Here is a 56645-nt window from a genome sequence, read left to right as displayed (position 1 = left end):
TTCTGGAAAATAAAGAGCGCATTTTGTTGCTTTAAGTCCAATTTTTGTTGTAAAGTGGCATTGGGGAATTTTGATTGCAGTTCATTTAGCGCCATTATATCATTTTTGGTGAAAGCCATGTGGCATACGCCTTTTGGGGTAGAAGCGACGATGAGGTTTCCGAAAGGGCTTTCTGCAAAGCTGTAGTTGATGGTAAGGCTTTTTCCGCCATTCTTATACTCGGCCGGAGTCATGCCTTCAATGGTGATGAATAAATCGTGAAGACGTCCCGTACCCGATAGTCCCGTTTCAAAAGCGGTTTCAAATAAGGTACTTTGTTGTTCCTTCAATAACTTCTTGGCGTGTTCCAGGCTGATGTACTGCAGAAATTTCTTGGGAGTTGTTCCCGCCCAGTCGTGAAATAACCGTTGGAAATGAAACGGACTTAAATGTACCTGTTCGGCCACTTCCTCCAGGTTGGGCTGTTGCTTAAAATTGCTTTTCAGATACTCGATCGCTTCGGCAATCCGGGTATAATTGAGTTGGTCCTGCTCATTCATGGTAATCAAATTTAGTAACGTAAATGTCAGAACAATAGGGTAACGATACAACCCGAAACTTGCTGTTTTGAGATAGTAGTAGGTTACAGGAGTGACATTTTTTTTAATATAGCTACATACAAATATAGAAAATACCAACACGGAACCGACGATGTAACTCTGGCTGACCAAATTCGCGCTATAGGGGGTAAAATTTTTTAAAGTACGGATTATAAATACACCATGGTTTTATAAAAAACCGCGTGAAAGGATTCACGCGGCTGGGTAGAATTTTCGTAAGTATTATATGAAACCAGTCAACTGACTATACAAGTTGTTATGAGCAGTTATTGAATTAAATTGAAGTATTTCCAATTAGTTGCAGAAGTACAAAGTTGACCGGAATTACGATACTTATATACAAATCGGTACTCAAATTCTTTATAATTTACTATTTGATAAGGATCGATAGTTGTTGGCCATTGATAAGTAAGATGCGATATTAAAACCTGTCCATTAGCAGGAAGAGGTTCCATTTGTATATTTCCAGTAGATAAGTCTTTTAATTCCAAATAAAACATAGTATTAAAATTAGCAATATCTACATTTATGTTCCAATTTAAAAGCATGCTATAGCTATGGTTTTCACTTATAAATACATTACCACCAACATTTGTTAACTGACTTTGGTAATAACTTTCACTATAAGACAGATTAGCATTATTGCAAGATAAATTTTGATTGTAGTTAAGAGTAACTAAGTTTAATGGCGCTGTCTTGCTGTTTGATGAATTATTGCTATTGTTTTTTACTATTGTTTGCTCGTTTTCTGTGCTTTCATTTAAGCTCTCTTCAACAGAACAAGAATTCATAGTAAAGAATAGGACAAATAAGGGTATAAATAATTTTGTTTTCATTTTTAATAAGTTTTAATATCCTACTTCAAAATTTAGTTGGCTTTTCGGATTATTCCCAACATTTAATAATTTAAGGTTTTTAAACTGGCTAAAAATTCAGGATTGATTTTCTAACGAATTTTGGTTTTAATTGTTCATAACGTATCGTGGCTTCGTATAGTAGTGATAAATGTAGGAAAAAAATGTAAGAAAATTTGATTTCTGGATATTCTCCAAGAAAGATTGACTAGCTATAGTATCCACTTGATCAAAGCGAACTGTTTGAAAGCAAACCGATAGGGTGGATTTATTTCATCGGTTTGCTTCGCTCGTGTGCAATCCGTGCCCATAAATTAACGGTGATTGGTTTAGGAATCTTAACTAAAGAATAGAAAAAAGGTTAAAGATTATTTTTTAGATTGCCTCAAAGTCAGGTCCCGATAGCTATCGGAATTGTGGGGCGGGTGTTGATTTGAAACCCGAAACCTGCTGTTTATTATAACACAATGTCGCTACATCAAAGTTCCTACCTGATATTATGCTTCTCTAATAATTCAGTCAATTCTTCACCACCCCAATCTTCGATCAATCCTCTATTGAGTTTCCGTACAGCGATGATCTGTTCGTTTATGGATTTGTCCTGATAAGCAATCAGAGTCTTTGCGATTTCAAGATAGACATGTGGATTATTTTCTTTGGCAAATCTTTCCAATAAAGGTTTTACAAAAATCTGATCTTTGTCTTTTTTTATGACTGCAGTATAGGTTTTAAAACCATGTACATCAGAATTGAGGATTTGTAATTTGATTATTTCGTTTGCCAGTTTTTTGTCATTTAAAAGAATCAGATTCAACATACTTTCACTCAGTTTTTCAGTTACGATATCCTGATTGTAAACAAGATTGTTGTATGATTGGGCGGGCTCGATACCAAATTCTTTTACTGTTTGTTTATAAGCTCGCTGAAGGTTGTTTTCGAGATAAAAAAGATAACCTGTTACGTTGATGTTCTGACCTGATTCCCATATTTTCCATAAAAGTTCGGCATACAACGGATCGTAGTTATCCAATACGGCATCATAAATAAAATCAAGATGGTACCCCTTTATGTAATTATGCTTCACTTCAGTAAGAGGAATGCTCAGTAACTCCAGGGCTTTCTGGTTTTTAAAAGCTGCAATTACGGTGTACAATTCTTGCCATTCATTACTGAATCCGGTTTCGTCCAGTGTTTCGCGCAGTCTGAGTTCTAAAAAAGGAATGTATTCTGTCCTTGGAAAATTTTGCATGGCTTTATAGGTGTAATAATAACCACTTTCCGGATCTTTATTTTCCTCACGATTTGATAAAATCAAAGGAATATCGGTTTCTTTTTTGTATTCGGATAGTTTTAGTAAAGCACTTTGGTTGTGGGTAGTTGTGTACAGATTTTTCAGAACAGGATAGAGTTGCTCCGAAGGCTCAGCATTTTCAATGGCGCGGTAACGGCTGGAAAGGTCATTCGGACTGTAAATCAGTAAGCTGTCTAATTCCTTGCGTTGGGCTTCGGTTAATGTTTTTGTCTTTCTATTCGGATTTTCATAGTTAGATGTAACCATTCTGACGAAAAAATCACCAACTTTTTCGCCTGATGCAATGCAACCGGATTGATATTCTACAACTTCAGTGTCGGACATATGATTTTTGACAATCCCGAAAAGATCAACATTGCTACGAAAGCACAATGCCCAGAAGGCATAAGATCTTACGGCACCATTGGGATGATTGGTCAGGTTTAAAAGTTCTTTGGTTGATGCCAACATCAATTTTTCAAAGTTTTTATACTGTTCCGATTCATTTCCGCTGTATCCAATGAATCGACCTGTTACCGTGTTCTCTTTGGCAATGAGCCCAACAATTTTCTTTGTTTTGGAAGAAATCTGCGATGCATCGTATTTATCCTGGCCATAGGAAATGGCTGCGGAAAGTAAAAAGAGGAGTAGGGCGAGGTTTTTCATGGTGTTAATTGCAGTTGGTCATTACAAATATAATGAAGTGTGTTAAATAGCTCATTACTATTGAATTTAACTCACTTTATGCTGTTGCCTTGTTACTTCATCTACTATTTCCAAAGCTCTTTTATAAGTAATTCCGTTTTCCTGATCAATGGTCAAGCGGTGTCCTTCTTCGATGGATTTGATTTTGGGAATTGTCCCGATTTTCTGTTCAATTGCAATCATTTTCAGGTTTAAAGTCTCCCCATAGGTTGGAATAATGGTTTGTAACCAGCCAAAATAAGGTTCTTCGTTTATTCTGCTTGGGTTTTCCCATAAATCCATCCGTTTGCTGAAGTTATCTGGGCTGATAGACGTCCAGACATTAAAGATTAAATCTTCATGATAATCGATGATTGGAATTGTGAGTTGGCCGCGATGGAAGAAATGTTTTCCGTCGACCACACATAAACTTTCCTTCAATTCTATTCTTTCTGTTCTTTCTTCCTCAGGAACCGAATGGTAGTAAATAGGATAGTCAGATCCAAAACAAAGCGGTAAACTGTCATAAACCTGTCCGCAACAAGAACATTTGTAAGCAGGTTTATCATTTTTTTTATTTAGGAATGAGAACAGTTTCATTTTCTATTTTTTAAGTCTGTTCCTAAACCATCACGGATAAGGTATTCGATTACGATACGTGTATTATCAGTATACTCTGAAAGGATTAATGATTCAACAATAGGTTTTATTTCTTTTTCATATGATTCTTTTGTTAACCCTTCACATGCAGTTTCTCCATACCTAAGGTATTGGATAACATCACTTAACTGATTTTCGTTTTTTGAAGTAAGTGCCTCTTTGATGGCATTCATCCGTGTCCAGTCCTTTTGGTTTTTCTTCCACCAGTTTTCCGCATTAAGAGCAAGGATATTCCTGAATTCAATCCATTTCTCTTTTGTGTTTTTTTTCTTCCAAGTCAGATTAAGTTTGCCTTTATGGATATATTCCGGATAATTGTCCTTCATTAATTTAATTAAGTCTTTTTCATCAATTTCGACAATTTTATAACCAAAATCCTGAAAGGTCAATTCTTCCAGAAGCCAACCGGCTCTGACTGAAATCCAATCCATATCATAAGGAACATAATGACCGTGACCATAAAATTCAGTCGCCCCAGGATAAATTAAATCTCCTGTACCTGTGAGTTTTACAAACGTTGTGTCTTTAAGTAATTTAATTAACTCAGGAATGATTTCTTTTTGCCGGTTTTCGAGTTGCATTTTGGCAGGGTAAACACTTTCGTAAAAGGAACTTTTTTTAAAGGCAATAAAAAGACTGTCGGTTTTATTCTGACTAAATCCTGCAGTTGAAAAAAGCAATATGATAAAAAAGGTTAGTTTTTTCATACTTTCAAAACCTTCTCAAAAGCTTTCCGCGGACTCCCGTTAAAAAAGACTTCACCACAATAGGTGTATCCTAGTTTATCCATTATCCTTAGCATGGCCGGATTGTCAAAATTAGTGTCGACTTTGATGCTATGGATATTGTTTTCGAGCGCGAAATCTTCAAAAAGCCCAAACATTTGCTGAACCAGTCCCTGTCCTAAATAGTCCTCCGAAATAGCCACCCGGTGTATCACGACAAAATCACCATTGGTTAGCCATTGTCCGTCAATTTCCAGATAAGCGGGTTCATCATTAATGATTACGGCACTGTAGGCTATAACGGTTTCCTGATCGGTTAAAACGTAACCGTTTCCTTTTGCGATATCATTTTGTATGGTTTCGGGATTAGGGTAACCGTTTTGCCATTGGTTACTGCCGTCATTTTTCCTTCTTTCGATCGCTTGTTGCAGGATTTTCCAGATTTGCGGAATTTCTGAATCTAAAGCTTTCCGGAACTGATACTTCATCATTATAACTGTATTGGATTGCGTGCAGTTGCTGTTCTGCTGTTTGTAAATTTAGCTAAAAACAGGCAAGTACAAAACCTCATTCAGGAATAATGTTCTTTACCATTATTGATTGATGCTCTTGGCTTAATTAATCTTTTTCGCGGCCAATGTCCCAATCATGGAATGAATAACTCCGAACGTCATACATACAAAAGTATAAATCAATCCTCTTAATGCCTCGCTCATTTCCATGATTTTGGTGGAATCGGAAACATCCTGGGCCGCCATACCCGAATGGTTTGCATTTTTATACTCGATTATTTTCGAAGCCAGTTCCGGGTCAATATAACCATTGAGCACGACGATGTAGACGGTGTATAGGAGTCCGCTGATCAATCCTGCCAGCAGCCCGATTTTTACGGTGTGTTTATACGAAAAGGAGGAAGGATCCTTCTTTTTGAATTGGAATACGGCATACAATACCGTTAGGGTGAAAATGCACCAGTACACATAACTCAGTGTTTGGTCGTCGCGGAGGATCATCCCTGTTTTATAGCGTATAATCCCGATGCTGACTACAACAGTGCCTAACAATGCTCCGAAAAGCGATCCCATTTTTAACGGGAGGTTTTTTGATTGATTCATAGTTGGTTTGTTTTTAGAGGATTAGACGGTTGGTAGGGGTTTTTGTTACGGGAATGAAGGATAGATTATCAGATTATCAGATTATCAGATTGTTGGATTGAAGATGAGCACGGATTACAAATCCGCGCGATCGGGTTTGGGCTTCGACAGGCTCAGCCGCCGGTGGAGGATTGAAGGACTGTTGACAATTTATTATGGCACAAGCGGGACGCACGCGCCAGAGAAGGACTTTCAGTGTACGTCACCTCGAGTGTTTTTGCGCAGTGTAACGGAGTAAAAATGTATCGAGAGGCCCTGCTTCAAAAGAGTTCTCAATACATTTTACTCCACTACGTTGTGCGTTTGTTTAAATCAATACGATAATTTCCAAAGCGTAATGGTTTTGTCCGAACTACTGCCGGCAATCCATTTACCGTCAGAAGAATAAGAGACATCATTTACATCATTGGCATGTTGCGAGAACGTCTGAAGAAGCTTACCGTTTTTTACATCCCATAAACGCATAGAAACCCCTTTGTTATAGTCCGAATCCCCAAAGAAATTTTGCAGGAATTCACCAATTGCCGGTTTATCCCTGCCCCCGGTTAACAATCTTGTACTATCGGGACTAAAATCTGAAGCTTGGATGTGTTCCGGAACTTCTATTGTTTTGATAAGCTTCCAGGTAGTTGTATTCCATAGTTTCAAAGTCTTGTCATCACTGGTACTGACCAGTAACTTATTATCCGGGCTAAATGCTAATGATACGACAGCTTCGGTATGACCAGTTAAATTGTTTAGTAGCTTCCCGCTTTTGGCATCCCAGATTTTTATCGTTTTATCATAACTCCCACTCGCAATTTTTGCTCCGTCAGGACTAAATTTAACATCCCAGACGGTAAGGGAATGCCCAATCAAAGTCCGCAAAAGTTTACCACTTTCCACATCCCATAATTTAATCGTTTTATCTTCACCGCTGCTTACTAATGTCTTGCTGTCTGAACTGAAATCTATGGACCAGACCGTTCCGTTATGCCCGGAGAATTCTTTTAGTAATTTTCCTTCCGGCAATTTCCAAAGCCTGATTTTTGCGTCATAGGCACAAGTGGCTAAAAGATCTCCGTTTGGAGCAAAAGCAACAGATGTCACACCAATGGGATGCTTCAGATCACGGATAAGAGCTCCGTTTTCTTTGTTCCAAATTTTCACGGTACCATCTACGCTGCCGCTGGCCAGCCAAGCATCATTGGGGCTAAATTTAACTGCCCAGACATCTGAGGTGTGTGCAGAAAACACTTTTTGTAATTTGAATATTGCACTGTTTACTTCTTTTGATTTATGGAAAATTTGATAGTATGCCAAAAAACTCCCAATAGCAAGTAAAATTACCGTCAGTAGTCTTATTCTTTTATTCCGTACATTATCTTTTGTTAAATACATGGCTTCATTTTTTCTGATTGGAATGCTTTAACCCCCTATTTACACAAACCTGGGCCTAAAGTTGAATTTACAAATTCCGTCATCGTTTCTTATTTAAGACGAAGTGGAGCCATTACCGGTTACATCCCGCCGGCTTTTTTTATTCGTAATACCCAATATTCCAAAAGAATTAATGCTGCATTACCTCGTTCACTCCGCAATCCCGATAGCTATCGGGATTAAGCAGCAGAAGAGACTGTTAGCAGAAATGGTTTAGCGTTACGATTTTATTTCCATCGATTTCCAGGCATCTTTACGTAATGTCTCCAAACATAGACCCAAGGAATCACAAGGGGTACGATGATTCCCATTAAACAGTTTTGCGTTGTTTCCAAATTTTCCGCATCCATTTGACCGGCGGACCACAGAGGTAATGCAACTGCAATCAGCCATATTGACTTCCAGATCAGTTCAAAGAAAAGCACAGGCAACATTTTCAGAGGATAGCGAATTCCCATAAAGGCCAAGATTGAAACTGCCCCCAGTAAACTGCAGCCTACTCCGTGCCAGAGAGACCAAGGAGTTGGGTGGTGGATTATTTGTGGCCATATGGTAAATCCAAGACCTACGGATATAAGTAAATAAGTTGCCCGAAGTAGGTATAGCCTAAATACAGATACTTCATTCATTTTATGATTCTCTATGTTGTGTGTCTCATTCATAAAAAGTTAGATTAAATGTCTGGTTTTGTATTGTATTTTGCCGCTTAGGTAGTACCGCTAACGTTCTAACGGCTTCAAAACAATGCAGTTGTATAAAACGATATTCCTTACTAAGATAAGGTTTTTCAGGGAACCGGGGTAAGAAATATGAACAGGCGAAGCATAATCGGCAAGTAGCTAAGAGGAAATGTGGCTATTGTGGTAAGCGGATGTTTTGGGAGTAGGAAAGTCCCTGTAAGCATGTAGTTTTAATTCGTTTTATGTGAAATGTTAACAATACTTCAAAGTCAGGTCCCGATAGCTATCGGGATTGCGGAGCTGAAAACCAGTGTTAGTACTCGTTATTTCTTTTTCTTCTTGCTGTTTTTGCAATGTATATAAATCATATCTTCTGTCCCGATTGTCTTGTCGCCAAGTGAAACTGCTTTATGAAAATCTTCACAAGCACTATCAGTCTGTTCAGGAGTTGGGTTTAGATTTCCTTTTGATGTGAACATATTGATTTTTGCATTTCCCCTATTGCCATAGGCTTGCATATATTCAGGATTGAGTTCAATAGCTTTGTCATAGTCCTTTATTGCTCCTTCAAAGTCAAAGTTATTGCCTTTACAAGTTCCACGATTAAAATACACTTGGGCTACTGTCGGATTGAGTTCAATAGCTTTGCCATATAGTTTTACAGCTTCTTCATTTTTAAATTGTTTACTTAATTCAAGTGCTTGTTTTGTTAAATCGATAAATTCAGGTGAATAGCCAGCTTTACCATTCACAAAATAGTATTGTGCTTTTAGTTTTCCTTCAGGAGTGTATTCAAAATAGTCACCTTGTTGAACACCATTTGAAAAATTTAATACAGCTTTAACTTGTCCGTTTTCGAAAAATGCTTTTAAAGTCCCATCTTCTTTACCGTTTTTGAAGTTTGCTTCCTGCTTTACTTGTCCGCTTGAGTAATATTCTATACTCGCTCCGTCATTAATTCCATTGAAATAATTTCTTTCAAGGCTTTTATTTCCGTTTTCGTAGTAAACAATACGCAAGCCGTGAACTAATCCGACTTTGAATTCTCCTTTACCCTTGATTTTTCCATTGTCAAAATATTCTACAAACTGTCCTGTAAAGGCGACCCTTTCACCTTTCTTTGTCCAAAGTCCGTCAATGCGTTCAAGGTTGTTTATGTCTGTCTGACCGAAAGTCCAGAGGGTAAGAAATAATGCAAAAAGCGTGAATGTTATTTTTTTCATTGTCTTGGTGTTTCTGTGTTGCACTTATAATGAGTGCTAAGGTCCTGCAGTTTGGCGCAGTAGCGGTTATCGCGATTGAGGGTTGGGTATTGACTTATTTTTCCAGATATAAATGTACTTTTATCAGATTGCCGGTTTCTTCATTCTTTAACGTGAAAATACATTTGCTTTCGCTGATTCTGATTATCTTAAGGTTTATTTCTTCTTCGTTATTTTCATAACTTATCGCTAGGTTTTTTGATTTTTCATCGTATGACCAAGTTCCTTTTACTGTACCAACATTAGTTACCCATACAGTACTCTTATCTTTATAAAAAATTAATTTTTCTTCTTCAGCTGATTCTTTAGGAGGTAAAATTTCTCCGTTTTCCTCATATTTTTCCAGTAGCCAAGTTTTGTTTATCAAATTTTCCAAATTGATTTCCTGTGCATTGGTTTTTAGGTTTATTAATAGGAAAAGTGAAAAGCTTAGTATGGTTTTAAGGAATATTTTTCTCATGTTATTATTTAATGTTTTTGAAACCCTAAGGTAATTTATTTTTTTGCTTTGGCAACAGTAGATTTTTTCTTCTAATTGCTATCGGGGTTGAAAGTTGAATGAACAGCAAATAGTAGCGAATGTTATGCGAGCAGTAAGTATAATCCCTTACTGCGCAGAGTCTTCTGGCTTTGAGCTGAAATTATATTTATAAGGTTTTGAACAAGTAATTCTTAAAAACTGTTTTAGGTATTTTAAAACATAATGTTAACAATACCTCAAAGTCAGGTCCCGATAGCTATCGGGATTGCGGAGCGGGGGGAAACAGGCGAGTGGTTTATTGATTTTTGGCAATCTTGCCAAACCGCTTTTAGCTATTGTTTTTTATATGATAACCACCATATTCTTTCCAAGTATTTTTCTGTGCATTCTCTCTCATTTTAATTATTAACTCAGATGCTTTTTGGGAAACAGAATTATTTATATGTTTTTTTAAATCGGTTAAGATTATAAATGTCTTATTTTCATCCTCTGAATAAAGCTTCCAGATCCAACCCCAAAAATACCATTCCGTATTATAAAAAAGACTGTCTAAATCACCATATTCATTAAGCAAAAGTTGATTATAAGAGTTGTGTAAATTTTCATCATAATATTCGACTGAATTCTTAAAATCTCCACTATTATTATACAAAACCTTAAATAGGGTATCGCCGTTTGGTGACAAGTATAAACATCCATTTTCTATCCTTCTTTGCTTTGGATTTCCATTGTTATATAGCCAGATTCCATTTACTTGAATTAATTTTCCATTCAAATCCCATTGTTTCCCTTCTGTTGAATCAAATTTGATTTGACCATTAGGATGCCACTCTTGGCCTTCTATATAATCTCCGTCCTTATAAATAGCTTTTTCTGCTAATTTGCCATTTTTATGGTAGGAAACATTTTCACCATCATAATCTCCATTTTTGTATTCGGCATATGATATTGGGTTTGTATCATCAAATATCAGTGTTCCTGTAAAGAGTTCCCCTTTGTATTTAAGATAGTTTGATCCCCAAAGATTATACTCAAGATTTGGGTCTTCTTCGTGTATTATAGGCTTTCTCATAAAATGATGGTTTGATTCCGTTGGTTTTATACGGTTGAGGTATTGCTGATATTCACAAATATACCAAAATCATTTTGTGTGTTTTTGGAAAACAAAATGAAGAAATTAAAATTAAAATGTACTGTAAGAAAAGTGTTTTTGTTTCATGATTTTGTTTCTAAACTATTCCTTTTCCTTCCAACTTAAAAAACGCCTCGTTTCATTATTGAATACTTCAACTGCTTCCCCATAGGGAAAGGAAGAAACACATCCGCTTACGCATACATAGTGAACAGTTACTAATTTTTCATTGATATTTTTTTCTTCGGAAGAACTCCAGCAATTGGATCCGCCTATCAAAACGAAGAATTTATTTTCCGAGCATAATTTTCGGGACAAATCTTTTAAACGCTGATGAATATTCGATATGGTTTTACTATCATTTGCATACGAGTCAATCATACTCAAACAACCGTAAATATGGTTAAACTTTTTTCTTTTTTTGATAACTGTTGCCAAAGAATCCAGATATGTAATTTTGGGTAGGCTGTCATGACTCCGGTAAAAGGAATTAAGTACATGATCTTCAAGGTTCTCATGAGTCTGGGCAGTTAGTGAATTACTGAGCAAAGCTAAAAGAAATGTTATCCGGAGTATATGTTTCATGACTGATTAACCTTGATTTAGTATAGATACTTTCAAATATAGTGAAATCATTGCTTTTGCGTTACTCTGTTCCGTTAGGTATTGAACATCAACTAATATTAATCGTGCGGTTGCAATAATTCATCGTGCGGAAGCAATAATTCATCGTGCGTTTGGTAATTGTAATCGTGCGGAAGGAATAATCTATCGTGCGTTTGGTAATTGTAATCGTGCGGAAGGAATAATTTATCGTGCGTTTGGTAATTGTAATCGTGCGGAAGGAATAATCTATCGTGCGTTTGGTAATTGTAATCGTGCGGAAGGAATAATTTATCGTGCGTTTGGTAATCGTAACCGTGCGGAAGCTACTATTTATCGTGCAGTACCAACTATTCACAGAATGGTAAAAAAAAACCTTGCAACAGAGAGGAAAAATCCAAATGCTGCAAGGTTTTTATTTGAATAGGTTAAACTATTCTGCTACGTTCCTGAATTTTATAGCGTTTACCTGTTTGAATTCAGTGCTGTTTGCTCCGTAGGCTGATTTGACGTATTTTTTAATTTCCAGTGCGGTGTCCACTAATCCGTTATTGTCTTCGTAAAGGGTTTTGTTTCTGGCATTTCTGGCATTGCGGATTACTGCATGGGCAATGGAGACATCGTTATTTCTTTCGAGTAATTCGCTTTGTTTGGCTGTGAGCGTCTCGATTTTAAGTTCGTTTTCGTTGGGATTATAGCTTTCTTCCGACTCCAAAACCGTGATTAAATTCCTGAAATGCTGGATTTGCAGATCGTATGACTGTTGGCTCGCACTGATGGTCACCGGAGCGGGTTCGTTTTCATTTACCGGCTTAACGATAGCGGATGCTCTTTTGCCTTGCAGTTTGCGGTTAAATCCTTTGGCATCGTCGACCATTTGTTTTGGAGCATCGGATACTGCGAGTGCGTTAACCAATCTTGTCGAGAGTTTTTTCAGATTTTCGAAGGCTATGAACCGTCTGTTGACAGCATTGTTGTACTGGGTGTTTTTTACGGATACAGAAGTGAGACTAGTTTGGGCATTTGTGGCTATGGTGTTGAGGTTTGGGATTTTGAGGTTGGCTCTTGCCGGATTGTAGTCTGCCCCATAGCTGTTGACTAAGTTTACCAGTTGCTTGAAGTTGGCTACATTTTTTGTGTGGCCGGTTTCTGAATTTGTTTTCATGATTAAAATATTTTGATCGTTGATTACGTAACGTCTCTCGTTACGTTTTTACATTTGAAGGAATTGACTTACAAATGGTGTGCCAAGATTTTTGGGATTGTTCGATTGTCCGATTTTCAGATTGTTGGATTTTTAATCTTGAAATGAGGATTTTACGGGAATCCGTAAGGGATTGAAGGGTGGAATGGAGAGATTTGTGTGGGGTGAAAAATACGTATTTATACTTATAGAAAATTGAAAGGGAATGTGGAAATTTGGTAGAATAAATGGTCAATCTAACCTTTGATAAATAAGTTTTCTAAGTTTGAAAATAATTATTTAGTTAGCGAATATTAGAAATTTTAAAAACAATGAATTTCAAATGATGATGAATGGAAGAACTACTCAAGATTTAATTGCAGAAAATAAAAAAGGAATAGCTATACTTGTTATTATAGCATTTATAATTGTAGGTTATCTCATTATTACGAAAACTCCCTTTAAAATTGGGCCAATTGAAATTGGGTCACATTCAAAAGTAATTGCGGATTCCATAAGTACTAAAAGCGAAGGGTCTATTAATGGCAATAATAATATTAATGGAGATAATAATATAAATGGTGACAATAATACTATTATAAATAATCCCATAGAAAAAGATGACAATAGAAAGCAAATTGAATATTCGTTGAGAGGTAGTACAAATCAAGATCTTATAAAAAAAGTATCACAACTCAAAAAAATAAAGATTGTTTCAAATTCGAATAATCTTATCGAAATTACTTATTCAGGAAATATTGAACTAGTAGATAATGGCTCAAAAGCATACTATTACTCAGGAGGAAATTTAAAAATCTTAATTAATAATGATTTTTGTTGTGATTTAAAAGAATTTAAAATAAATCAAATGCGTCCAAATTCTAAGACTTATATAATGGATGAAATAAATGCTTCAATAGATAACTATGTTAATTCTAATGTTGATTTAGTATCAAAAAAAATTGTTGCATGTATAAAAACTTACTAATAATTATTATTCTATTTTCTACAATTAATGTAGGATTTTCACAAATAAGTAACCAAGGTAATAAATCAATTCTAATTTATTCGGATGATAGGGGATATATGCAACCTTATATAGAAAATATAATTAGAAATTTAGTTAATACTGAAACTGAAAACCTCTATTTTAATTCTGTAAACTCATTTAATAGGTTTATTACTGATAATAAATATCAAGCTGAATTGAATGATTTAATTTTGATTCATAAACCAATTAATTCAAAATCAAGTCTCTATTATAATGAATCAGAAAGCCAGGTAAGAGAAAGAATTTATAATATATTAAAAAAGTACGATTACTTTTTGACAGTCAAGACAAATACTTTGGGTGAGTTAATTGAGTTTCAATTTCAACTTTTTGAAACAATAACTTCAGAGCAAAACACTCCATACAATATTTCAGATAGAGTTTTAAATATTGAGAACTTTTTTATAAATCCTAAAGAAAAGAATTATACATTAGAAATTAAAAATGCTATTCAACGATTATTCCCAAATACAAACAGAATCCCTGAAGTTGAATTGAAGCTTTTAGAAAACACTTTTGATGGTTCAGAAGATGAATACTTTATAACATTGCCATTGAATACAACTATTGATTTTGATGGTTCAAATTCTGGAGATTATGATACAGAAAATATTGCTTATCTCTGGCGAAATGTTATCAATAAGGATGAAAAATATCAGACTATTAGTAAAATTCCACTTGAAGAAAATAGTTCTAAACAAGTGATAAATATTAACAAAAAAGGGAGATATAAATTAGGATTTAAAGTATATGATGGAATACAATATTCTAGGGAGATAATTATAAATATTGATACAAAGGATAAGCCCAAAGAATTAATACTATTTGATTCAATTGCTACAACTACAATTTTTGAAACATTGATTCCAATAAAACCAAAAAAAAGTTTGATTGGAAAAATTTATTTTGAAAATTTAGAGTTAAAAGATAGTATTAGTAAAAATTTAATTTTATCCAAGCAATCAATTGACCAAAAATTCATTAATAATGTTGATGAGTCTTCTATTGTGAAATCTTTTAAAGTAAATAAACAAGATTATCAAAATTATTCTTTTTTTGAATTTGAAACCACTTTGCCTAATGCCCAAAAGACTGATAATAAAATATATTTTCTCTATACAAAGGATAAAGATGGTTTTTTAAATAATGAAAAGCAGATTAAGCACAAAATATTATCTAGAAGTTTTCTAAATCTTAGTTTAAAATTTTCATCAGATGTTATTGATTTTAAAGACGATGAGCATGAAGGCGGCTATTCATCATTTTATACTAGTTTATCATTTGGATTACTTTTAACTGAAAATTTTGAACTTGATTTTTCAATTCCACTATCTAATTCAAATAGTGTAATTTATAATGGTTATAAGTTTAATTATCCTAACAGATTTAATTTTTCTATAAATTATTTAACTAAGCCTGTTAGCATGGCAAAAGATGGGGAATTAAATCCAATAATTTTATGTGAATTTAAATCCTATACTTTGGAGCCAGTTACAAATGAAAATGAAATTATTTATGCTTTTAGCGTGGGACCAGGTTTTGGAGCCGAATATAAAATATCTTCTTCAAGACTTTTCGATTTTAATACAAGATTGTATCTCAATTATAGTTTTTTTTCAAGTAATACATTTGATAAAGTTAATTCATCAGAAATTTGTATAGCGACTGTTTTTAGATTTTAATTTTTTAAAAATAATAATTTTATGTTAGTGTTTTATGAGTTAAAAAATAACATCGTAATCTTGTGCTAGAAAGGTTAAGCAGTAATATTATAATGAACCCAACAATTAAAAATAAGCTTCTTTACAACGTAGTTAAATTTGAGGACTTAGTTAAAAGTCAAAGTAATAGAGATGAAATATTTTTTTGTTTCAGTGATATTTTATCTGCTTTATTATCTAAAGACAATTATCAAACAATATTGAATCCAAGTACAGATAGAAGCAAATTCGATTTTCTATGTGTTAAAAATAATCCTGCTGAAAGAATTGGTGTTTCATTTCAAAACAGTAGTTTGACTCTTGTTCCTCAGGTTCTTGAACGGATTTCAGTTGCATATAATTACCCTTATAATAGGTTAATTATAGCTAATCCAAATGGTTTTTCATCAGAATGCTATAGTTTAGTAAATAATATCGATCCAGTAAATGTTGAACTTTTAAATTTGGATGGTATTAAAAATTGGGTATCACGAATTGAAGTTGAATCAGACCTCAATTTATTACCACATGAAGATATTATTAAAATAGTTAGTAAGGTTTTTATTGAAAGAATAGTTAAAGATCCAAGTTATCTTTTAAATATTGAATGGAGAGAATTTGAGAAAACATTAGCCGAAATATTTGAGGGTCTTGCATTCAAAGTCAAATTGACACCTCCAAGTAAAGATGGGGGGAAGGATTTGATTTTGGAAATGGTTAAAGAAGGAACAGCTATAAGTTATATTGTAGAAGTGAAGCATTGGAGATCAATGCAAAAGGTAGGGCAAAATTGTATAAAAGACTTTCTTAATGTTGTTTGTAGAGAGAAAAGAGAAAGTGGCATTTTTTTGTCAACTTATGGTTTTACAGAGAATGCCTTTGAGGGTTTGACCGAACTGGAAAGAACCAAAGTTAGATTTGGAAGTGAAGAAAAAATAATTTCTTTATGTAAAACATATTTAAAAGTTAAATCAGGGATTTGGACACCATTACAGGATTTACAGGATGTATTATTTGATGAAACGTTTTAGTATTTTATCTTACTTTGATAATTAGTTATTGGAATTTAAATTCTCCATTATACGTCTAAGAAAAGTCCATTTATAAGTGACAAATTCGGACTAGTTTTCGCAGGCTAGGTTCCAATAATTGAAGAATCCCGATAGAGGATTTGTAACGCGTGTATGCAACCCGTAAGAAAAATACTGATTTACATAATGATCATTAATATTTAAAGTGAATTAATAGTATTGGAAAGCACGGATTGCAAATCCGCGCTTTCTGATTGTAGCCTCTCAATACATTTTCTCCACTTCGTTACGAAAACACTCGAGGTGACGGAAGCTAATCTTTCAATCGAATAATCGTACAATCAAGCAATCAATCTTTCTTTAAAACCTTCCCCAACAAATATTCCGCAACTTTTTTATTCTGCTGATTGATATCATGAACGGTATTCACGTTAATCTTAAAAGACAGTAGTGTTTCTGCAGTATTGTTTTTATTGATTGTACCCTCAAGTTCATAAGATATTTCACGGTCATACCCGCCATTTTCATGAATGATTTTGGAATTGTCCACTTTGAGTGTGAAGATGGTTTCATCAGTGGCTTCGTCAGTGAAATTAACCCGGATTCCTTTTTTGGTAAATAGTTTGTTGAGGTGCTCTTTCAAGTCGGCAAAATAATAATTTGCATATTCTAGATTCCCGTAGAAGGCAAAGGTTATTTGTTTCGGTTTTGTGTATTGTTCTGAATAAATACATTCAGTTTCTTTAATAACCGGCTTTGAACTTTGCGGGAAAGCAACGTTTGTACACAACAGAATGAAGAATAAGGAAATGTTTAAAAAAAATTTGCTAACTGTTTTCACGGCGTATAGTTTTAAGGCTGCAAATAAAGACCAACTTTAGTTTTTGCGCAAACCATTCCACCCCGAATTTATGAATTCAGGGTTAAGACAACCGTGAATTCATGAATTAAAGGTTTCAATTTCCGTCAAAGACATACGATGAACTCCGGCTTAGGATTTACAGGCGAGGTTCCATTCCTTGCGGAACCAGAAAAAGAAAAACTGTTTAAGTCTCGTCAGTTCGAGTGATTTTAACGTAACGCAGTGAAGGTAAAATTGTATCGAGAACCATTAAAGAAGTAGCCTCTCGATAGATTTTTACTGCGTTACTCTCCGTAAAAAAACACTCGAGGTGACGCATGCAACATGATAAAAGAAGAGAGAAAAGTTGTATCCTGTTTTTAAAAATGGTATGAGGTAAAAACCTCTCGATACATTTTCTCCACTTCGTTACGAAAACACTCGAGGTGACCGAAGCTAATCCTTCAATCCTTCATCGGTGGCTGAGCTGGGTTACTGAGCTTGTCGAAGTATCGAAGCCCAATCCAATAATCTAACAATCGGACAATCGGACAATCTGACAATCGGATAATCTGATAATCCCTATAAATATTCCCCCACAAACTCTCTACAATACTCCTTAACCATATCCCTCACTTCTCGGAATTCCGCTTCAATTTCAGCATCGCTGCCAACCGCCTTCGCCGGATCAGGAAAGTTATGGTGGAACATTTGGGCGTTAGTAGGGAAGAAGGGACAGCTTTCCCGGGCATGGTCACAGACCGTGATCACAAATTTGAAGTCAATGTCGCGGTATTCATCAATATGGTTTGACGTATGGTTTGAAATATCGATACCGTCTTCCTTCATGATCGAAACCGCCTTCGGATTAACACCGTGTGTTTCGATTCCGGCACTGTAAATGACTGCTTTATTGCCGGCGAAATGACGCAGGTAGCCTTCCGCGATCTGGCTGCGGCAACTGTTCCCGGTACAAAGGACTAAAATGTTTGTTGTTTCCATGTTTTATACGAATAACCAGATGATGTTGATGATGCAAAATTTAGGATCAAACCCAAACAATAACTGCAAGACGATTACCGAAAGTGTGATGATGACAGGTTTCCGGTATTGGATTAGCTTTTCTTTCATGCTTAACAACAGGTTGAGGTAGTGGAACAACAAGCGGCTGTCTTTTCGGTGTTTGGTGCGGGAACCCCACAGCTTGAAGAAGCCAGGCAGGCTGTTTTCTTGTTTAACAGGACAAAGTGCGAGCCGTTGAAAGCCAGGTCATATTTACCGATGGTACCGTTTTGGAATTCCACTTCGATTTCAGAGTCTTCAATTCCCAGTTTATCTTCCGAGAGTTGGATAATGTGTAAAAGTTTACCCGGTTTTAAACGGTGTTCAAAATCATTGGCGTCCCAAAGTTGGAAGTTCACGGTTTTCTCCTTGCGGATGGTACCGCCGCAATCGATAAAATGTTTGTTAATGGTACCAATTTCAGTGACGTGGAAATGCTCAGGGACAAAAGTCCCGTTCTCTAATTGGAATGCAACATCATCCAGTGCAGGAAGAATGGTTTTAATTTCAGATAGTTTCATAATAGTTGTATTAAGTTGTTTTATTGTAATATTACGATGGTTATAACTAAAAAAAGGTCAGCAACAATTGTTTGAAGAGATATTCTCCGAAAAGAAAATACCCAATTCACCCTGTATCTCGCTCCAAATAGTTTCATTAATGCAATAGCAAACACTGGTTCCTTCGATATTGCCTTTAATGATTCCTACATTTTTAAGCTCTTTTAAATGCTGCGAAATAGTAGCCTGAGCCAAACCCAGTTCGTTTACCAAGTCATTACAGATACAGGCGTTTTGCTTGATGATGTATTGGAGAATGGCAATTCGGGCAGGATGTCCCAATGCTTTGAAGAGGGTAGCCAACCGGTTTTGCTTGTTGTTAAATATCTCAGTCTTAGATGTTCCCATGATATATTTGTATATCGCAATATTACGATATATAATTTAAACTTCGAGAAAAAGAAGATGTTTTTTTTGATTGCGATATGTTAGTCCCGGTTATTATGAAGTCAGAAGTCAAGTTATAGCCACCGTGAATTCACGAATTGAGGGTTCAATTTCCGTCAAAGACATGCGATGGGTTTTGGCTTAGGACTCGTAGGCGAGGTTCCATTCCTTGCAGAATCCGTAAAAAGAAAAGCTGTCTGAGCCCGAAGGGTGAGTTCTTTTCTTTTAGGATTCAAAAGGAAAATGGAACGCCGAGAGTCCAAGACTTGATTTTGCCGTGTCTCGGCCTTAGACGAGATTTCTGCGTGTCTCGGCCTTAGACGAGACATCAAGGCAAAAGAAAAGAACAAGCCGTATCCGCATCAGCGGATGAGGTAAAATAGTCGTTTCGTCAGTTCGCCCCGATAGCTATTGAGACAGCCATAACATCGTGGAGTTAAAATTGTATCGAGAACCTTTATAAGTTGTGCCTCTCGATATATTTTCTCCACTTCGTTATGAAAACACTCGAGGTGACGGAAGCTAATCTTTAAATTCTTCAATCCTTCACTGGTGGCTGAGCTCCGGTTACTGAGCTTGTCGAAGTATCGAAGCCCTATCCTTCAATCTTTCCCAGCAAATACTTCACTACCTCTTTATTCTGCTGGTTCATGTCATGGAGGGTGTTTACGGTAATTTTGAATGAGAGAAGCGGTTCTAAAGTGTTATTGGTATACAAGACACCATCAAGTGTATACCGGATTTCCCGGTCGTAACCGCCGTTTTCATGGATTACTTTGGAATCAGACACCTTGAGTGAGAACGTAGGGGTATTTGTGGGTACATTCGGGAAACTTACCTGAATCCCTTTTTTGGTGAATTCCTTGAAGATATGTTCTTTGAGATCGTTGAAGTAATAGTTGGTATAATCATCGTCACCGGCAAAGGCAAAACTGATTTGGGTTGGTTTAGTGTACTGTCCAGTGGAGCTGTATTCCTTTTCCTTGATGCCTAATCCTGCATTTTGCGAGAAAACAGGGCAGGAGTACAGGAAAACAATAAGGAATAGAATCTTTAGAGAGAAATCAATAATGGCTTGTAAAAACATGGGTGTAATGAATAAATTGGTTTGGATCAGACTACAGAATAAAATTAATTGACGAGCGTCATGCCGTACAGTTGTCCTAATTCAAAGGCAAGAATAAGGAGCAATAGGAACAAGCCTATTATCAATAGTAAATAGCGTAAGTCTTCTTTTGTGTGGTTAAATGTTTTCATGGCGTATAAATTTAAGCCGCAAATAAAAACCGGATTTCAATTTTCTGCAAACAATATCACCTTGGATTTATGAATTCAGGGTTAAGACAACCGCGAATTCATGAATTCAGGGTTGGGGTTTCCGTCAAAGACATGCGATGGGTTTTGGCTTAGGACTCGCAGGCGAGGTTCCATTCCTTGTAGAATCCGTAAAAAGAAAAGCTGTCTGAGCCCGAAGGGTGAGTTCTTTTCTTTTAGGATTCAAAAGGAAAATGGAACGCCGAGAGTCCAAGACTTGATTTTTTGTTTCTTTGCTGTGTCTCGGCCTTAGACGAGACATCAAGGCAAAAGAAAAGAACAAGCAGTATCCGACGCAGGAGGATGAGGTAAAAGATAAAGAATGGAAGAGAATTAGTTTACTTTATGGGATTTATTTCATCAGTCGCTGTCGCTCGTGTCTCCTTCGTCGAAATGACAAAGCCACTAATTCATAAATAATAAAACACTATCCGCCAGCCGTACCCGTCTTTACATCACCATCCCTTTCGTATGTCGCAATAATCACCCCTTTTGGGGTTACCAGGTTTTCTTTCAGGGTAAAAGCAGCGGGAATGGCGTTGTCGGCAAATAGTTTTTTGCCTTTGCCCAGAATAACGGGGAATGTTTTGATTGTGAGGACGTCGGATAAATCATGTTGGAGGAGGAGCTGTACCAATTCACTGCTTCCCCAGACCTGCAGGTCAGGACCATCCGTATGTTTTAAGGCTTTGATCTCGGCTACATTTTCGAGGAAGATCGAGTTGTTCCAATCAGAGTCTTTGACTGTTTTCGACAGCACATATTTGGTACCCGCATTAATGGCAGGCCAGAAGTGGTTGTGATTGGGCCAGTAATTCTCCCAGATTTCGAATGTTTTCCGGCCCAAGAGGTAATCAGACGGTTCCATTTCCTTTTTCAGTGCTTCCCCAAAAACCGGATCCCCGAAGGCAGCTGTCCAGCCGCCGTATTCAAAACCGTTTGAGGTATCCTCTTCCGGGCCTCCTGGGCCTTGCATCACGCCGTCAAGAGACAGCATGGATAAGATGATTATTTTTCTCATAACGGTATCTTTTTGAAGGAGTCTGCAGTAAAACGCAGGTGCGAATGGTAGTAAAGAATGATGGCCCCCGAATTAAAGGTTTTGGTTTTGACCAAAGATAAGACTACCCTTTCATTGATGTTTTTAAACAACGGCATACCTCCTCCCGCAATTACCGGATGTAGGCAGAGTTGGTACTCATCGATCAGGCCAAGCTGTGTCAGGGCAATAATCAAACTGGGGCTTCCCACTAAAATGTCTTTGCCTTCTTCCTGTTTGAGCGCCAGGACTTCCTCTTTCAGCTCATTTGTGGCGATGCGTGCTGTATCCCAGTTTGTTGTTTCCAGTGTACGGGAAAACACCACTTTCGGGATGCGGTCGATCGAGTGGGCGAAGTCATCCGTTTCCCGGATGCCGGTAGGTTCCTTCAAAACCGTAGGCCAGTATTCCATCAGTTGGTATGTGATCCTGCCGTATAAAACAACCCCGGATTCGTCCAGCAAATCCGTATAATGCTGGTGCATCTGTTCATCCGGAATGATGGCGGTGTGGTCACAAAACCCGTCGAGTGTCATATTGATTGCTGCAATTACTTTTCTCATGGGATATCATGGTTTAGCGTTAAATTCAACGATTAAAGGTTTATGGTCGGAGTACATCGACCAGTCTTCGTATTTACCCACTTCCACCGATTTGAGGTTTTCCATGAAATCGGCCGAAGCAAAACAGTAATCCAAGTGATAGGGTTTGTCCTGATGGCGGTACAGGTACCAGGTGGGATGCGCTTCTTTTCCCTGAACCTGATTGAAAAAGGTATGGTAGGTACTGTATATTTTCTTCGCTTCCAGTTTGGCCACCACCGTTGAATGGTTCCCTTCCCGTCTGGGTTTGTCCCAAATCGTATTGCTGTTAAAATCCCCGATCAGGATCGTGTTGGTTTCCGAGAGTAAATCTTCATAATATTTCAAGGCTTTCCAAACCTGGGTGACATAGGCACCGTCTTTGTCTCCGGGATTATTGGCCCAGATGGCAAAGAGCATAAATTCCTCTTTGTCTTTTGTAACCGAAATGGGCAGAATGTTTTTGAAGTTGGTATTATGGCAGTCCAGTAACTTCAGTTTGTAGTTGTTGAAGGCGAAGATGCCAATTCCTTTGTTTTGGTTTTTGCCGTGCCAGATGATATCATCCGGTGTTTGTAATCCTTCGGCGAAGCTTAATTTCTCCGGGTTTTCACATTCGGGAACCACGAGAATATCCGGATTGTAAGCGAAAATAGGTTCCGCTTTTTTCCGGAAAGCCATGTTACAGTTCCAGGTGATGATTTTCATTGTTCCGTACTTTTAATTGGTTGTAAAACCAATTAAAAGTACGAAATTTTAGGATTGGTTATTCTACAACGTCAATAACATAGGTTATAACCGAATTGTACAAATTACCAATTTTAATAACTCTTTTAAATTCGGTTTTTTTCAGGATACTTTTCTTTAAATCTACCTGCTGAATTGTTTTGTTACTCATTTCCAACGGGTATTTTTCTAAAATTAATGCTACATCTTTATCACTGTAATTGTATATTTTTTTTGTGTAAGCAGCTACTTTTTCTTTTAATTCCTTATCATCGACAATTACTTTGGCATTAATAATGTAAACAGAATCTTCATTATTGAGTTCTGATAACTTTATGGTTTCTGTCGCAGTAAAAGGTTCCCCGCCTAAAAAATTTGGATGTTTCGGATGGAAAATATTTTCTTTATCCAATTCAAATCTTTTACCGGAATAAAGAAAATACATTTGTATTTGTTTTAATATTACGATTTCGACTCCTTTATCATTTGCTATGAAAAGTTTTGTTCCTTTTAAAGAGCTTTTTCTTTCTGGATTTTTTCTTTTGCAATAAAATCATCAAGTATCTTGTTGCAGGTCAACCTTAATTCATTTTCATTATCGATTCTAATAAATTCCCCGTATTTTGAGAACTTAATGCGTATTTCCTTTCCCTGCAATTTTGAAATAACTTTGTCCTCAGAGTCATCTACGGTTGGAGACAATTTACTGTTGGTGAAAATCCATTGTAAAATATAACCGTTTTCATTTTTCTCAACGACTTTAATGGTTGCGTTAAAAGTAGAAGTACTGTTAACTGTTTTCCTGTCAACTATTTCTGATACAGTTTTTTTGGTAACCAGAGTGTGGGTGTCATTTATTTCCCATTTCGGGAGAATGTCGATTATTTCAGGTTTTTGTTCCTGTCCGTACAGGTAAACTGAAAATATTGATAATAAGACAGTAAGTATTTTTTTCGGATTCATTTTCTTTTGGTAAAGATTTGTAATTGGGGATTTTTGGCAAAGATATCGAAAAGAGTAAAATTGATTTAAGAAGAATGGAAAGTTTACTGAGATTATCGGTATCAATTCTTTTTATAATAATAGTCAATCGCTTCGTCAAAAGTCTTATTGTGTTTTTCGTACAGGAGTGTCAGATTTGCTGAAAAAGCGGGAAATGCAATTTCAAGATTCCAGTTTTGTTTAATAGCCGGGAACTGCTCTTCGATTTTTTTAAGAAAAACATACCATCCGGGTGTTTCTTCTGAAATAGTAAATAAAATATCGTCATCACAGAAAACATCCATCCGGATTTCATCTAAAGTATAGAGATCAACTTTGTAACCAAACAGCGCCTGAATACCAGTCCAGGCAATACTATGGCTATGGCCATTGATTTCAACACCAAAACCATTATCGGAATAAGTAAAAAAGCCAAGATCTGTCAGACTTGCCTGAAAATCTTTTTTAATCTGCTCTTTATACTCCTTTGTTCCGGTCAAAATAATTTTCTTTTTTGGTTCGAATAAGCGGTACGTCATTAAGACAGCACATAATCCAAAAAAAATCAATCCGGGAATAAAAACGGTGAAAATGCATATAATGACAAAAAACCAACAGATTATCAGTGATGTGAAAAACCGGAACCGGTTTATGTAAATTACTTCTTTGTCAGGTGTTTGCAACATTGGTTTTTAGTGGTTCCCTTCAATTTTAAATGGAATTGTATTTATAACTATTTTAATTGATATTGTTACTGTGTTGAGTAGAATTCATTCTTCTTTCTTCAAGCAATTCAGTTACTGCTGTTTTAGCTTCATCAGTAAGAATTTCATTTTCAAGTTTCATTTCAAGTTCTCTTTCAGACAGGTTTTGAAATCCTTTTTTAAAGAACATAAGTTTAGCATCCGATTCTTCTTTTTCATTTTTACCGGTATGGTAATACCATTTGCGGATCATTTCCCTTCTTTTATAGACTAAAATAAGCAGTAAAATCAATGACAATATGTTGATTTGTAGGTCGATATTTGAGGATTTGATTCCCGTGTGAAAATTAATCGTACTGAACGTGATGTGTTCAAAAAGCGAGAAAAGCAATAATAACATTAAGAAGTGACTGCCATATTTTGGTAGTTTCCAAAAGCATAAGGTTGCAATCGTTAAACCGGCCATTCCGATTTTAAATTGCGGACTTACATATGGATTTACGGCCAATGAAAAAGCGACATTTATCCAGAGGATTATAAGTATGATTGTTTCAGTTTTGAATTTAGGCATATTGCTATTGAATGGTATAGGGTAAAAAGCTATTCTGGTTTAGTTTTATTTCACTCTGACAAATCTGACAGGAAACTTATTTCCTTCAATTGAACCGGTACCGGTTATGACGTTGCCTTCAATTTTTTCAAACTTGACATTCATCACCACACCGGGTTTGAACGGGAAATCAGGTAATGTTGCTTCGGTCAGGGTTGCATTGTATTCACAATCGTTTACCCATTTTAAATCCGACTTGATAAAGTATTTTCCATTCTCGAAGGACTCAACATGTTTATTGTCTTTAATGATAACCGTTCCGGTATTTCCGTCATCGTATTTCAATTCACAATTTTTGAGAAATTTACAATCGGTTTGTGAAAATGATAAGCTGCTAAGACATAGGAATAAAAGTGTAAATAATGATTTCATAAGTATGGGGTTTGGGTTATGGGTGTAAAGATAAGTTTTTTGGATAATCAGAAAATAGTAAGTGCTCTGTATCGTAAATATCAATAACTACTTTTCGCATTCAGTTTTTCAACAGGGTTTAAATAAAACATTTTTTTCCAGCCCTGAGGGGTTTTGTCGGCACGCCACACATAAGGGATTAAGGTAAAAATGGAATAATGCAGATGAGACGGTTTGCCTTTTGCGTTTCCGGAAGTGCCCACAGTCCCGATTGTATCTTTGTGGCCCACAACTGAAAAGACGGAAGTTTGTATCGTATCCAAATGGGCATAATAATGAAGACGCCATTTCGGGCCCAATACCAGCACAATATTGCCGCCCATTTTGATTTGGCCGCTGTAAAGCACAATGCCTTTCGTTGACGACACTATCGGTGTGCCTGTTTTGGCAAATATGTCTACACCTTTATGGGTTCCCGATTTTCCCCATGGGTAATACCAAAACGAATCTTTATTGTAACTGCTTGTGGTGGCGCCGGTAACCGGCATTTTAAAACTTTCGGGAAGTGCCAGAACAATAAGGATAAAGGTTAGAAGTACGAGCAGGATTTTTTTCCTTCGGGAAGTTTTATTCATATGTAGGTTGTTTTGAAGCAAAAGTATTTATTTTTCCAGTGTCACGGCAATGCCTTTGCGTAAGGTATTATGGATTTCGGCAATGGTGTTTACATACGCTATTAAATCTTCAATCTCTTCCTCTGTAAGCTGTTCCGATTCTACATTTACTTTGTATGTTATTTTCTGTGCCGGTTCTCCTTCTTTTCCAAACGTACCCGAAACCGTAACTTCCACGGCATCGTTTTTTTGATTCCGTTTGGCAGCTTCCCTGTAAATATCATTGCAGAAACAGGTGGCAATGGATAGGAACAGCAATTCCCCGCCATTAACCGCTGATCCGAATCCGCCATCCTTTGAAGCAATTGCAATAGTCTTCTCATTGTTTTGGGTAGAAACAATTACTTCGTTTTTTCCGAAAGTATTCTTCAGGGTAGCCGAAATGTTCATGTGAAAGGATTTACACGTTAGTTTTGTATTTATTTCTGCTCTTTATTGATTTTTTCCCATGCTTCCTTAGTCAAAACAACCAATTCATTTTTTTTGCAATCCCAGATGGAAACATATTTTTCAGAAGTAACAAGATGTGTTCCCCAACCGGCAAGATCCTGATAAAGCATTATGGTGCATATATCCGTTGGGGTTATTACATCATCATATTCCGGTAAATGTGTGTGTATGCCACTAACTATTATTTCTTCAGTATTGCCATATTCAAAAACAAGTAGACCTTTATGAAGTTTTTTCACTTTTTTCACATTGCTTTTTTTGTCGAACTCGATTAAATAATCGTTTCCGATGATGAATTTTCCATTTTCTTTGGAACCGGTGAGAACATAAACCTTTTTTTCATTTCCCGAGATTAAAGGAACTATATTAAAACCCGTATTTTTATAGTACGCGAAAATGGTATCAGAACTGATTCTTTCAGATGCTTTGATTCTCAAATCAAAATATTCTTTTTCAGTTGGCGTCAGTTTGCGTTCGGTTAAGTCGGTTGTCGCCGTTTTAAGGTCAAAGGTCTTATCAAAAGTAATGGTTCCTATTGCAGTAGTTCTATCTTGCTTTGAAATAAATACGCATTTCGGGTTGTCACCGTCGGTGTATGAAATATAGCCGCCCAATTTTTCCCGCTCAGTAAATTTTTCAAGAAAAAGATCAGTACCATGCCATGAAGCTTTTTCAGACTGGTATAGCAGGAGCCCTTCTTTGACCGCTTGGTCTTTTAGCTTATCCAATTTATTTTGTCCAATGGCGCTAAAAAGAGATACCAGTAAGAGTGTTATGGTGAATGTTGATTTCATTGATTTAAGGTTTTAATTTTAATCCAATTTGTAAATGTCTTCTTGATTGATATGGCTTTTCCGGCTGATGGTATAAAGCAAATTACCGGTTTCATCTAATATCACTGCAACGCTTTCGTCTTTTTTAGGGAAATGGATCATATAGCCGCGGCCATCGTCTAAACGGATTCCATAGGTTTCAATTCCGTTTTCCGTTTTAACGGAGTTCTGGCTATATTCATACACCTTGATTTTACCATCACTGCTTTTAATGGCGAATTTTTTCGGTTCGAAATTAATTTCAGATTTCTTCCCGCTTGGGTCCATGGCTTTCCATTTTCCACGGTACGTATCAGATCCTTCACAAGAGATTAATAGCATAAACAGAAGAAGAAAAAGAAGGCTGTATTTTTTCATAGTGAATTGGTTAAAGGGTTATAAAAATAGTTATGGTTTGTTTTGTAATTGGTTTTATTGGCCAAGTTCCAATCCGTGCCGTATCGCTGCTTCCAGTACGGAAATGTTGATGTCTTTAACGGCTTTGAATTTAATGCAATATCCGGTCACACTGGCCTTGCCGATTTCCTTTCCATAGGTTTGCTGCAAAAAAGTTTTGTCTTCAATCCCCATGATATATACCGAAATCCCGGTGGTGTTTGCACTGAGGCCGATCCGGTAAAATTCCTTTGTACTCCCGTCAGCATATTGAATCGTTTGTGATCCGTACCCTATATTGGGATTGGATACTACTTTGCCGTCACTGTTTTTACCGTCCAGAAACCACAGCTTCGATGCCGGTTTGATGTTTAATATGGTTTCGTGCAAAATTTGCATATCGTTACGTTTTGCTTCCGGCTGACTGGTGATATAATTGCTAATTTGCGTTTCTGTGTCCATATTACTTTTTTTAGCCCTTCAATAGAATAGAGTAGTGTGTAGCCTAATGGCCAGATGGATGTTGGTGCTAATTTACGCAAAATACTCAGGCATGCTGTATTTTACGGTTATTGTTTGTATTGCTTCAGGATTTTTTCCAATTCTTTGTATTCACCCGATTGACCAAAATTGGAATCATTATAACGTTCCCCGATCATTTGATGTTTCGAACCGTCAAAACTGATTTTGGCCATACCGATTATATGCTTGTCCCTTCTGAATATCAAAACATCACCAAAATCGGGTGTCACAGGTGAAGTTACAGGTTTCAATACCTCGCGTAATGAAAACAGGTGGGATATTTTTGGGTTTAATTTAGCATCGATGGTGTCTTTTTCAAAGCCAAGAATATCCATGTTTTTGATAAAGAGCGTATCCTTGATGGAAACCGGTACATTTCCCGTCAGGATTTGCAACAGGGCTTGTTCTTTCCGGGTTTTATCTTCTTTTGCTCCGATAGTCTGAAGCTCTTTTTTTGAAATGTCTTTATGGTAATATTCGATTTGGTCAAAATGGAAAAAAGGAAGATCCTGATTTCCCGCTGTTTTTGTATTTTGATTGCAGGCGAGTAATAATAGCGTTGAAAGGGGAATTATGATGTTTTTCATGCTTTTGGATAATGCGGGATATTTATTTAGTAGGGATTTTTTGTGACTATGGTTGTTACTATTGGTTTGTTTAATTACGTATATGTATAGAAGTGTTTATTGATTTTCTTCAAACCACTGTACAATCGACGGCATATTCCGTTCAAACCCACCCGGAATGAAAAAGTTCAGCACCCCCGTTTTTGTATCGGTTTGATTCTTAAAATCATGCATGGTTTTAGCGGGGATTCTTAAAAATGTACCTTTTTCGGCATCAATCCATTTGTCACCAATCAAAAACGTTGTCGTGCCTTCCAGTACATAAAAAACTTCATCATTGTCTTCGTGAAAGTGTGCTCCCGGACCACCTGAATTGGGTTCCAACCACCATTCCGAAACGCTGTATTTTTCATTTGTTTCGTTTTCATCTGCCTTAAAAATGGCCGTCATGGTGCCGCAATTGTAAGTACGCCCCTGATCCTTAGGAAGAATCAAAATATCAGAATGGTTGTCTTTATGTTTCATTTCCTGCCGGTATTATATTTATTTTGAAAGTTAATGAAAAATCTGACAGGAAAGACGAAAGGACAGGGGTTATTAACTGTCTAAGTAATCTAAGTAATCTAAGAAGTCTAAAAAGTCTAAAAAGTCTAAGAAGTCTAAGAAGTCCAATAAAAAAAGCCCCTAAGGGCTTTTTATTAAAAGTTCGGACTTAAATTATATTTCTTGTAGAAATTATCAAGCGCTTCAACCACTTCTTCTTCAGTGTCTACGATTTGAATTAAATCCATATCACCCGGGCTTACCGTTTTCTCCTGATTGATCATGATTTCTTTGACCCAATCAATCAATCCTTTCCAAAACTGGCTTCCCACTAAGATAATCGGGAACTTACCAATCTTCTTGGTTTGGATTAATGTGATGGCTTCAAACAATTCATCCAAAGTTCCAAAACCGCCCGGCATAACCACAAATCCCTGTGAATACTTCACAAACATTACTTTACGCACAAAGAAGTAATCAAAATTTAAGTTTTTATCCTTATCGATATACGGGTTGAAGTGTTGCTCAAACGGCAACTCGATGTTCAATCCCACCGATGTTCCTTCGCCACGGTGCGCTCCTTTGTTACCGGCTTCCATGATACCCGGTCCACCGCCTGTAATCACACCATATCCTGCCTTACTGATCTGATACGCAATACGCTCAGCTAATAAGTAATATTTATCATCCGGTTTTGTTCTCGCCGATCCGAAAATAGATACACACGGACCAATTCTGGCCATGCTTTCGTACCCGTTAACAAACTCCGACATGATTTTAAATATTCCCCATGAATCGTTTGTACGTATTTCATTCCAGGTTTTCTGCATTAACTTATCCTGGATTCTGTCATCTTCATTCAAAAATTCTTCTTTCATTTATCTTTTAATTGTTTTATTATTAAGAGCTGTTTTCTCTCGTCCCCAAGACGAGATCGCTGTATCTTTTTTTGCCCGCCGCCCTGAGATAGTCGAAGGGGTCAAAGCAAAAAAAGGATGACTCTCGGACCGTCCTCGGGACGAGACTATAAGGGCTAGAAAAAAATCAGCCGACTAAAATAATTCTTTTTTTAGAAATTGAGCCGTGTAGCTCTTTTTATTTTTTATGATTTCTTCGGGAGTTCCTTTGGCAACTACCTCACCACCGCCTTTTCCGCCTTCATAACCAATGTCGATAATGTAATCGGCGAGCTTAATCACATCCATATTATGCTCAATGATCAACACCGAGTTCCCTTTGTCAACCAGTTTATGAATCACGTCCATCAATACTCTGATGTCTTCAAAATGCAAACCGGTAGTCGGTTCGTCCATAATATAGAAAGTGTTTCCGGTATCTTTTTTGGATAACTCGGTCGCCAGTTTGATACGCTGTGCTTCCCCGCCCGAAAGTGTGGTGCTTTGCTGGCCTAACGTAATGTAACCCAATCCCACATCCTGTATGGTTTTGATCTTACGGTAAATCTTCGGGATGTTCTCAAAGAATGGTACGGCTTCATCCACCGTCATGTTCAATACATCGGATATCGATTTTCCTTTGTAGCGTATTTCTAAGGTTTCACGGTTGAAACGTTTTCCCTGACAAGTTTCACACTCGACATATACGTCGGGTAAAAAGGCCATTTCAATGGTTCTCACACCGCTTCCTTCACAGGTTTCGCATCGACCGCCTGCCACATTGAAACTGAAGCGGCCTGCTTTGTATCCACGGATCATGGCTTCGGGAGTTTGGGTAAACAAACTTCTGATTTCTGTGAAAACCTCGGTATAAGTCGCCGGATTCGAACGTGGTGTTCGCCCAATCGGACTTTGGTCTATATCAATCACCTTATCAATGTGCTCCAATCCTTCAATCTTTTTGTAAGGCTGGGGTTTCTTTACCGCATTGAAAAAATGTTCGTTCAAGATAGGGTATAGGGTTTCATTGATCAAGGTCGATTTCCCTGATCCCGAAACGCCGGTCACACAAATCAGTTTTCCTAAAGGCAATTCCACCGAAACATTCTTCAGGTTGTTACCTGTCGCTCCGGTCAGTTTCAATTTTTTTCCGTTGCCTTTTCTTCTTTCCTTCGGAATTTCGATCTTCATCTTACCACTCATGAATTGGGCGGTAATGGTGCTTTCTTTTAATAATTGTTCAGGCGTGCCTTCGCTGATGATTTGTCCGCCATATTTTCCGGCCTTCGGGCCAATGTCAATCACATGATCGGCACGTTCAATCATGTCTTTGTCATGTTCGACCACAATTACTGAATTTCCGATGTCTCTTAATTGTTCCAAAGAGTGAATCAGTTTTTCATTGTCTCTCTGATGCAATCCAATACTCGGTTCATCCAGAATGTATAAAACGCCCACAAGTTGGGAACCAATCTGCGTTGCTAAACGGATACGCTGTGCTTCACCACCTGAAAGTGATTTTGAATTCCGGCTCAAAGCCAGATAATTCAGCCCCACGTCGACTAAGAACTGCAATCGGGCTCTGATTTCCTTTAAGATTTCAGTTGCAATGATTTTTTGCTTATCGGTTAAGTGCGCATCAGTATCAGCAAACCAATGGGTCAGTTCCGAAATATCCATATTGGATAATTCGGCTATGTTTTTTTCATTGATTTTGAAGTATAAAGCTTCTTTTTTCAAACGTGAACCACCGCAATCACCGCAATCCACTTCATCCATGAAGTCTTTTGCCCAACGCTTGATCGAAGTCGATTCCGACTCATCATGCTGTGATTTGATAAAGTTGGATATTCCTTCAAAGTCGATTTTGTATTCCTTGGTTACACCGGCTGTCTTTGATTCGATGGAGAATTTCTCTTTTCCGCCATTCAGAATCATTTCCATGGCTTCTTCCGGAATGGTTTCGATGGAATCGGTCAGTTTAAACCCGAATTTTTCACCAATGGTTTCCAATTGCTTAAATATCCAGGTGGATTTATACTCGCCAATTGGTGCCAATCCACCGCTTTTAATGGATAGCTTCGGATTTGGAATAATCTTTTTAACATTGATTTCATTCACGGTTCCCAATCCGTTGCAATACTCACAGGCGCCTTTCGGGGAGTTGAATGAAAATAAGTTGGGTTCCGGGTTTTGGTACGAAATTCCGGTGGATGGACACATTAAATTCCGGCTGAAAAATCGCACTTCATTCGTGTCCTGATCCAAAATCATCAATACGTTTTCTCCATGATACATGGCGGTTTTGATGCTTTCGTTCAGTCTTTTTTCATTGTCTTCCGATGAATCGATCACCAAACGGTCGATTACGATTTCAATATCATGGGTTTTATAACGGTCGAGTTTCATGCCCGGCAATATATCCTGAACCTCACCATTTACACGGACTTTCACAAATCCCTGTTTGGCAATCTGCTGGAATAATTCGGCATAATGACCTTTACGGGCACGGATGATGGGTGCCAGAATATTAATTCTTTTCCCTTCGAAATTGTCAATAATCAAGGCTTTAATCTGCTCATCAGAATAGGAAACCATTTTTTCGCCTGTATTGTAACTGTAAGCGTCACCGGCTCTGGCAAATAATAAACGAAGGAAGTCGTAAATCTCGGTAATGGTTCCAACAGTTGAACGCGGACTCTTACTGGTGGTTTTCTGCTCAATGGCGATAACCGGAGACAATCCGTCAATTTTATCCACATCGGGACGTTCCAGACCACCTAAAAACTGTCGGGCATAAGCAGAAAATGTTTCGATATAACGGCGCTGACCTTCTGCATAAATAGTATCAAAGGCCAATGATGATTTCCCTGAACCGGAAAGTCCGGTGATAACCACCAGTTTTTCCCTTGGGATTGTAACATCGATATTTTTAAGATTATGCGCCCTGGCGCCAATGATTTCAATCGTTTCTTCTGAGTGTTGCATAAAAATGGGCAAAACACAAAGATACTGAATCCTGAACAAATTCGGAATTGCGTTTCATCCTGTTTTTCTGAAAATAATCTTAAAGTTTTAAGAAGGGCTATTCTTTGCTAATTGCTTTTTCGATAGCTTCCCTTCTGTTTTTAACTTCGAGCAATTTGTAGATGTTGTTGATGTGGGTTTTTACCGTGCTCAATGATATGAATAGCTGATTGGCAATTTCATTGTTGGATAATCCTTTTACAATAAGGTTTAATACTTCTTTTTCCCTTTCGGATAACATTTTGGAAACCTGTTCTCCTGTTTCTGTACCGGATTGTGTTTTGAAATAATCCTGTTTAATGGCCTCTTTCTGTTTTTCAATTTCGAAGGCTACCCATTTTTTGAAACAAAATAAGGCACCTAAAAGCAGTAATATGGCAAAGTAAGGATGTCTTTGCCATAACCACATTGTTTGGGTACCATTGAAAATAAATACAACTGAAGTGAACGCTAAAAAAATAGCGGTTGCCATCAGTAAGGTTTGCTTACGCTTTATTGTCATGGAATTTTATTTGTTTTAGTTTGTCTTTACTTCTGAAAAATTTTATTAAAACTACAATTGCAAGAATCCAAATCACGATTGCTGTTAACGGACTTTGATTCAAAAGTACAAATTCAGTGTGTTTTTCCGAAAAATAGGAAGAAAATGGGAGACAGCTGTAAAAGATAGCCAATGCAAGTAATTGTTTTTTATTGAGTGAACTTTCGGTTCCAAGTAAATAAAAGGCGACTAAAAGTAGGCTCCAGGCTATGTAAGCAAATGATGAGCTGATTAAAAAAATAAGACCATTTTGACTGAAATAAAAAGCAAGCGGACTTAATCCTGCGAATACTAAAAAATACATTGTTGTTTTCCCGTTTAAAAAATTTTGACTCATAACGATTTGTTTTAAAATTGATGAAGCAAAATTATCCTGTCGAAATCATTTTGGGTAATTTTTAGGGGTGGAAAACGAGGGTGGAAAAATGTAACTGATTTGTTTTCAGTGGTAAATTAGTTGTGTGTGAATTATAAAACACCGTCTCTAAATTTTACCCAAACATAATCATCAACGATTTCATTGTTTTTGATAACGCCTTTTTTATGTATGCTTTCCAGTATGTAACCGTTTTTCTCCAAGGCTTTCATGGATGCTTTATTAAATTCGAAAACGCCGGCAACAATCCGGATGACGTCAAAAGTTTTAAAAGTATATTCAGTCATTAACCGAATGGCTTCGGTTGCGATTCCTTTTCCCCAGAATGGTTCGGCAATGAAATAACCGATATCGGCATTGAGACGTTGGATGTCATCCCTTAACCAAATACCTATTTCACCGCAAAGTTGATTGTCATGGAAAATTAAAAAACGTTCGGCAGGATTTTTATCCACGTTACGTTCAAATAATTCGGTTGCATATTCAATTGTATAAGGGAAAGGTGTCCGGTCAAAACCGTTTTTGGCAATATTGGGATTGTTTCTATGCTTAACAAAATCTTCAAGATGTTCGAAAGCGTAACTTCTCAGTTCTGTCATTGTATTATTTTCTTGCGGTAAAACCTACAGGGATCATCAAAGCACCCTTTTCAAATTTATTGATGTATAAAATCACGGGTTTGGTGTTTCCTTCCCAGGTAACTTCAAACATATCAATGATTCCGGCTCCCATTTCGGTTTTTTTGGTAGGGAAGGGGCAGCAGGCATCTTTTTTTACATAGGTAACTTTTTCCCCATTCGGACCGGCCAAAGCATTTAAAAAACGTATTTGGTTGTTTGGGCCGTCATTTAATGAAGTAAAACCAACGTTTACGGGATAGTTTTCATTGTAGGCATATTTTTTATCCGTAGCCTTCTCTGTAATGATAAAACTGTTATACTCTCCGTTTAAAGCAGGTCCGGGAACGCTGTCGTCAATATTTCTGATGGTTAATTTTGTGCTGATACAAGAAGTTAATACAAGGAATAATGATCCTAAAAATAGCAGTTTGGTTCTCATTTAATGTCAATATTTACTTTTTCATTTGATGTGTAACAAATATAGTGACAAACTTATATTTTTGTAAAAAAATATTATCTGATGGAGTTTATTACAAATACCTGGCACTGGTCGGTTTCCGGTTTCCTTATCGGAATGATTATGTTGCTGCTGACTTATTTCGGTAAGTCATTCGGAATGTCTTCTAATCTAAGAACCATTTGTACGATGGTTGGTGCCGGAAAATGCGCTTCTTTCTTTGATTTTGACTGGAAATCCCAAAAATGGAATTTGGCCATTGTACTGGGGGCGATTGCAGGAGGATTTATTGCGCACCATTTTTTGGCAAATCCGGATAATGTAGCGATAAACCCCAAGACTATTGCACAGTTGCAACTTATGGGAATTGATGCACCAAACGGTAAATTAGCACCCGATGCTATCTTCGGCATGGAAACTTTGTTCAGCGGAAAAGGCCTTCTGATATTGCTTTCAGGAGGGTTCTTGATTGGTTTCGGAACACGATATGCCGGAGGATGTACTTCGGGACATGCTATTTCAGGCTTGAGTAATTTGCAGTTACCATCATTAATTGCCGTAATCGGATTCTTTTTAGGCGGATTGCTTATGGCTCATTTTTTACTCCCTTTAATTTTTTAATTATGAAATTGTTTCGATTTTTTGCCGTAGGAATGTTATTTGGGATTGTATTAACCAAAGCTGAAGCTGTTTCCTGGTACCGTATTTATGAAATGTTCATGTTTCAGTCTTTTCACATGTATGGTATAATTGGTGTAGCTGTTTTTACAGGAGTATGCGGTTTGATGCTAATCAAGAAAAAAGGGATTAAGGATTACAAAGGCATGCCGATTGAGATTCTTGATAAAGAAAAAGGCTTTGTGCGTTATATTGCAGGAGGCTTCCTTTTTGGATTGGGCTGGGCACTGGTAGGATCATGTCCCGGACCTATATTTATTTTACTTGGCGCAGGTGTTCCGGCAGTCGCTATAGTGCTTTTTGGAGCTCTTTTAGGGACTTTTGTTTACGGAATGATAAAAGATAAATTACCCCATTAAAAAAGGCCTGAAAAGGCCTTATTTTTTTTCGTTCAATTTCAATATTCCAAATGTAATCAGATACTGTGCAATAAGATACGTTGACATGATCAGTAGCGATGCATTAGGTAACGGTGTGAAAAATTTATTGATTGCCAAAATACTGTCAGAAGTCACAAATGAAACAGCTCCGTTCAAAATAAGAATGTTCATTGGATTTCTCCAGGTTAAAGCGCCACGGATGGCTATAACCAACATTAATGAAATTACAAAAGCATATACCGATACCGGTATTTTAAGATCGCCCAGAGATGGCAGTAATATCGTTAGCATCGTATATAAATAAGCTGCCACAGCCAATATTCCAATACCGAAAATTAACTTATTGGGAGCGCCGATTCTTTCCTGTTTGATGAACAAGGTTATAAAGAGAATATGACCTATCAAGAAAGAGACTAATCCGAAAATAAAGAATAATTCCCCTTTATCGGCAAACATTAAGATGACATCTCCAATCCAGGAAAATGTCAAGGCTAAAAATAGCCATTTCTTTGTTGGAAAATTATTGGATTCATTAGTAGCCAATAATAAACCCGGTAGTAATAACGGTTTAAAATACCAGGCTAAGTCTTCCTTTCCGATGGCAATTAACAATAAATAAAAAACACTGATTCCGACAAAAAATTTTAAATACTTGCTCATGTTATGCGTTCAGGATGGTTTGGTTTTGGGTTTTAAATTCAGCAGTTACAAAATAAATATTAATTAAAAGGGAAATGGTCAGATAGCCTAAAACGATATACGTTCCAAAAGGTACTACAGCGTCAATATCAAACCAGCTTCCTGTAAGGGAAACAACAGCTATGACATATGCAAAGCGGATGGCTTCCCAAACAAATGAATATTTGTTTTTATCCATAAGTTCGGTGTAACTGTAAACGGTTATGAATACGAAAGCACCATATAAAAAGATTCCCGGAATGCCAATATTTGCAATGTTGTCAAAGAAATAAGTAATCAGAAGTAGTGTAATCAGTAATTGTGCTATAGACCAGCCAATAAGTGTTTTCGAATTATCGGTTCCGAATTTTTTGAAATCGAAAACATTATCAATTTTATGTAACGGATATTTTTCATCAAATCCTTCCGGTCTCCAGCCTGTCGGCATAAACCATATTTTTAATTTATCTGAAAATTTCTCGGCATGCCACGCATCACGGATTAAAACCCATAAATGCTGGAAGTTGATTTTTATAGGATTCCAGGTTTCTGCCGGTCTTGTAATTCCGAAAACAGCAGGGACTTCTGGTAATTCTTCCTGAAAAGTACCGAAGAATTTATCCCAGATAATAAAAACCTGAGAATGGTTTTTGTCCATATATTCCGGATTAATGGCATGATGAACCCGGTGGTGTGAAGGTGTTACAATGATTTTTTCCAAAAAGCCCATTTTGTTGATGTATCGTGTATGATACCAAAACTGTACAAAGAACTGGATTGGAAGTGTAATGGCAATTACTTTGGCAGGAACGCCTAAAAGCGCAGCCGGTAACAGTAAAAATGTAAAAATGTTTATAAAAGTCGATACAGACTGGCGTAAAGCACAAGATAAATTAAATTCTTCACTACTATGATGGATCGCATGTTTGTTCCAGAAAAGATTAATCTGGTGTGACCATCGGTGTGTCCAATAGCCTTGAAAATCAATTGCAATAAAAGCAATTACATACGCTAAAACCGATTCCTTAATGGTGAAAAATGCCAGATGATCAACCATCCATTCATATGTGAGGATAGTTATACTTAGTTGAAGTACATCTTTTGTGGCATTGGCTACACCTGAACTGATGCTGGAAACACTGTCCATCAATGGAACATGATCGACCCCTTTGTAATAACCATATAATTTCTCAATGATGATTAGTAACAAAAAGCAAGGCATTGCTATAATGAGTATTTTTCCGTAGACTTCCATAATCAATAAAAATTTAAGAATGGAAAGATAATCAGATTTAAGGATTTAACAAATTAATTTTTATTTGTTAAATGATTTCTGCGCTTAGTCCTGCATCCAATAAAGCTGTGCATTGTGGTTTCAACTCGTCAAAAGATCCTGTTTTTACGGCACATTTTCCTGTGTAATGCACTAAAATGGCACATTGTTCGGCTTGCAATTCTTCGTGGTCACAAACTCTGATCAGGGTTTCAATTACGTGGTCGAATGTGTTCACTTCATCATTGTAAAGAATAATTTCGTGGTTCACACCGATTTGCTCCAAAATTGAAGTCAGATTTTGCGTTTTTTCTATTGTTGCCATAATGCAGTACTAGTGTTTAGATTTGTGGAATTAGGACTTAATTAAAAATTACTTCATGAATTTTTCAAGGGTAAATCTTTTACGAATTTACATATTTTAGTGATACCCAGTTGTTTCTGTTTATCTTTTTAACAAAAGTTAACCCTTTTTCTGTACAGGAAGCATCGATGAAAGGAATATCCTGCTCGTAAAATCCGCTGAAAAGAATGATACCGTCTTTGTTGAGACAATCAACATAGGTTTGCATATCATTCAATAAAATATTACGGTTGATATTGGCAATAATCAAATCGTATTTTTTACCGTTTAACAATGAAGCATCACCTTCATAAACAGCTATATGTTTACAGTTGTTTCTTTCCGCATTTTCGATTGAATTGAGGTAACACCAGTTGTCGATATCGATGGCATCAATTGGTTGGGAACCTTTCATTTCGGCAAGAATGGCCAAAATTGCCGTTCCACAGCCCATGTCCAGTGTTTTCATTCCGTTCACATCCATTTCCAATAAATGTTGGATCATCATATGTGTTGTTTCGTGGTGTCCGGTTCCGAAGCTCATTTTAGGTTCGATAACGATATCAAACTGAGCATCAGTTTTCGGATGAAAAGGAGCGCGAACGTGGCACAAGCCATCAACATCGATTGGGTCGAAGTTTTTTTCCCATTCTTCATTCCAGTTGGTTTGCTCAATTTCTTCAAACGTATATGAAATCTTGAATTCCGGGTTTTCCAAAATATAAATATCTTCCAGGATAGCTTCATTCCAAAGGTCTTTTTGGATAAAAGCTGAAAAACCATTTTCGGTTTCGATAAAGCTGTCGAAAGGTTTTTCGCCTAATTCGGCAATTAAAATCTCTGAACCTAATTCTTTTGGTTCAACCGTGAAATGATATCCAATGTATATGTTTGACATGATTTATATTTTTTGCAAAGATACAATTTCAAAAACGAATTATAAATAAAATAGCCAGAACTACTGGCTATTTTTTGATCTCTTAACTTTAAAGTCTGATTATTTTACAATCAATTTTTTAGTAATTCCTTCGGATGTTTTTACCACATAAATTCCTGATTTTAATTGGGAGATATTTAAGGTTAGGGCATTTTCTCCGGAATTGATTTCTTTTCCGGTGAAATCAAACAAATGATACGAAATTGCTCTGTTGAAATAAACGATTCCGTCATCTGCGGGATTAGGAAAAAGTGTCAGCGTTTTAGGATTTTGACCAAAATCATCATTCGATAAATTAGTGGTATTGACTTCAAATAAGGCAATTGTTCCGCTGATTTCATTGGCAACTGCGATATAGTTTTTTCCTGTCGGACTGTTTCCTGACGGAATAAACGTGATCCCTTCCGGACCGTTGTCACCGCCATAAGCAGAAGTATTGCGGCTGGTTTTGTAATCGGTGAATTTCACATCTGCGGGATTGGTGATATCGTAAACCATTACACCTCCGGTTCTTTCCAATGTGATAAAGGCAAATGTCTGACCGTTTAATTCAGCAATTGTTAGTCCTTCCGGTTCCGGTCCTTTGGCGCGGCTTCTGTTTTTTGCAGCATTGGAACTTGTGTGATCAGCGTTGAAAAGCGAACTGAACGGACTTACAGTTGCCGTATACGTTTCAAAATCGTCCCCGCTATCGTATACCAATGCTTTAGTCGAAGTATTGAAAATAGAGAAAGAACGGCTTCCCAAACAATATAATTCCTCGAAAGCGGCATCAGCATCTGTATTTCCGTTAAGATTGGTTATACGCATCCTTCCGGCATTGTTGTTGTTTTTCAGCGCCACCGAATTAGGGAAATTCGTAACGTCCAATGTGCTGGCTCCAATAGTTGTTCTTTCATTTAAACCAGTGTATTCTTTTTCGTCACCTTCATTTGCCGTGACGATATAGGTTGTACCTGCGACTGAATAATTAGCAACTGCATCCGGGATATAATAAGCTTTGATTGGCCAGTTTGCGATTAATACCTGTCCGTTATTGTCGGAGATATCCATTCCGTTTCCGGGTTGGCTCACGTCTTTTGTTCCCAGTGCCCAAACATCGGCAATTGTATTGTTTGTTAGGTTAATTTCGGAAATGGCATTATTTTCCTGAATGGTTACCCATGCTTTCTGTGAATTGGGACTGATGGAGATGTATTCCGGTTCAAAATCCTGTGAAAGTGTGCTCGTGCTTTTGGTTTTTCGGATTCCCGATGCCAGTAATGGAGTTTCCTGAACATTGAAATTTGTGAAAAGTAGTGTTGTCACATTCGATTGCGCTAATGGAGCAATACCTCCGGTAATATCGATGATAGAAATTGAACCTTCCGGATCTACTGTGTAGGCGTCGTTTGGTTGACCTTCATTAGCGGTTAAAACTTTAGTACCGTCAGGAGTAAAAGTAATCATATCCGGTAAAGCACCCACGGTAACCTGATTTTGGTAAACACCATTAGTATTGAAAAATACGACTGAGCCGTTTAACTGTTCGTTTGCATTAGGTGATGCAACAGCAACAATTCCGTTTTTAACAGCTACCGAAGTAATTCCGCCATAAGGTGTCATGTCGATAGAATTGACTAAACTTAGATTTGAGGGATTGGAAAAATCGATAATGTCTAATTTTTTGGAAACGGCACTAATCGTAAACAATCGTTGGGAAACCGGGTCATGGACAACAATTTCGCAAGTACTGTTACTGGCTCCAGATGGATCAAAACTTCCAACATAGTCAAGTGTAATGTTGTTGTTTGGCGTTTTTGCTACGTTGTCATTGTCTTTAATGTAAATTGTTGTGAAAGCATTGGAACCAATTGTTAAACCAACCGGGTTTTCAAGGCTTAATACAAAATATTCCGAATGTTGTTCGTGTATTGCATCATCGATAACCGGGATCATGATGGTTTGTGTTGTGGCACTTCCGGAAGTAAAATTTAAAGTTTGTGAAGTGTACGTGAAATCGCTTGAATTAGCCGTACTGAAGGGAATTCCTTTAACTACAACATTTACAGATGAAGTTGTTGGTGAGGTTAGCGTAATAGTTACATTTACCGTGCCCTGATTTTCGTTGGCGACAGTCATGGTTGAGGTAAACGAGGCTGTTTGTGCTTTACTTTCAGTATTTTGTGTAAAAACAACAATAATGAAAGCAACTCTGATTAGATTGTAAATTTTTGACATAAGTTAGTTTGATTTTCGCACAAATGTCAATTACGTGTCTTAAGATAAGATTAAATTAAAAACATCATTTCATTAGAAATTAATTATCTAAATGTTAAGTTGTTCTGAAAGCGAATTTTTACAGCTATTCAAGTAAAATCTGCATAAAAATGGAATCAAGCCAGCGGTCAAATTTAAAACCTGTTTCTTTGATGTGTCCCACATTTTTAAATCCTAATTTTTCATGAAACGCTATACTGCCCATATTTTCGGAATCAATTACACCAATCATAGTATGAAGATTTTGGTTTTTGGCCAATTCGATAAGTTCTTTGATTAATGTGCTGCCAATACCGTTTCCGTGGAAATCTTTATGGATGTATACTGAATGTTCAACCGTAAATCGGTATCCAATTTTAAATCGGAAAGTACCATAAGTTCCAAAACCGACTATTTTGGCTTCTTTTTCAGCTACAATAAACGGAAAGTTTTTCTCCTTTTTTTCATTGAAAATGGCTTCCTGTTCGGATAATGTTCTTAAATCATAATCCCAAATTGCCGTTGTATTGGCAATTTCATAGTTTATAATTTCCAATACCGATGGCATATCTTCAATGGTTGCCTGTCTTATTTTTATGGACATAATATTTTGAATATGATTTATTAAATAGTAAATTTATAGATTGCTAGTCCCTAAGCCCCTAATAGAAACATACATGAAATTACAAAATTCCTCAAAATTATTGATAATTCTGTACTTTGTCAATTTGGTGTTGTATAGTTTTTCATCTTTGTTGGAGGTTCAGCCTTTTGAAGCGGTATTTTGGTTCGTCAGAATTCCTATTCTTATGGTTCTTTATTATATCACTTCAAAGAAAAAACAGGCGGTTTACCTTGTCGGATTGATGTTATATCAATGCGCTTCGGTTTTTTTTGCAACAGGAGATGCTTCTTTGTTCATTTTCGGGACACTTTCTTCGGTTTTGTTTAAATTATGTCTTTCATTATTGGTACTGGATTTGGTAACATCTAACAACCGATTGGCAGTTACGATATCGGTAGTGCCGTTTTTTGTCCTGTATCTATATATTATCAATTTTGTCATTGATGAATTAGGAGATTCGTATTATATATGGATCCTCAATGCTTTACTGACTTCCTTTTTGGGCGGTGTTGCAATTATCAACTATATCAATACACCGGGGAAAAAGGAATATTGGCTTTTAGTGAGTGCTATTTTCTTTGTCATTCAGATAGGAGCCTTTTTTATCAATAAGTTTTATGTAAAGAATGAAGCAGTCTATCAATTGGTGATTTTATTATACGGAGTTTCTCATTTTACATTCTACCAATTTCTGATTTTAAAAGAGAATGAAGGAAATGACAAAAAAAACATCCCAACTTTGTAACTTTGCTTTTCTGAAATTTAAAAAATGATTTACCCTAAAATACCTTTGGCACAAAGTATCATTGAGATTTGCAAGGCTAAAGGACTTCAACATATAGTTATTTCACCTGGTTCGCGCAATGCGCCCTTAACCATTGGATTTGCAAATAACCCGGCATTTACTTGTTATAGCATTGCAGATGAACGGTGTGCTGCTTTTTTTGCGATGGGAATTGCACAGCAAATCCAGAAACCGGTTGCGGTGGTTTGTACTTCCGGATCGGCTTTGTTAAACTACTATCCCGCAATTGCTGAAGCTTTTTATAGCCAGATTCCTTTGGTTGTTATTTCAGCCGACAGACCTCATGATAAGATTGATATCGGCGATGGGCAAACCATCCGCCAGGAAAATGTGTTTGCTAATCATATTCTATATAATGCTAATTTGACTGAAGATACTTCAGAAGAAAATGATTTTAAAATCCAGGAAGCTTTATTCTTGGCTGTAACCAAAAAAGGCCCGGTTCATATTAATGCTCCTTTTGAAGAGCCATTATATGAAATTATAGAAGAGCCAACAGTTAGACCTAATTTGGTTGAGTTATTTTCGGAAACCAAAGAGAACGCAAAATTTGATGAATTTGTCGATATTTGGAATAAATCACCTAAAAAACTAATCCTTTTAGGCGGAAATTATCCTGAATCAATAACTCAGGAGTATTTGGATTGGTTAGGAAATGATAATTCGGTTGTTGTGATGACTGAAGTTACGTCAAATGCACATCATCCTAATTTTATCACTAATATTGATACAATTATCACTCCGTTTTCTGATGACGACTTCAAGTCATTCCAACCGGATCTTCTAATCACTTTGGGCGGAATGATTGTTTCGAAGCGAATAAAGGCTTTTTTACGCAAATACCAACCTAAAAATCATTGGCATATCGATGAATTGAGAGCTTATAATACGTTTGGGTGTTTAAACCAGCACTTTGAATTATCTGCCAATGTGTTTTTTAGTCAGTTTTTCTCCAAAACCACTCGAATTCAGAGTGATTTTAGGGAAAATGCATTGAAAATACGCGATTATAGGGCCAAAATGCATGAAATGTACCTGAAAGATATTCCTTTTACAGATTTAAAAGCTTTTGAAACAATTCTGCAACGGTTACCGATGAATTCCCAACTGCAAATCAGTAATAGTTCTCCAATCCGATATGCCCAGCTATTTCAGATTGATAAAAGTATTGAAGTATATTGTAACCGTGGAACCAGCGGTATCGACGGAAGTACAACAACAGCAATCGGAGCGGGAGTTGCAACTGGAAAACAAGTGAATTTCATTACAGGTGATATTAGTTTTTTGTATGACAGTAACGCCCTTTGGAACAATTACATTCCAAAAAATTTCAAAATTATCCTGATTAATAATGGTGGAGGCGGAATTTTCAGGATTCTTCCAGGTCACCAGGAAACTGAAACATTCAATAAGTATTTTGAAACATCCCATCAGTTAACTGCTGAGCATTTGTCAAGAATGTACGGATTTGAATATATTACTGCAAATAGTAATGATGAGATCATTTCCAACTGGAATTTGTTTGAATCGGCAGAAAAACCAGTCATTTTTGAAATTTTTACACCTGAAAAAGAAAACAATAAGATATTATTGAATTATTTTAAAAGTTTAGGATAATTGCTTTTCATCGGTACTAAATAGTTTTATAAGAGCGTAAAAGTGATTATATTTGAGAGTATAATTAACTAAATAAACAATAAACTATGAGTAAAAGAGATGAACTAATTGTAAAGTATGCAGCCGATTTAAAGGACAAATGTGGACTTACAGCTGATATGGATTTATTAACCAAAGTTGTGATCGGATGCGGACCGTCTATCTATAATCCTGACGCATCAACTGTTTCGGGAAGTGCACAATCGGAATTGGATACGGTTAAAAATAATTTCTTAATCAACAAACTGGGATTGAAAGACGGTCCGGAATTGGATAAAGGAATTGAAGCAGTTATTGAAAAATACGGAAAATCAAACAAAAATAAATACCGTGCCGTTGTGTATTATTTATTGACTTTACATTTCAAAAAGGAAAGTGTTTATAAATAAAAAGGTGTGTATATAATTTAAAGCGTTCGTGTACCGGACGCTTTTTTTATTGTAACAACTTCTAAACTTTGTACCTTTGCGGCACGATATAAAGAAAAAATGATGCAGATAGGAAAATTCAACGTACTGAAAATTGCCCGTGATACTAAAATTGGGTTATATCTTACTGATGGTAAAGCGGATGTTTTATTACCTAATAAATATGTACCGGAGCATTTTGAAATTGGAGATGAATTGGAAGTCTTTATTTACCTGGATCAGGAAGAAAGACCTGTGGCTACTACTTTGGAACCTTATATCTATCTGAATGAGTTTTCATTATTGCGTGTAAATTACACAAATAAATTTGGAGCTTTTCTTGATATGGGATTGGAAAAAGACTTGTTTGTTCCTTTTAAAGAGCAGGCGCGTCCCATGGAGCAAAGTAAGCGATACTTAGTTTATATGTATCTGGATGAAAAAACAAACCGATTGGTAGGATCGAGTAAAACCAATCAGTTCCTGGATAATAAAGATATTTCGGTTGAAAATGGGGAAGAAGTTGATTTGATTGTTTCTCATATCACTGAAGTTGGTATCAACGTGATTATCAATGAAAAACACAAAGGTTTGTTGTACAAGAACGAAGTTTATGACGATTTGCGTACCGGAGACCGAATTATTGGTTATATAAAAAATATCCGCCCTGACGGAAAAATTGATGTATCAGCGACTAAAATAGGTTTTGATAAAGTGGAACCAAGTGCCCAATATATTCTTGATGAATTGAAAGCCAGCCGAGGTTTTTTACGATTAACGGATGATTCACATCCTGAAGACATCAAAACGGTTCTGAAAATGAGTAAAAAAACCTTCAAAAAAGCAATCGGGACTTTGTACAAACAAAAACTGATTGAAATCAAAGAAGACGGAATCTACTTAGTTTAAGCTGATTTCCAATTTTTTTTCCTTTTCAGGAAATAATTTATTCAGCATTTTTTCAAAGAGTGGCAGAAACCACACAAAAAGCAATACACCACCAATATTGAAAAGCATATGGGCATTGGCTACCGATTTTTCTATCGGAATGCCATTGCCGATTACTTGTACCATTTCAACAAAAGGATAAAAAAACAATAATCCGAGTATTACTGAGATAATATTGAAAGTGAGATGGAACAATCCGGTTTTTATGGCTTGTTTGCTTCCGTTTATGGTAGCCAGTAATGTGTCGCTGCATGTGCCCAGTTCGGCACCCAGCATTATGGCTACAGCTCCTCCAAGTGTCAGTAATCCTTTTTTGGCCAGTAAAATAGCCATTCCTACTGTAGCCGAAGAGGATTGAATGATCAAAGTGATAATGGCACCAATGAACGTTCCATAAAAAGGGTTTTCGGTATGTTTTAAAAAGTCTGAAAATGTTGAGACTTGTTTTAATGGCTCTACAGCTTGTTCCATGGTAAATAAACCAAAGAAGAGAATTCCGAAATATAAAATCACTTTTGCAGAATTATTGAATTTTTCTGATCTGGAAAGTAATAAAAAGGCAAAGCCTATTAATAACAATACAGGTGAATATTTCCCGATATCCATGGCAATTATCTGACTGCTGATGGTGGTACCTATGTTGGCTCCAAGGACAATTCCCATGGATTGCTTGAAGGTTAATAATCCGGAGTTTACAAATACAATGGTAATGATAATAACGGCCGAAGAAGAATCCAATAATCCGGTCACTACAATTCCGGTTAAAACAGATGTAAAAGTGTTGGAAGTAAACTTTAAAATCCATTTTTTGGTATTTTCACCCAAAACCTTCTGAACGGTTTCGGATAAACTGCTCACAGCAAAAAGAAACAATACCAGTCCTGCTACTATTTTTAAGACAATCTCAGTCATAACTCCAGGAATTAGAGATTAAATGTACTGACTGATTGTTACTTTAAGGTTAATTAAAAGTTATTTAAACGAAAAATGCCAATCTTACTTTAGATTGGCATTTCCCTCTAGTTATCTCAAACTTCCGATTGCTTTAAAGCTTTCATTTTCTGAAATAACCGATAACATACGTAAAGCGATAATAACATCTTTACAAATCAAAAAATTAAATAAACTTTTATAGAATAATTTCTTTCATGTAGAGTAAATCGTTAACATTTACTCTTTCTTATTCTATGTAATTTTGTGTTTTTACCGACTAACAACTTTGGGTGATTGTTTTGGTATAAAACCAATATTCGCTTTATTACCTGTGGATTTGTTTATTCAGTATATAGACTTTTAGCTGGATTTATTTCTTGCTAACTGTATCTATTGGTTCATCCATAGGGGCTACTGTATCAGTTTTTACACTATCAACAACTTCCGTAGTGGTTTCTTCCATTGGCACTTGTTCTTGAGTAGCTTCATCTACTTTTTTGTTACAACTTGTAAGCAATGCACTAAATGTAAGAGCGGCAATTAAAACAGTTTTTTTCAAAAATTTCATTTTTAAATTAATAAATCAGTGAACTATATTAGCAACATATAAAATGTTGATTTTCAGTTGTATAAAATTAAATAAAATGAATTTAGATTTCAAAAAAACAGATGTTAATTTTTAAATTTTAACATTTATAACGACTTCTGTAAGATTTCTTTTTACAACACTTTTCGAGTTTGGCCTAAATAAAGTATTTTTACAGGATATTATAAATCAAATCAAAGGATGTAAGGTTGTTTTGGCACCAAGGCATCTGATAATAATAAGAAATATGAGTAAAATAGAATGGAAAACCGCCCGTGAATTTGAAGATATCACGTATAAAAAATGCAATGGAGTAGCCCGAATTGCTTTTAACAGACCGGACGTGCGAAATGCATTCCGTCCTAAAACCACAGCAGAATTATTACAGGCTTTTCACGATGCACAGGAAGATACTTCAATTGGGGTCGTTTTGCTTTCGGCGGAAGGACCTTCTTCAAAAGACGGTATTTGGTCGTTTTGTAGCGGAGGAGACCAAAAAGCACGTGGTCATCAGGGTTATGTTGGTGACGATGGTTACCACCGGTTAAATATTTTAGAAGTTCAACGTTTAATCCGTTTTATGCCAAAAGCTGTTATTTGTGTGGTTCCGGGATGGGCCGTAGGTGGCGGACATTCGTTACACGTAGTGTGTGATATGACTTTAGCGAGTAAGGAACATGCTATTTTTAAACAGACTGATGCTGATGTAACCAGTTTTGACGGTGGTTACGGATCAGCATATTTAGCAAAAATGGTGGGTCAGAAAAAAGCCCGTGAAATATTCTTTTTAGGCAGAAACTATTCGGCTCAGGAGGCTTTTGAAATGGGTATGGTCAATGCGGTTATTCCTCATGATGAGTTAGAAGATACTGCGTATGAGTGGGCTCAGGAAGTTTTGGAGAAATCGCCAACTTCGATCAAAATGCTGAAATTTGCAATGAACCTGACTGATGACGGAATGGTCGGACAGCAAGTGTTCGCCGGTGAAGCAACCCGTTTGGCATATATGACAGAAGAAGCAAAAGAAGGACGAGATGCTTTCCTTGAAAAGCGTAAGCCAAACTTCGAGAAAAAATGGTTGCCATAATTTTCAGTAGTAAATTTTTCAAATGAAGGTAAATTCGGTTTTAGTTTTACTCTTTTCGGTTTGTAGTGTGTTTTCACAAAATCCAGAAAAGAATAACATCCAGTATGTGAATCCTTTTATCGGAACTAAAAATATGGGACACACTTTTCCGGGAGCAGCTGCACCTTTTGGAATGGTTCAGTTAAGTCCGGAAACGAATGTAGAAGCCATGTTTAAAAACGGTAAATACAATTCCGAAAGCTATAAATATTGTTCCGGTTACCAGTATGATGACACCAAAATTCATGGATTTGCCCATACTCATTTTAGCGGGACCGGTCATTCAGATTTAGGCGATTTGCTGGTTATGCCGGTTGTAGGGGAATTGAATTTAAATGATGCCCAAAATAGTATTTTTTCGACTTTTTCCCATGTAAATGAATCAGCACAACCCGGATATTATAAAGTAAAACTGGATACTTACAATGTTCTGGCTGAATTGACAGCTTCAGAAAGAGTTGGTTTTCACCAATACACGTTTCCCAAGTCTGATCAGTCGCATATTCTCTTGGATCTGGTTTATAATATTTACAACCATGAAGATAAAAACGTATGGACTTTTGTCAGGGTTGAAAATGATTCAACAATAACAGGTTACCGTCAGACAAACGGGTGGGGAAGAACCAGAACGGTATATTTTTCCATGAAATTTTCAAAACCTTTTAAGTCATATCATCAGAAAAAATATGAGCAAAAGGTTTATAACGGTTTTTACAGAAGATTCAATGAAAATGATAATTTCCCTGAAATAGCAGGAAAAAACATCAAAATAGCCTTTGATTTTGACACTGCTGAAAATGAAACGATAAAAGTTAAAATGGCTTTGTCTTCCGTGAGTACGGAAGGAGCGATGCTGAATATGAATGCTGAGGTACCACACTGGAACTTTGATGATTTAAAAAAGGAAACTCAGGCAAAATGGAACAAGGAATTATCAAAAGTACAGATTGAATCATTGTCAAAAGATGATAAAACGGTTTTTTATACTTCTTTGTATCATACGATGTTAAGTCCTGTTGTTTATGAAGATGTTGATAAGAGTTACCGTGGTTTGGATCAAAATATTCATAAATCGGAAGGTTTTACTAATTATACGATTTTTTCACTTTGGGATACATTCCGAAGTTTGCATCCTTTGTATAACATCATTCAACCAAAAAGAAACAATGATATGATTCAATCGATGTTGGTGCATCAGGATCAAAGTGTCCATAAAATGCTGCCGGTATGGAGTCATTATTCAAATGAAAACTGGTGTATGATCGGGTATCATTCGGTTCCGGTTATTGCTGATGCGATTGTGAAGAATAACTTTACATTTGATCCCAAAAAAGCCCTTGACGCCTGTGTCGCTACTTCTAACGTTACATATTATGGCGGACTAAATGAATACATACAGAAAGGTTATGCGGTTGAAGATAAAACCGGTTCTTCGGCTTCAACAACACTTGAATATGCTTACGATGATTGGTGTATAGCCCAAATTGCAGCTAAACTGAATGATAAAGAAACCGAATCTGCTTATTTAAAAAGAGCAGATAATTTCCAGAATCTTTTTGATCCGAAAGTAAAATTTATGCGTCCTCGAAACAGTAATGGGGAATTTGTTTCTAAATTTGACCCGCTCGATACGCACGGACAAGGTTTTATTGAAGTAAATTCATGGACGTATAGTTTGTTTGTACCGCACAATCCAAAACAACTGATTGAAATGATGGGCGGAAAAGAAAAATTTACGACCCATCTTGACTCGTTGTTTACAATGAAACTGGACGATAAGTATATTGAAAAGAATGAAGATATAACACGTGACGGAATCATTGGAAATTATGTGCACGGAAATGAACCGGGGCACCATATCCCGTATCTTTACAATTGGACCGATAAACCATATAAGACACAGGAAAGGGTCAGAATGATACTGAGTACCATGTATGGACCCAATACTGACGGTTTGTGTGGTAATGATGATGCCGGTCAGATGTCGGCTTGGTATATTTTCTCGGCTTTAGGATTTTATCCGGTAGCTCCGGGTTCTCCTGAATATGCATTGGGAAGCCCTAATGTTGTCCAGGCTGAAATAAATCTGGAAAATGGTAAAAAATTTAAAATAACAACTAAAAAGCAAAGCGATAAAAACGTTTATGTAAAATCAGTTTTGCTTAACGGAATCGAATTAAAAAGAAACTACATCCTCCATGATGAAATAATGAATGGGGGGGAATTAGTATTTTATATGTCTGATAAACCAAATAAAAAATGAAACACTGGATTGAAGCGGCCCGATTGAGAACTTTACCCCTTTCGGTTTCCGGAATATTGGTGGGAAGTCTGTACGCACTGAATAACCCAACAAATAATGTATTAACACCAACGCAGGTTTTTGACTGGCGGATTTTTATTTTGGCGATTCTGACCACAGTTGGTTTTCAGGTATTGTCCAATTTTGCAAACGATTACGGTGACGGTGTAAAAGGAACCGATAATGATGACCGTGTTGGTCCTCAACGTGCCATTCAAAGCGGTGTTATCTCTCCTGATGCCATGAAAAAAGCCATGTATTTGACAGCTTTGCTTACTTTTTTGTGCGCTGTTTTACTGATTTACATTGCATTTACCGACAAATACCTGCTTTTTTCATTATTCTTCCTGATTTTGGGAATTGTGGCAATTGCTTCGGCGATTAAATACACAGTTGGTGATTCAGCTTATGGTTACAAAGGTTTCGGAGATGTTTTTGTATTTGTTTTCTTCGGATTGGTGAGTACTTTGGGGGTGAATTTTCTGTATTCCAAACAGTTTGACTGGCAATTGGTATTGCCTGCCTGCGCCATCGGAATGTTAAGTGCCGGTGTGCTAAATCTTAACAATATGCGCGATGAATTATCTGATGCAAAAGCCGGGAAAAACACTTTGGTTGTAAAAATGGGCGGGCAGAAAGCTAAAATCTATCATTTTTTTCTGGTTGGAGGTGCGATGATCCTGGTTTTGATTTTTGCAGTAATTTACAATAATGTAGGTTTCCGTTGGGATCAGTATGCTTTTTTAGCTGCATATTTCCCTTTAATGAGACACTTGAGAGTTGTCTATTTGTGTGATGATAACCGCAGATTGGATCCACAGCTTAAAGTGTTGGCTTTGAGTACTTTTTTGCTGTCGTCGATCTTAGCTTTGGTGATGGTGTTTTAATTTAGTCATTTAATTATACAAAATATGAAAATAACATTTTACGGTCACGCTTGTCTGGGAATAGAAGTTTCGGGAAAGCATATTCTGGTGGATCCTTTTATTACTGGAAATCCTAAAGCCAGCCACATAGATGTCAATTCACTGAAAGCTGATTATATTTTGGTTACCCATGCCCATCAGGATCATACTCTTGATGTTGAGGCTGTTGCCAAAAGAACTGGAGCCGTTATTGTTTCCAATTATGAAATTGCGATGCATTATGCAGCAAAAGGCTTGAAATACCATCCGATGAACCATGGCGGAAGCTGGGATTTTGATTTTGGGAATGTAAAATACGTCAACGCAATCCACACCAGTTCATTTGCTGACGGAAGTTACGGAGGCCAGCCCGGCGGATTCGTAATCGAAGGTGAACATAAAAATATTTATATTGCCGGTGATACAGCTTTAACCATGGATATGAAGCTGATTCCAATGCGTACAAAACTGGATTTAGCCATCCTGCCAATTGGAAATAATTTCACCATGGATGTTGATGATGCCATTATTGCTTCAGATTTTGTGGATTGTGATAAAGTTTTGGGCTATCATTTTGATACTTTCGGTTTTATTGAAATCAACCATGAGGAAGCCATTAAAAAGTTCTTTGATGCCGGAAAAGACCTGATGTTGCTTGAGATCGGGCAAAGTATCGATTTATAGGAGCTTTTTCCCGCTTTCCACTGTATCTGCTCCTGTTCATTCTTCACAGGATCAGGATGCCGTTGCAATCGGGGCTAGGGAATATTCGTAAAAACTGGCATTTAAATTGCTTGTAATAATTAAAAAATAATATGAAATTCAAAATATTACCTCTTTTTCTGTTTTTAAGTTCAACTTCTTTTTTTGCCCAGGAAGCTGACGGCTATTGGGATAATCAGAGAATGACCAATAAAGAAATCAAGCTTTCGGCAGGAGAAAAAATTATTGTAAAATCTGAGGATTTCCCTATCGGAACAACAGAATTTGTTTACAGAATAACATTGTTGGATGAAAACCAGAAAATTGTTGGTGATCTTGCTTCGGTTTTAAAAGCAATACCGGATCCGTATTATATCGGAAAAGGAACAGGAGGAGCACTTTCACTGGCTTCCGGTATTTCGGGAAGTGATAAATGTACGTATGCTGTTTTCCAGGATCAGGCTTTAGCTAATGCTTTTGCAGGTTCGGGAAAGTTTGACAATGCCTGTGTTTACCAGAAAAATCCGGTCAGTAAAGATGTTAAAGTGATTTCTTTGGCCAAAAACATATGCCTTGACGATGAGGTTAAAACCATCTGGTTTGCTTTTAAGAACGAAAACTGGATGATGAATGAAAAGATTGTTCTTGAAATTGTGCCTTGGGTTGATAAAAAAGCAAGCCGTGGCTGGAATAAAATAAACAAAAAGAAAGTACTGGAAGAAATCCACTCTTCCGGAATCTCATCAGCTCTTAAATCCGCAAACCGATCCAAATTCGATTTGATTTTGTTGGAAAAAGCAGAAAAACAGTACCGTTTTCAGGATTATAGTGCTTTAACATCAGAAGAGAAAAAAATCTTCATGGATAAATATGCTGAAGAAGCACTCACACAAAGTGGTTTGCCAAATGCCTATAATGACATCATTTGCCAGGAAGCATTGAAAATTGCAAATAAAGGAAACATTGATGAAGCTATTGAAATCATCAACAATAAGGTGATTTCGAAACCCAATGCCACTGCATTACAGCACAATTGGCTGGCCGAATTGTACATCAAGTCCAAACAATTCGAAAAAGCGCTTAAAACGCTTAAAAATGCCGAAAAACTGGATGCGAGTGAGTTAAAAGTAAAAATGAATCTGGCACATGTGTATATGTTCATGAATGAAGTGGGGCAATCTAAGGAAATCCACAAGAAATACATGAATCAGAATATTTCGGCTAAGCAAACATGGAAAAATAAGGCCGTAAATGATTTGAATGATTTTACAAAAACAAATCTTCCTCAGGAAAATATCCAGAAAATCTGGAGACTGTATAATTAACAAAAACCGGTTTAAACCGGTTTTTGTTTGAAGTAAATAAACAGAGTTTATTTTATGAAGTTAAAACAATTCATAACTCATAACTCATAACTCATAACTCATAATTGAAAGCAACTTATCAAAAATACATACTCGATTTTAAGAAGCCATCCGGAACCTCAAGAGGGATTATAACCCAAAAAGAAACATGGTTTCTGATATTTGAAAATGAAGGAAAAATAGGAATAGGGGAGTGTGGGATTTTGAGAGGTTTGTCTGCTGATGACCGACCGGATTATGAAGAAAAATTACAATGGGTTTGCAGTAATATTTCGTTAGGAGAAAAAGTACTTTGGGAGGCTCTTATGGAGTTTCCTTCCATTCAGTTTGGAGTTGAAATGGCTTTCCGTTCACTGTCGTCCAAAACCCCGTTTTTACTCTTTCCTTCTGAATTCACTTCTGGTCAAAAATCAATCCCGATTAATGGCTTGATCTGGATGGGTGATGAAGGCTATATGAAGCAGCAAATCGAAGAAAAAATTGCTCAGGGTTTTGATTGTATTAAACTCAAGATTGGAGCTATTGATTTTGAAAAAGAGATGCAATTATTGCAATTTATCCGTCAGAATTTCGGTCCGGAAGCTATTGAAATAAGGGTTGATGCAAATGGTGCTTTTGGTAAATCTGAAGCTTTAGATAAATTAAATCAATTGTCTGGTTTTGAATTGCATAGTATTGAGCAACCTATTCAAAAAGGACAGCATGACACAATGTCATTTTTGTGTAAAAAAACGAATTTGGACATTGCTTTGGATGAAGAGCTGATCGGTGTGTTTTCATTTGCAGATAAAGAGACGTTACTTCAAAAAATCCAGCCGCAATTCATCATTTTAAAGCCAAGTTTTATAGGCGGTTTTCGGGGAACAAATGAATGGATTTCACTGGCGGAAAAGTATAAAATCGGGTGGTGGATTACTTCAGCATTGGAGTCAAATATCGGGTTGAATGCTATTTCACAATTTACCTTTTTGAAGCAAAATCCTATGCCGCAAGGGTTGGGTACCGGAGCACTTTATACCAATAATTTTGACTGTCCATTGGAGGTTAAAAACGGTGCGCTTTTTTATAATCCCGAATTGGATTGGAAAGTCAATTTTGATTAAAAATAGATTTTTTTAGTCTAACTTTTTAATATTTTTTACTCTCTTCCGGCATCAAGTGAGTCTTGGTATTCTTTAAGATCCTGCCATTTTCCAAGATAAGCTAAGACAGCTTGTTTAGACCAGGTTTCCGGATTGTGCATAGCAAAGTTACTGCCTGCTTCGTTAAGGATATCCTGAAGGGTTTGAACTGGTGTTTCGCCCAAATCTTTCCAGGTTTTGATTCCTGCTGCGTGATAGAGCTCTTCAATTTTTGGTCCGATTCCTTCAATTATTTTCAAATCGTTTTCGGTTATCTTGTGTCCAAATACCGAAGCTGCGGTCTCTGCATCAAATGCAATGTTTGTTTCGGACTTGATTCCCTGTGTGGTTTCAGTTTTTGCTTTTAAGTCTTCCAGTTCCTTTTTCAAAAGGTAAATTTGGTAGTTTAACTGTTCATTTTCAGAGGAACAGGTATCCAGTTTTGATTTCATATTTAATTGATCACCTCCAACAACCATTTTTCCTAATAAAAAGCCTAAAGCGGAACTGATGATTCCAATGGATATGGGGATTAAAATGCAAAGTGTCATATTGTTTGTTTTTTAAATTATTTCAAAATGATTGTTGTTCTTTGGTTTTTTGCTTTGCCTTCAGGTGTTATGTTGTCTGAAATAGGATCTTTAGAACCTCTTGATGTGGTAACAATCCTGTTTTCAGGAATTCCGTTTTTGACAAAGCATTCTTTTACAAAATCAGCTCTTTCCTGGCCTAGTTGGATATTCACATATGAATCATTCGTATCGTCCGAATTACCGATGCATTCCAATATTGAATCAGGAATATTATCAAGGTATATTGTCAAATCGGCAAGACGCTGTCTTTCATCTTCAGTTAATGTGATTTCCGGCTGGTTGGGATTAAAATAAAGATATAACGGATTGTCATTGTATTCTTCTTTTTTCCCTTCCCAGTCCTGTGCCCTGGCGCTGAACTGATTGTTTGTTATCTGGAAAAGAACCGGCCCGCAAATCTTATTCTGTTTAGTATGCCATTTGCTTACTGTTTTGCCGATAATTTCGATTCTGTTCGATGCTATTCCATGCTGGATAAAATAATTTTTTATGATATTGGC

Annotated in this window: 65 protein-coding genes (2 of these 65 cut by a window edge); 15 read left to right on the top strand and 50 right to left on the bottom strand. The window is 36.7% G+C overall.

Annotated elements, in window-relative coordinates:
- The 13 genes from NAT51_RS14140 to NAT51_RS14080 all read right to left on the bottom strand — a co-directional run.
- Positions 1-539 carry the 5' portion of a bifunctional helix-turn-helix domain-containing protein/methylated-DNA--[protein]-cysteine S-methyltransferase gene (locus NAT51_RS14140; protein ID WP_250599729.1) on the bottom strand. It extends 307 nt beyond the left edge of the window, so only the first 539 of its 846 coding nucleotides appear in the window; the start codon lies at positions 537-539; its stop codon lies off the left edge, out of view.
- Between the two features lie 326 nt (positions 540-865).
- Positions 866-1435, bottom strand: coding sequence for a hypothetical protein (locus NAT51_RS14135; protein WP_250599727.1), 570 nt, complete (start codon positions 1433-1435; stop codon positions 866-868).
- Between the two features lie 505 nt (positions 1436-1940).
- On the bottom strand, positions 1941-3410 hold the full coding sequence (locus NAT51_RS14130) for a hypothetical protein (protein ID WP_250599725.1): 1470 nt from the start codon (positions 3408-3410) through the stop codon (positions 1941-1943).
- Positions 3411-3476: 66 nt separating this feature from the next.
- The gene (locus tag NAT51_RS14125; RefSeq protein WP_250599723.1) at positions 3477-4028 is read right to left on the bottom strand and encodes a DUF2199 domain-containing protein; all 552 of its coding nucleotides are present in this window, start codon (positions 4026-4028) and stop codon (positions 3477-3479) included.
- The gene (locus tag NAT51_RS14120) at positions 4025-4795 is read right to left on the bottom strand and encodes a hypothetical protein (protein WP_250599721.1); all 771 of its coding nucleotides are present in this window, start codon (positions 4793-4795) and stop codon (positions 4025-4027) included. The genes NAT51_RS14125 and NAT51_RS14120 overlap by 4 nt, the downstream gene beginning before the upstream one ends.
- The gene (locus tag NAT51_RS14115) at positions 4792-5301 is read right to left on the bottom strand and encodes a GNAT family N-acetyltransferase (RefSeq protein ID WP_250599768.1); all 510 of its coding nucleotides are present in this window, start codon (positions 5299-5301) and stop codon (positions 4792-4794) included. The genes NAT51_RS14120 and NAT51_RS14115 overlap by 4 nt, the downstream gene beginning before the upstream one ends.
- Positions 5302-5427: 126 nt before the next feature.
- Positions 5428-5928, bottom strand: a complete 501-nt coding sequence (locus NAT51_RS14110) for a DUF4199 domain-containing protein (protein WP_250599719.1) — start codon at positions 5926-5928, stop codon at positions 5428-5430.
- Between the two features lie 351 nt (positions 5929-6279).
- Entirely contained in the window at positions 6280-7347 is a 1068-nt protein-coding gene (locus tag NAT51_RS14105; RefSeq protein WP_250599717.1) for a WD40 repeat domain-containing protein, read from the bottom strand.
- A 1042-nt stretch (positions 7348-8389) separates the two neighbouring features.
- Entirely contained in the window at positions 8390-9289 is a 900-nt protein-coding gene (locus NAT51_RS14100) for a tetratricopeptide repeat protein (RefSeq protein WP_250599715.1), read from the bottom strand.
- Between the two features lie 94 nt (positions 9290-9383).
- Positions 9384-9788 (bottom strand): hypothetical protein, encoded by a 405-nt coding sequence (locus tag NAT51_RS14095; protein WP_250599713.1) that lies wholly within the window; start codon positions 9786-9788, stop codon positions 9384-9386.
- 349 nt (positions 9789-10137) lie between these two features.
- On the bottom strand, positions 10138-10881 hold the full coding sequence (locus tag NAT51_RS14090; protein ID WP_250599712.1) for a toxin-antitoxin system YwqK family antitoxin: 744 nt from the start codon (positions 10879-10881) through the stop codon (positions 10138-10140).
- Between the two features lie 162 nt (positions 10882-11043).
- Complete coding sequence (locus tag NAT51_RS14085; RefSeq protein WP_250599710.1) at positions 11044-11526, bottom strand: hypothetical protein; 483 nt, start codon at positions 11524-11526, stop codon at positions 11044-11046.
- 451 nt (positions 11527-11977) lie between these two features.
- A complete protein-coding gene (locus tag NAT51_RS14080) occupies positions 11978-12709 on the bottom strand; it encodes a hypothetical protein (RefSeq protein WP_250599708.1) in 732 nt (243 codons plus the stop codon).
- Positions 12710-13070: 361 nt separating this feature from the next.
- Here NAT51_RS14080 and NAT51_RS14075 point away from each other — a divergent pair, with 361 nt between their 5' ends.
- From NAT51_RS14075 to NAT51_RS14065, 3 genes are all read left to right on the top strand, one after another.
- Positions 13071-13715: a hypothetical protein gene (locus NAT51_RS14075; protein WP_250599706.1), complete on the top strand. Its 645-nt coding sequence runs from the start codon at positions 13071-13073 to the stop codon at positions 13713-13715.
- Positions 13697-15460: a hypothetical protein gene (locus NAT51_RS14070; protein WP_250599704.1), complete on the top strand. Its 1764-nt coding sequence runs from the start codon at positions 13697-13699 to the stop codon at positions 15458-15460. The genes NAT51_RS14075 and NAT51_RS14070 overlap by 19 nt, the downstream gene beginning before the upstream one ends.
- Positions 15461-15552: 92 nt before the next feature.
- Positions 15553-16509 carry a restriction endonuclease gene (locus NAT51_RS14065; RefSeq protein ID WP_250599702.1) on the top strand — a complete coding sequence of 319 codons (957 nt, stop codon included), beginning with the start codon at positions 15553-15555 and terminating at the stop codon, positions 16507-16509.
- Positions 16510-16858: 349 nt separating this feature from the next.
- Here the strand turns inward: NAT51_RS14065 and NAT51_RS14060 are convergent, their stop codons facing one another.
- The 27 genes from NAT51_RS14060 to NAT51_RS13935 all read right to left on the bottom strand — a co-directional run bounded on the left by NAT51_RS14060 (position 16859) and on the right by NAT51_RS13935 (position 35527).
- Positions 16859-17350, bottom strand: a complete 492-nt coding sequence (locus tag NAT51_RS14060) for a hypothetical protein (RefSeq protein ID WP_250599700.1) — start codon at positions 17348-17350, stop codon at positions 16859-16861.
- Positions 17351-17932: 582 nt separating this feature from the next.
- Positions 17933-18352 (bottom strand): arsenate reductase ArsC, encoded by a 420-nt coding sequence (locus NAT51_RS14055; protein ID WP_250599699.1) that lies wholly within the window; start codon positions 18350-18352, stop codon positions 17933-17935.
- A gap of 3 nt (positions 18353-18355) precedes the next feature.
- On the bottom strand, positions 18356-18481 hold the full coding sequence (locus NAT51_RS19695) for a hypothetical protein (protein ID WP_262921817.1): 126 nt from the start codon (positions 18479-18481) through the stop codon (positions 18356-18358).
- A 2-nt stretch (positions 18482-18483) separates the two neighbouring features.
- On the bottom strand, positions 18484-18933 hold the full coding sequence (locus NAT51_RS14050; protein WP_250599697.1) for a DUF6428 family protein: 450 nt from the start codon (positions 18931-18933) through the stop codon (positions 18484-18486).
- A gap of 57 nt (positions 18934-18990) precedes the next feature.
- Positions 18991-19320 (bottom strand): ArsR/SmtB family transcription factor, encoded by a 330-nt coding sequence (locus NAT51_RS14045; RefSeq protein WP_250599695.1) that lies wholly within the window; start codon positions 19318-19320, stop codon positions 18991-18993.
- Between the two features lie 634 nt (positions 19321-19954).
- Positions 19955-20446 carry a hypothetical protein gene (locus tag NAT51_RS14040; RefSeq protein WP_250599693.1) on the bottom strand — a complete coding sequence of 164 codons (492 nt, stop codon included), beginning with the start codon at positions 20444-20446 and terminating at the stop codon, positions 19955-19957.
- Between the two features lie 654 nt (positions 20447-21100).
- Positions 21101-21694, bottom strand: a complete 594-nt coding sequence (locus NAT51_RS14035) for a dihydrofolate reductase family protein (protein ID WP_250599691.1) — start codon at positions 21692-21694, stop codon at positions 21101-21103.
- Positions 21691-22275 (bottom strand): dihydrofolate reductase family protein, encoded by a 585-nt coding sequence (locus tag NAT51_RS14030; RefSeq protein ID WP_250599690.1) that lies wholly within the window; start codon positions 22273-22275, stop codon positions 21691-21693. Before NAT51_RS14030 ends, NAT51_RS14035 begins: the two co-directional genes overlap by 4 nt.
- Positions 22276-22281: 6 nt before the next feature.
- On the bottom strand, positions 22282-23001 hold the full coding sequence (locus NAT51_RS14025) for an exonuclease/endonuclease/phosphatase family protein (protein ID WP_250599688.1): 720 nt from the start codon (positions 22999-23001) through the stop codon (positions 22282-22284).
- 58 nt (positions 23002-23059) lie between these two features.
- Positions 23060-23464 carry a hypothetical protein gene (locus NAT51_RS14020; RefSeq protein ID WP_250599686.1) on the bottom strand — a complete coding sequence of 135 codons (405 nt, stop codon included), beginning with the start codon at positions 23462-23464 and terminating at the stop codon, positions 23060-23062.
- Positions 23465-23529: 65 nt separating this feature from the next.
- On the bottom strand, positions 23530-23982 hold the full coding sequence (locus NAT51_RS14015) for a hypothetical protein (protein ID WP_250599684.1): 453 nt from the start codon (positions 23980-23982) through the stop codon (positions 23530-23532).
- A gap of 101 nt (positions 23983-24083) precedes the next feature.
- Positions 24084-24500 (bottom strand): hypothetical protein, encoded by a 417-nt coding sequence (locus NAT51_RS14010; RefSeq protein ID WP_250599682.1) that lies wholly within the window; start codon positions 24498-24500, stop codon positions 24084-24086.
- A 238-nt stretch (positions 24501-24738) separates the two neighbouring features.
- On the bottom strand, positions 24739-25275 hold the full coding sequence (locus NAT51_RS14005) for a hypothetical protein (RefSeq protein WP_250599680.1): 537 nt from the start codon (positions 25273-25275) through the stop codon (positions 24739-24741).
- Between the two features lie 45 nt (positions 25276-25320).
- Positions 25321-25686, bottom strand: coding sequence for a hypothetical protein (locus tag NAT51_RS14000; RefSeq protein ID WP_250599678.1), 366 nt, complete (start codon positions 25684-25686; stop codon positions 25321-25323).
- An 80-nt stretch (positions 25687-25766) separates the two neighbouring features.
- Positions 25767-26300 (bottom strand): M23 family metallopeptidase, encoded by a 534-nt coding sequence (locus NAT51_RS13995; protein ID WP_250599676.1) that lies wholly within the window; start codon positions 26298-26300, stop codon positions 25767-25769.
- A gap of 27 nt (positions 26301-26327) precedes the next feature.
- Entirely contained in the window at positions 26328-26729 is a 402-nt protein-coding gene (locus tag NAT51_RS13990; protein WP_250599674.1) for an OsmC family protein, read from the bottom strand.
- A gap of 29 nt (positions 26730-26758) precedes the next feature.
- Positions 26759-27583, bottom strand: coding sequence for a hypothetical protein (locus NAT51_RS13985; RefSeq protein WP_250599672.1), 825 nt, complete (start codon positions 27581-27583; stop codon positions 26759-26761).
- 18 nt (positions 27584-27601) lie between these two features.
- On the bottom strand, positions 27602-27979 hold the full coding sequence (locus NAT51_RS13980; protein ID WP_250599670.1) for a hypothetical protein: 378 nt from the start codon (positions 27977-27979) through the stop codon (positions 27602-27604).
- A 54-nt stretch (positions 27980-28033) separates the two neighbouring features.
- Entirely contained in the window at positions 28034-28459 is a 426-nt protein-coding gene (locus NAT51_RS13975) for a DUF1801 domain-containing protein (protein WP_250599668.1), read from the bottom strand.
- Between the two features lie 107 nt (positions 28460-28566).
- On the bottom strand, positions 28567-29106 hold the full coding sequence (locus NAT51_RS13970) for a hypothetical protein (RefSeq protein WP_250599666.1): 540 nt from the start codon (positions 29104-29106) through the stop codon (positions 28567-28569).
- Positions 29107-29202: 96 nt separating this feature from the next.
- Positions 29203-29610, bottom strand: coding sequence for a cupin domain-containing protein (locus NAT51_RS13965; RefSeq protein WP_250599664.1), 408 nt, complete (start codon positions 29608-29610; stop codon positions 29203-29205).
- A 173-nt stretch (positions 29611-29783) separates the two neighbouring features.
- Complete coding sequence (locus NAT51_RS13960; protein ID WP_250599662.1) at positions 29784-30506, bottom strand: LOG family protein; 723 nt, start codon at positions 30504-30506, stop codon at positions 29784-29786.
- A 174-nt stretch (positions 30507-30680) separates the two neighbouring features.
- Entirely contained in the window at positions 30681-33512 is a 2832-nt protein-coding gene (gene uvrA / locus NAT51_RS13955) for an excinuclease ABC subunit UvrA (protein ID WP_250599660.1), read from the bottom strand.
- 97 nt (positions 33513-33609) lie between these two features.
- A complete protein-coding gene (locus tag NAT51_RS13950; RefSeq protein ID WP_250599658.1) occupies positions 33610-34053 on the bottom strand; it encodes a response regulator transcription factor in 444 nt (147 codons plus the stop codon).
- Entirely contained in the window at positions 34037-34429 is a 393-nt protein-coding gene (locus tag NAT51_RS13945; RefSeq protein ID WP_250599656.1) for a hypothetical protein, read from the bottom strand. Before NAT51_RS13945 ends, NAT51_RS13950 begins: the two co-directional genes overlap by 17 nt.
- 131 nt (positions 34430-34560) lie before the next feature.
- Complete coding sequence (locus NAT51_RS13940; RefSeq protein ID WP_250599654.1) at positions 34561-35067, bottom strand: GNAT family N-acetyltransferase; 507 nt, start codon at positions 35065-35067, stop codon at positions 34561-34563.
- Positions 35068-35071: 4 nt separating this feature from the next.
- Complete coding sequence (locus tag NAT51_RS13935) at positions 35072-35527, bottom strand: 2-dehydro-3-deoxyphosphooctonate aldolase (protein ID WP_250599652.1); 456 nt, start codon at positions 35525-35527, stop codon at positions 35072-35074.
- Between the two features lie 81 nt (positions 35528-35608).
- Between NAT51_RS13935 and NAT51_RS13930 the strand changes: the two genes are divergently transcribed.
- A complete protein-coding gene (locus NAT51_RS13930; RefSeq protein ID WP_250599650.1) occupies positions 35609-36166 on the top strand; it encodes a YeeE/YedE family protein in 558 nt (185 codons plus the stop codon).
- A 2-nt stretch (positions 36167-36168) separates the two neighbouring features.
- Positions 36169-36582 (top strand): YeeE/YedE thiosulfate transporter family protein, encoded by a 414-nt coding sequence (locus NAT51_RS13925; protein ID WP_250599648.1) that lies wholly within the window; start codon positions 36169-36171, stop codon positions 36580-36582.
- A gap of 18 nt (positions 36583-36600) precedes the next feature.
- On the opposite strand, the gene NAT51_RS13920 is transcribed toward NAT51_RS13925, so the two are convergent.
- The 6 genes from NAT51_RS13920 to NAT51_RS13895 all read right to left on the bottom strand — a co-directional run bounded on the left by NAT51_RS13920 (position 36601) and on the right by NAT51_RS13895 (position 42676).
- A complete protein-coding gene (locus NAT51_RS13920; protein WP_250599646.1) occupies positions 36601-37263 on the bottom strand; it encodes a lysoplasmalogenase in 663 nt (220 codons plus the stop codon).
- Between the two features lies 1 nt (position 37264).
- Positions 37265-38536 (bottom strand): sterol desaturase family protein, encoded by a 1272-nt coding sequence (locus NAT51_RS13915; protein ID WP_250599644.1) that lies wholly within the window; start codon positions 38534-38536, stop codon positions 37265-37267.
- A gap of 67 nt (positions 38537-38603) precedes the next feature.
- Positions 38604-38879 carry an ATP-dependent Clp protease adaptor ClpS gene (locus tag NAT51_RS13910; protein ID WP_250599642.1) on the bottom strand — a complete coding sequence of 92 codons (276 nt, stop codon included), beginning with the start codon at positions 38877-38879 and terminating at the stop codon, positions 38604-38606.
- Between the two features lie 79 nt (positions 38880-38958).
- Positions 38959-39795 carry a 50S ribosomal protein L11 methyltransferase gene (gene prmA, locus NAT51_RS13905; RefSeq protein ID WP_250599640.1) on the bottom strand — a complete coding sequence of 279 codons (837 nt, stop codon included), beginning with the start codon at positions 39793-39795 and terminating at the stop codon, positions 38959-38961.
- A 99-nt stretch (positions 39796-39894) separates the two neighbouring features.
- A complete protein-coding gene (locus tag NAT51_RS13900) occupies positions 39895-42054 on the bottom strand; it encodes a choice-of-anchor I family protein (protein ID WP_250599638.1) in 2160 nt (719 codons plus the stop codon).
- A 124-nt stretch (positions 42055-42178) separates the two neighbouring features.
- Positions 42179-42676: a GNAT family N-acetyltransferase gene (locus NAT51_RS13895; protein WP_250599636.1), complete on the bottom strand. Its 498-nt coding sequence runs from the start codon at positions 42674-42676 to the stop codon at positions 42179-42181.
- A gap of 73 nt (positions 42677-42749) precedes the next feature.
- On the opposite strand from NAT51_RS13895, the gene NAT51_RS13890 reads away from it, so the two are divergent.
- The 4 genes from NAT51_RS13890 (at position 42750) to NAT51_RS13875 (ending at position 46474) form a co-directional block, all read left to right on the top strand.
- Entirely contained in the window at positions 42750-43442 is a 693-nt protein-coding gene (locus NAT51_RS13890; RefSeq protein ID WP_250599634.1) for a hypothetical protein, read from the top strand.
- A gap of 24 nt (positions 43443-43466) precedes the next feature.
- The gene (menD, locus tag NAT51_RS13885) at positions 43467-45119 is read left to right on the top strand and encodes a 2-succinyl-5-enolpyruvyl-6-hydroxy-3-cyclohexene-1-carboxylic-acid synthase (protein WP_250599632.1); all 1653 of its coding nucleotides are present in this window, start codon (positions 43467-43469) and stop codon (positions 45117-45119) included.
- Positions 45120-45205: 86 nt separating this feature from the next.
- On the top strand, positions 45206-45547 hold the full coding sequence (locus NAT51_RS13880) for a DUF2853 family protein (RefSeq protein ID WP_250599630.1): 342 nt from the start codon (positions 45206-45208) through the stop codon (positions 45545-45547).
- Positions 45548-45646: 99 nt separating this feature from the next.
- The gene (locus tag NAT51_RS13875) at positions 45647-46474 is read left to right on the top strand and encodes a CvfB family protein (RefSeq protein WP_250599628.1); all 828 of its coding nucleotides are present in this window, start codon (positions 45647-45649) and stop codon (positions 46472-46474) included.
- Here NAT51_RS13875 and NAT51_RS13870 read toward each other — a convergent pair.
- Both NAT51_RS13870 and NAT51_RS13865 read right to left on the bottom strand, forming a co-directional pair.
- Positions 46466-47425: a Na/Pi cotransporter family protein gene (locus NAT51_RS13870; RefSeq protein WP_250599626.1), complete on the bottom strand. Its 960-nt coding sequence runs from the start codon at positions 47423-47425 to the stop codon at positions 46466-46468. The genes NAT51_RS13875 and NAT51_RS13870 overlap by 9 nt on opposite strands.
- A 391-nt stretch (positions 47426-47816) precedes the next feature.
- Positions 47817-48005, bottom strand: a complete 189-nt coding sequence (locus tag NAT51_RS13865) for a hypothetical protein (RefSeq protein ID WP_250599624.1) — start codon at positions 48003-48005, stop codon at positions 47817-47819.
- Positions 48006-48279: 274 nt separating this feature from the next.
- Between NAT51_RS13865 and NAT51_RS13860 the strand changes: the two genes are divergently transcribed.
- The 6 genes from NAT51_RS13860 (at position 48280) to NAT51_RS13835 (ending at position 55534) form a co-directional block, all read left to right on the top strand.
- Positions 48280-49119, top strand: coding sequence for a 1,4-dihydroxy-2-naphthoyl-CoA synthase (locus tag NAT51_RS13860; protein ID WP_250599622.1), 840 nt, complete (start codon positions 48280-48282; stop codon positions 49117-49119).
- Between the two features lie 22 nt (positions 49120-49141).
- Positions 49142-51421: a GH92 family glycosyl hydrolase gene (locus NAT51_RS13855; RefSeq protein WP_250599620.1), complete on the top strand. Its 2280-nt coding sequence runs from the start codon at positions 49142-49144 to the stop codon at positions 51419-51421.
- On the top strand, positions 51418-52347 hold the full coding sequence (gene menA / locus NAT51_RS13850) for a 1,4-dihydroxy-2-naphthoate octaprenyltransferase (protein ID WP_250599618.1): 930 nt from the start codon (positions 51418-51420) through the stop codon (positions 52345-52347). The genes NAT51_RS13855 and menA overlap by 4 nt, the downstream gene beginning before the upstream one ends.
- Positions 52348-52371: 24 nt before the next feature.
- A complete protein-coding gene (locus NAT51_RS13845; RefSeq protein ID WP_250599616.1) occupies positions 52372-53049 on the top strand; it encodes a metal-dependent hydrolase in 678 nt (225 codons plus the stop codon).
- Positions 53050-53180: 131 nt separating this feature from the next.
- The gene (locus NAT51_RS13840) at positions 53181-54392 is read left to right on the top strand and encodes a tetratricopeptide repeat protein (RefSeq protein WP_250599614.1); all 1212 of its coding nucleotides are present in this window, start codon (positions 53181-53183) and stop codon (positions 54390-54392) included.
- A gap of 104 nt (positions 54393-54496) precedes the next feature.
- Positions 54497-55534: an o-succinylbenzoate synthase gene (locus tag NAT51_RS13835; protein WP_250599612.1), complete on the top strand. Its 1038-nt coding sequence runs from the start codon at positions 54497-54499 to the stop codon at positions 55532-55534.
- 35 nt (positions 55535-55569) lie between these two features.
- On the opposite strand, the gene NAT51_RS13830 is transcribed toward NAT51_RS13835, so the two are convergent.
- Positions 55570-56103 carry a hypothetical protein gene (locus NAT51_RS13830; RefSeq protein WP_250599610.1) on the bottom strand — a complete coding sequence of 178 codons (534 nt, stop codon included), beginning with the start codon at positions 56101-56103 and terminating at the stop codon, positions 55570-55572.
- Between the two features lie 17 nt (positions 56104-56120).
- Positions 56121-56645: the 3' portion of an OmpA family protein gene (locus NAT51_RS13825; RefSeq protein WP_250599608.1), read on the bottom strand. 384 nt of this gene lie beyond the right edge of the window; the window shows 525 of its 909 coding nt (coding positions 385-909); its start codon lies beyond the right edge, outside the window — the gene reads right to left on this strand; its stop codon occupies positions 56121-56123.

The sequence above is a fragment of the Flavobacterium amniphilum genome (genome assembly GCF_023634845.1).
Lineage (GTDB): Bacteria > Bacteroidota > Bacteroidia > Flavobacteriales > Flavobacteriaceae > Flavobacterium > Flavobacterium amniphilum.
The sequence above is the reverse complement of the archived record's forward strand: the minus strand, read 5'-3'. Positions and strand labels throughout refer to the sequence as shown.

Excerpts from the sequence above, each read along its gene's own strand:
- NAT51_RS14030 (WP_250599690.1), bottom strand. The coding sequence starts at position 22,275 with ATGAGAAAAGTAATTGCAGCAATCAATATGACACTCGACGGGTTTTGT.
- NAT51_RS14120 (WP_250599721.1), bottom strand. The coding sequence starts at position 4,795 with ATGAAAAAACTAACCTTTTTTATCATATTGCTTTTTTCAACTGCAGGA.
- NAT51_RS14000 (WP_250599678.1), bottom strand. The coding sequence starts at position 25,686 with ATGAAATCATTATTTACACTTTTATTCCTATGTCTTAGCAGCTTATCA.
- NAT51_RS13895 (WP_250599636.1), bottom strand. The coding sequence starts at position 42,676 with ATGTCCATAAAAATAAGACAGGCAACCATTGAAGATATGCCATCGGTA.
- NAT51_RS14090 (WP_250599712.1), bottom strand. The coding sequence starts at position 10,881 with ATGAGAAAGCCTATAATACACGAAGAAGACCCAAATCTTGAGTATAAT.
- NAT51_RS13940 (WP_250599654.1), bottom strand. The coding sequence starts at position 35,067 with ATGACAGAACTGAGAAGTTACGCTTTCGAACATCTTGAAGATTTTGTT.
- NAT51_RS13930 (WP_250599650.1), top strand. The coding sequence starts at position 35,609 with ATGGAGTTTATTACAAATACCTGGCACTGGTCGGTTTCCGGTTTCCTT.
- menD (WP_250599632.1), top strand. The coding sequence starts at position 43,467 with ATGATTTACCCTAAAATACCTTTGGCACAAAGTATCATTGAGATTTGC.
- NAT51_RS13845 (WP_250599616.1), top strand. The coding sequence starts at position 52,372 with ATGAAAATAACATTTTACGGTCACGCTTGTCTGGGAATAGAAGTTTCG.
- NAT51_RS14035 (WP_250599691.1), bottom strand. The coding sequence starts at position 21,694 with ATGAGAAAAATAATCATCTTATCCATGCTGTCTCTTGACGGCGTGATG.
- NAT51_RS13950 (WP_250599658.1), bottom strand. The coding sequence starts at position 34,053 with ATGACAATAAAGCGTAAGCAAACCTTACTGATGGCAACCGCTATTTTT.
- NAT51_RS14115 (WP_250599768.1), bottom strand. The coding sequence starts at position 5,301 with ATGAAGTATCAGTTCCGGAAAGCTTTAGATTCAGAAATTCCGCAAATC.
- prmA (WP_250599640.1), bottom strand. The coding sequence starts at position 39,795 with ATGTCAAACATATACATTGGATATCATTTCACGGTTGAACCAAAAGAA.
- uvrA (WP_250599660.1), bottom strand. The coding sequence starts at position 33,512 with ATGCAACACTCAGAAGAAACGATTGAAATCATTGGCGCCAGGGCGCAT.
- NAT51_RS13995 (WP_250599676.1), bottom strand. The coding sequence starts at position 26,300 with ATGAATAAAACTTCCCGAAGGAAAAAAATCCTGCTCGTACTTCTAACC.
- NAT51_RS13980 (WP_250599670.1), bottom strand. The coding sequence starts at position 27,979 with ATGAAAAAATACAGCCTTCTTTTTCTTCTTCTGTTTATGCTATTAATC.
- NAT51_RS14020 (WP_250599686.1), bottom strand. The coding sequence starts at position 23,464 with ATGTATTTTCTTTATTCCGGTAAAAGATTTGAATTGGATAAAGAAAAT.
- NAT51_RS14130 (WP_250599725.1), bottom strand. The coding sequence starts at position 3,410 with ATGAAAAACCTCGCCCTACTCCTCTTTTTACTTTCCGCAGCCATTTCC.
- NAT51_RS14080 (WP_250599708.1), bottom strand. The coding sequence starts at position 12,709 with ATGAAAACAAATTCAGAAACCGGCCACACAAAAAATGTAGCCAACTTC.
- NAT51_RS14095 (WP_250599713.1), bottom strand. The coding sequence starts at position 9,788 with ATGAGAAAAATATTCCTTAAAACCATACTAAGCTTTTCACTTTTCCTA.
- NAT51_RS13925 (WP_250599648.1), top strand. The coding sequence starts at position 36,169 with ATGAAATTGTTTCGATTTTTTGCCGTAGGAATGTTATTTGGGATTGTA.
- NAT51_RS19695 (WP_262921817.1), bottom strand. The coding sequence starts at position 18,481 with ATGAAAGAAAAGCTAATCCAATACCGGAAACCTGTCATCATCACACTT.
- NAT51_RS13830 (WP_250599610.1), bottom strand. The coding sequence starts at position 56,103 with ATGACACTTTGCATTTTAATCCCCATATCCATTGGAATCATCAGTTCC.
- NAT51_RS13915 (WP_250599644.1), bottom strand. The coding sequence starts at position 38,536 with ATGGAAGTCTACGGAAAAATACTCATTATAGCAATGCCTTGCTTTTTG.
- NAT51_RS14125 (WP_250599723.1), bottom strand. The coding sequence starts at position 4,028 with ATGAAACTGTTCTCATTCCTAAATAAAAAAAATGATAAACCTGCTTAC.
- NAT51_RS14015 (WP_250599684.1), bottom strand. The coding sequence starts at position 23,982 with ATGAATCCGAAAAAAATACTTACTGTCTTATTATCAATATTTTCAGTT.
- NAT51_RS14105 (WP_250599717.1), bottom strand. The coding sequence starts at position 7,347 with ATGTATTTAACAAAAGATAATGTACGGAATAAAAGAATAAGACTACTG.
- NAT51_RS13920 (WP_250599646.1), bottom strand. The coding sequence starts at position 37,263 with ATGAGCAAGTATTTAAAATTTTTTGTCGGAATCAGTGTTTTTTATTTA.
- NAT51_RS13910 (WP_250599642.1), bottom strand. The coding sequence starts at position 38,879 with ATGGCAACAATAGAAAAAACGCAAAATCTGACTTCAATTTTGGAGCAA.
- NAT51_RS14100 (WP_250599715.1), bottom strand. The coding sequence starts at position 9,289 with ATGAAAAAAATAACATTCACGCTTTTTGCATTATTTCTTACCCTCTGG.
- NAT51_RS14135 (WP_250599727.1), bottom strand. The coding sequence starts at position 1,435 with ATGAAAACAAAATTATTTATACCCTTATTTGTCCTATTCTTTACTATG.
- NAT51_RS13870 (WP_250599626.1), bottom strand. The coding sequence starts at position 47,425 with ATGACTGAGATTGTCTTAAAAATAGTAGCAGGACTGGTATTGTTTCTT.
- NAT51_RS13985 (WP_250599672.1), bottom strand. The coding sequence starts at position 27,583 with ATGAAATCAACATTCACCATAACACTCTTACTGGTATCTCTTTTTAGC.
- NAT51_RS14075 (WP_250599706.1), top strand. The coding sequence starts at position 13,071 with ATGATGATGAATGGAAGAACTACTCAAGATTTAATTGCAGAAAATAAA.
- NAT51_RS13860 (WP_250599622.1), top strand. The coding sequence starts at position 48,280 with ATGAGTAAAATAGAATGGAAAACCGCCCGTGAATTTGAAGATATCACG.
- NAT51_RS14065 (WP_250599702.1), top strand. The coding sequence starts at position 15,553 with ATGAACCCAACAATTAAAAATAAGCTTCTTTACAACGTAGTTAAATTT.
- NAT51_RS14025 (WP_250599688.1), bottom strand. The coding sequence starts at position 23,001 with ATGAAAATCATCACCTGGAACTGTAACATGGCTTTCCGGAAAAAAGCG.
- NAT51_RS13970 (WP_250599666.1), bottom strand. The coding sequence starts at position 29,106 with ATGAAAAACATCATAATTCCCCTTTCAACGCTATTATTACTCGCCTGC.
- NAT51_RS13890 (WP_250599634.1), top strand. The coding sequence starts at position 42,750 with ATGAAATTACAAAATTCCTCAAAATTATTGATAATTCTGTACTTTGTC.
- NAT51_RS14005 (WP_250599680.1), bottom strand. The coding sequence starts at position 25,275 with ATGCCTAAATTCAAAACTGAAACAATCATACTTATAATCCTCTGGATA.
- NAT51_RS13975 (WP_250599668.1), bottom strand. The coding sequence starts at position 28,459 with ATGGACACAGAAACGCAAATTAGCAATTATATCACCAGTCAGCCGGAA.
- NAT51_RS14040 (WP_250599693.1), bottom strand. The coding sequence starts at position 20,446 with ATGTTTTTACAAGCCATTATTGATTTCTCTCTAAAGATTCTATTCCTT.
- NAT51_RS14050 (WP_250599697.1), bottom strand. The coding sequence starts at position 18,933 with ATGAAACTATCTGAAATTAAAACCATTCTTCCTGCACTGGATGATGTT.
- NAT51_RS14110 (WP_250599719.1), bottom strand. The coding sequence starts at position 5,928 with ATGAATCAATCAAAAAACCTCCCGTTAAAAATGGGATCGCTTTTCGGA.
- NAT51_RS13840 (WP_250599614.1), top strand. The coding sequence starts at position 53,181 with ATGAAATTCAAAATATTACCTCTTTTTCTGTTTTTAAGTTCAACTTCT.
- NAT51_RS13965 (WP_250599664.1), bottom strand. The coding sequence starts at position 29,610 with ATGAAACATAAAGACAACCATTCTGATATTTTGATTCTTCCTAAGGAT.
- NAT51_RS13900 (WP_250599638.1), bottom strand. The coding sequence starts at position 42,054 with ATGTCAAAAATTTACAATCTAATCAGAGTTGCTTTCATTATTGTTGTT.
- NAT51_RS13880 (WP_250599630.1), top strand. The coding sequence starts at position 45,206 with ATGAGTAAAAGAGATGAACTAATTGTAAAGTATGCAGCCGATTTAAAG.
- NAT51_RS13990 (WP_250599674.1), bottom strand. The coding sequence starts at position 26,729 with ATGAACATTTCGGCTACCCTGAAGAATACTTTCGGAAAAAACGAAGTA.
- NAT51_RS14045 (WP_250599695.1), bottom strand. The coding sequence starts at position 19,320 with ATGGGAACATCTAAGACTGAGATATTTAACAACAAGCAAAACCGGTTG.
- NAT51_RS13935 (WP_250599652.1), bottom strand. The coding sequence starts at position 35,527 with ATGAGAACCAAACTGCTATTTTTAGGATCATTATTCCTTGTATTAACT.
- NAT51_RS14070 (WP_250599704.1), top strand. The coding sequence starts at position 13,697 with ATGTATAAAAACTTACTAATAATTATTATTCTATTTTCTACAATTAAT.
- NAT51_RS13945 (WP_250599656.1), bottom strand. The coding sequence starts at position 34,429 with ATGAGTCAAAATTTTTTAAACGGGAAAACAACAATGTATTTTTTAGTA.
- NAT51_RS13875 (WP_250599628.1), top strand. The coding sequence starts at position 45,647 with ATGATGCAGATAGGAAAATTCAACGTACTGAAAATTGCCCGTGATACT.
- menA (WP_250599618.1), top strand. The coding sequence starts at position 51,418 with ATGAAACACTGGATTGAAGCGGCCCGATTGAGAACTTTACCCCTTTCG.
- NAT51_RS14085 (WP_250599710.1), bottom strand. The coding sequence starts at position 11,526 with ATGAAACATATACTCCGGATAACATTTCTTTTAGCTTTGCTCAGTAAT.
- NAT51_RS14055 (WP_250599699.1), bottom strand. The coding sequence starts at position 18,352 with ATGGAAACAACAAACATTTTAGTCCTTTGTACCGGGAACAGTTGCCGC.
- NAT51_RS13855 (WP_250599620.1), top strand. The coding sequence starts at position 49,142 with ATGAAGGTAAATTCGGTTTTAGTTTTACTCTTTTCGGTTTGTAGTGTG.
- NAT51_RS13960 (WP_250599662.1), bottom strand. The coding sequence starts at position 30,506 with ATGAAAGAAGAATTTTTGAATGAAGATGACAGAATCCAGGATAAGTTA.